Annotated in this window: 57 protein-coding genes, 1 tRNA gene and 1 pseudogene (2 of these 59 cut by a window edge); 34 read left to right on the top strand and 25 right to left on the bottom strand. The window is 39.5% G+C overall.

Annotation, left to right across the window (positions count from 1 at the left end):
- On the bottom strand, window positions 1–874 hold the start of the coding sequence (locus CYAN7822_RS39595) for a CHAT domain-containing protein (protein WP_013324728.1). The gene continues 4265 nt to the left of window position 1, outside the view; only the first 874 of its 5139 coding nucleotides appear in the window; its start codon is at window positions 872–874; the stop codon falls past the left edge of the window.
- Between the two features lie 143 nt (window positions 875–1017).
- Here CYAN7822_RS39595 and CYAN7822_RS23440 point away from each other — a divergent pair, with 143 nt between their 5' ends.
- From CYAN7822_RS23440 to CYAN7822_RS39590, 3 genes are read left to right on the top strand one after another with little or no spacing between them, the layout of a single operon-like run.
- Window positions 1018–1650 (top strand): hypothetical protein, encoded by a 633-nt coding sequence (locus CYAN7822_RS23440; RefSeq protein WP_245602630.1) that lies wholly within the window; start codon window positions 1018–1020, stop codon window positions 1648–1650.
- Window positions 1637–2116 (top strand): hypothetical protein, encoded by a 480-nt coding sequence (locus tag CYAN7822_RS23435; RefSeq protein ID WP_245602628.1) that lies wholly within the window; start codon window positions 1637–1639, stop codon window positions 2114–2116. The genes CYAN7822_RS23440 and CYAN7822_RS23435 overlap by 14 nt, the downstream gene beginning before the upstream one ends.
- 37 nt (window positions 2117–2153) lie before the next feature.
- On the top strand, window positions 2154–2294 hold the full coding sequence (locus CYAN7822_RS39590; RefSeq protein WP_245602626.1) for a hypothetical protein: 141 nt from the start codon (window positions 2154–2156) through the stop codon (window positions 2292–2294).
- A 15-nt stretch (window positions 2295–2309) separates the two neighbouring features.
- Here the strand turns inward: CYAN7822_RS39590 and CYAN7822_RS38720 are convergent, their stop codons facing one another.
- Entirely contained in the window at window positions 2310–2468 is a 159-nt protein-coding gene (locus CYAN7822_RS38720; RefSeq protein WP_013324726.1) for a hypothetical protein, read from the bottom strand.
- Window positions 2469–2967: 499 nt separating this feature from the next.
- On the opposite strand from CYAN7822_RS38720, the gene CYAN7822_RS23430 reads away from it, so the two are divergent.
- Window positions 2968–4671: a Mu transposase C-terminal domain-containing protein gene (locus CYAN7822_RS23430; RefSeq protein WP_013324725.1), complete on the top strand. Its 1704-nt coding sequence runs from the start codon at window positions 2968–2970 to the stop codon at window positions 4669–4671.
- A 3-nt stretch (window positions 4672–4674) separates the two neighbouring features.
- A complete protein-coding gene (locus CYAN7822_RS23425; RefSeq protein WP_013324724.1) occupies window positions 4675–5511 on the top strand; it encodes a TniB family NTP-binding protein in 837 nt (278 codons plus the stop codon).
- A 94-nt stretch (window positions 5512–5605) separates the two neighbouring features.
- On the opposite strand, the gene CYAN7822_RS23420 is transcribed toward CYAN7822_RS23425, so the two are convergent.
- From CYAN7822_RS23420 to CYAN7822_RS23410, 3 genes are all read right to left on the bottom strand, one after another.
- The gene (locus CYAN7822_RS23420) at window positions 5606–8386 is read right to left on the bottom strand and encodes a DUF4297 domain-containing protein (protein WP_013324723.1); all 2781 of its coding nucleotides are present in this window, start codon (window positions 8384–8386) and stop codon (window positions 5606–5608) included.
- Between the two features lie 34 nt (window positions 8387–8420).
- On the bottom strand, window positions 8421–8840 hold the full coding sequence (locus CYAN7822_RS23415; protein WP_041933363.1) for a MerR family transcriptional regulator: 420 nt from the start codon (window positions 8838–8840) through the stop codon (window positions 8421–8423).
- A 473-nt stretch (window positions 8841–9313) separates the two neighbouring features.
- A tRNA-Cys gene (locus CYAN7822_RS23410) sits at window positions 9314–9385 on the bottom strand.
- 197 nt (window positions 9386–9582) lie between these two features.
- Between CYAN7822_RS23410 and CYAN7822_RS23405 the strand changes: the two genes are divergently transcribed.
- The 4 genes from CYAN7822_RS23405 (at window position 9583) to CYAN7822_RS23390 (ending at window position 14221) form a co-directional block, all read left to right on the top strand.
- Window positions 9583–9975 (top strand): hypothetical protein, encoded by a 393-nt coding sequence (locus tag CYAN7822_RS23405; RefSeq protein WP_013324721.1) that lies wholly within the window; start codon window positions 9583–9585, stop codon window positions 9973–9975.
- Between the two features lie 12 nt (window positions 9976–9987).
- Window positions 9988–12693, top strand: a complete 2706-nt coding sequence (locus CYAN7822_RS23400; protein ID WP_013324720.1) for an efflux RND transporter permease subunit — start codon at window positions 9988–9990, stop codon at window positions 12691–12693.
- A 183-nt stretch (window positions 12694–12876) separates the two neighbouring features.
- On the top strand, window positions 12877–13251 hold the full coding sequence (locus CYAN7822_RS23395; protein ID WP_013324719.1) for a LapA family protein: 375 nt from the start codon (window positions 12877–12879) through the stop codon (window positions 13249–13251).
- Between the two features lie 133 nt (window positions 13252–13384).
- The gene (locus CYAN7822_RS23390; RefSeq protein ID WP_013324718.1) at window positions 13385–14221 is read left to right on the top strand and encodes a Uma2 family endonuclease; all 837 of its coding nucleotides are present in this window, start codon (window positions 13385–13387) and stop codon (window positions 14219–14221) included.
- 220 nt (window positions 14222–14441) lie between these two features.
- Here CYAN7822_RS23390 and CYAN7822_RS23385 read toward each other — a convergent pair whose 3' ends face one another.
- A complete protein-coding gene (locus CYAN7822_RS23385; RefSeq protein WP_157871950.1) occupies window positions 14442–15365 on the bottom strand; it encodes a metal ABC transporter solute-binding protein, Zn/Mn family in 924 nt (307 codons plus the stop codon).
- A 168-nt stretch (window positions 15366–15533) separates the two neighbouring features.
- Here CYAN7822_RS23385 and CYAN7822_RS23380 point away from each other — a divergent pair, with 168 nt between their 5' ends.
- From CYAN7822_RS23380 to CYAN7822_RS23355, 6 genes are all read left to right on the top strand, one after another.
- Window positions 15534–16292 (top strand): metal ABC transporter ATP-binding protein, encoded by a 759-nt coding sequence (locus tag CYAN7822_RS23380; protein ID WP_013324716.1) that lies wholly within the window; start codon window positions 15534–15536, stop codon window positions 16290–16292.
- Window positions 16293–16377: 85 nt separating this feature from the next.
- The gene (locus CYAN7822_RS23375) at window positions 16378–17295 is read left to right on the top strand and encodes a cation diffusion facilitator family transporter (RefSeq protein WP_013324715.1); all 918 of its coding nucleotides are present in this window, start codon (window positions 16378–16380) and stop codon (window positions 17293–17295) included.
- Between the two features lie 82 nt (window positions 17296–17377).
- Window positions 17378–18271, top strand: a complete 894-nt coding sequence (locus CYAN7822_RS23370; RefSeq protein ID WP_013324714.1) for a metal ABC transporter permease — start codon at window positions 17378–17380, stop codon at window positions 18269–18271.
- Between the two features lie 176 nt (window positions 18272–18447).
- The gene (locus CYAN7822_RS23365) at window positions 18448–18726 is read left to right on the top strand and encodes a DUF7219 family protein (protein WP_013324713.1); all 279 of its coding nucleotides are present in this window, start codon (window positions 18448–18450) and stop codon (window positions 18724–18726) included.
- 525 nt (window positions 18727–19251) lie between these two features.
- Window positions 19252–21129, top strand: coding sequence for a DNA-directed RNA polymerase subunit gamma (locus tag CYAN7822_RS23360; protein ID WP_013324712.1), 1878 nt, complete (start codon window positions 19252–19254; stop codon window positions 21127–21129).
- A gap of 248 nt (window positions 21130–21377) precedes the next feature.
- Window positions 21378–22919 (top strand): M48 family metallopeptidase, encoded by a 1542-nt coding sequence (locus CYAN7822_RS23355; protein WP_013324711.1) that lies wholly within the window; start codon window positions 21378–21380, stop codon window positions 22917–22919.
- A 251-nt stretch (window positions 22920–23170) separates the two neighbouring features.
- Here the strand turns inward: CYAN7822_RS23355 and CYAN7822_RS23350 are convergent, their stop codons facing one another.
- Window positions 23171–25072: a tetratricopeptide repeat protein gene (locus tag CYAN7822_RS23350; RefSeq protein WP_013324710.1), complete on the bottom strand. Its 1902-nt coding sequence runs from the start codon at window positions 25070–25072 to the stop codon at window positions 23171–23173.
- Between CYAN7822_RS23350 and CYAN7822_RS23345 the strand changes: the two genes are divergently transcribed.
- Window positions 25071–25475 carry a CoA-binding protein gene (locus tag CYAN7822_RS23345; protein ID WP_216701557.1) on the top strand — a complete coding sequence of 135 codons (405 nt, stop codon included), beginning with the start codon at window positions 25071–25073 and terminating at the stop codon, window positions 25473–25475. The two genes, CYAN7822_RS23350 and CYAN7822_RS23345, sit on opposite strands and share 2 nt — an antisense overlap.
- 22 nt (window positions 25476–25497) lie before the next feature.
- Here the strand turns inward: CYAN7822_RS23345 and CYAN7822_RS23340 are convergent, their stop codons facing one another.
- Window positions 25498–25845: a phage holin family protein gene (locus CYAN7822_RS23340; protein ID WP_013324708.1), complete on the bottom strand. Its 348-nt coding sequence runs from the start codon at window positions 25843–25845 to the stop codon at window positions 25498–25500.
- Window positions 25846–26145: 300 nt separating this feature from the next.
- Here CYAN7822_RS23340 and sepF point away from each other — a divergent pair, with 300 nt between their 5' ends.
- On the top strand, window positions 26146–26442 hold the full coding sequence (gene sepF / locus CYAN7822_RS23335; RefSeq protein ID WP_013324707.1) for a cell division protein SepF: 297 nt from the start codon (window positions 26146–26148) through the stop codon (window positions 26440–26442).
- A gap of 57 nt (window positions 26443–26499) precedes the next feature.
- Window positions 26500–27909, top strand: a complete 1410-nt coding sequence (locus tag CYAN7822_RS23330; RefSeq protein WP_013324706.1) for an amidase — start codon at window positions 26500–26502, stop codon at window positions 27907–27909.
- Here CYAN7822_RS23330 and CYAN7822_RS23325 read toward each other — a convergent pair.
- The 6 genes from CYAN7822_RS23325 to dndD all read right to left on the bottom strand — a co-directional run bounded on the left by CYAN7822_RS23325 (window position 27906) and on the right by dndD (window position 32947).
- Window positions 27906–28190 (bottom strand): small RNA NsiR4-regulated ssr1528 family protein, encoded by a 285-nt coding sequence (locus tag CYAN7822_RS23325; RefSeq protein WP_013324705.1) that lies wholly within the window; start codon window positions 28188–28190, stop codon window positions 27906–27908. The two genes, CYAN7822_RS23330 and CYAN7822_RS23325, sit on opposite strands and share 4 nt — an antisense overlap.
- A gap of 102 nt (window positions 28191–28292) precedes the next feature.
- The gene (pgeF, locus tag CYAN7822_RS23320) at window positions 28293–29123 is read right to left on the bottom strand and encodes a peptidoglycan editing factor PgeF (RefSeq protein ID WP_013324704.1); all 831 of its coding nucleotides are present in this window, start codon (window positions 29121–29123) and stop codon (window positions 28293–28295) included.
- 77 nt (window positions 29124–29200) lie between these two features.
- A complete protein-coding gene (locus CYAN7822_RS23315; protein ID WP_013324703.1) occupies window positions 29201–29869 on the bottom strand; it encodes a PRC-barrel domain-containing protein in 669 nt (222 codons plus the stop codon).
- 69 nt (window positions 29870–29938) lie between these two features.
- Window positions 29939–30334 (bottom strand): DNA sulfur modification protein DndE, encoded by a 396-nt coding sequence (gene dndE / locus CYAN7822_RS23310; protein ID WP_013324702.1) that lies wholly within the window; start codon window positions 30332–30334, stop codon window positions 29939–29941.
- A 5-nt stretch (window positions 30335–30339) separates the two neighbouring features.
- Window positions 30340–30930 (bottom strand): GUN4 domain-containing protein, encoded by a 591-nt coding sequence (locus CYAN7822_RS23305; protein WP_013324701.1) that lies wholly within the window; start codon window positions 30928–30930, stop codon window positions 30340–30342.
- A gap of 19 nt (window positions 30931–30949) precedes the next feature.
- Window positions 30950–32947, bottom strand: coding sequence for a DNA sulfur modification protein DndD (dndD, locus tag CYAN7822_RS23300; protein ID WP_013324700.1), 1998 nt, complete (start codon window positions 32945–32947; stop codon window positions 30950–30952).
- A gap of 105 nt (window positions 32948–33052) precedes the next feature.
- Between dndD and CYAN7822_RS23295 the strand changes: the two genes are divergently transcribed.
- Both CYAN7822_RS23295 and CYAN7822_RS23290 read left to right on the top strand, forming a co-directional pair.
- On the top strand, window positions 33053–33856 hold the full coding sequence (locus tag CYAN7822_RS23295) for an SDR family oxidoreductase (RefSeq protein WP_013324699.1): 804 nt from the start codon (window positions 33053–33055) through the stop codon (window positions 33854–33856).
- Between the two features lie 81 nt (window positions 33857–33937).
- Window positions 33938–35332, top strand: coding sequence for a carotenoid oxygenase family protein (locus CYAN7822_RS23290; protein WP_013324698.1), 1395 nt, complete (start codon window positions 33938–33940; stop codon window positions 35330–35332).
- A gap of 311 nt (window positions 35333–35643) precedes the next feature.
- Here the strand turns inward: CYAN7822_RS23290 and dndC are convergent, their stop codons facing one another.
- Window positions 35644–37290 (bottom strand): DNA phosphorothioation system sulfurtransferase DndC, encoded by a 1647-nt coding sequence (gene dndC / locus CYAN7822_RS23285; protein WP_013324697.1) that lies wholly within the window; start codon window positions 37288–37290, stop codon window positions 35644–35646.
- 91 nt (window positions 37291–37381) lie between these two features.
- On the opposite strand from dndC, the gene CYAN7822_RS23280 reads away from it, so the two are divergent.
- Window positions 37382–38563, top strand: coding sequence for a DNA sulfur modification protein DndB (locus CYAN7822_RS23280; RefSeq protein WP_013324696.1), 1182 nt, complete (start codon window positions 37382–37384; stop codon window positions 38561–38563).
- Between the two features lie 56 nt (window positions 38564–38619).
- Here CYAN7822_RS23280 and CYAN7822_RS23275 read toward each other — a convergent pair whose 3' ends face one another.
- Window positions 38620–39462, bottom strand: coding sequence for an Rpn family recombination-promoting nuclease/putative transposase (locus tag CYAN7822_RS23275; RefSeq protein WP_013324695.1), 843 nt, complete (start codon window positions 39460–39462; stop codon window positions 38620–38622).
- A gap of 1 nt (window position 39463) precedes the next feature.
- On the bottom strand, window positions 39464–40267 hold the full coding sequence (locus CYAN7822_RS23270) for a DNA sulfur modification protein DndB (protein ID WP_245602624.1): 804 nt from the start codon (window positions 40265–40267) through the stop codon (window positions 39464–39466).
- Window positions 40268–40572: 305 nt separating this feature from the next.
- Between CYAN7822_RS23270 and CYAN7822_RS23265 the strand changes: the two genes are divergently transcribed.
- Entirely contained in the window at window positions 40573–42156 is a 1584-nt protein-coding gene (locus CYAN7822_RS23265) for a DGQHR domain-containing protein (RefSeq protein ID WP_013324693.1), read from the top strand.
- Window positions 42157–42206: 50 nt separating this feature from the next.
- Here CYAN7822_RS23265 and bioF read toward each other — a convergent pair whose 3' ends face one another.
- Both bioF and CYAN7822_RS23255 read right to left on the bottom strand, forming a co-directional pair.
- A complete protein-coding gene (bioF, locus tag CYAN7822_RS23260) occupies window positions 42207–43355 on the bottom strand; it encodes an 8-amino-7-oxononanoate synthase (RefSeq protein ID WP_013324692.1) in 1149 nt (382 codons plus the stop codon).
- Between the two features lie 84 nt (window positions 43356–43439).
- Window positions 43440–43808, bottom strand: a complete 369-nt coding sequence (locus tag CYAN7822_RS23255) for a DUF1823 family protein (protein ID WP_013324691.1) — start codon at window positions 43806–43808, stop codon at window positions 43440–43442.
- 112 nt (window positions 43809–43920) lie between these two features.
- Between CYAN7822_RS23255 and CYAN7822_RS23250 the strand changes: the two genes are divergently transcribed.
- From CYAN7822_RS23250 to tsaE, 3 genes are all read left to right on the top strand, one after another.
- A complete protein-coding gene (locus CYAN7822_RS23250; RefSeq protein ID WP_013324690.1) occupies window positions 43921–44841 on the top strand; it encodes a DMT family transporter in 921 nt (306 codons plus the stop codon).
- 119 nt (window positions 44842–44960) lie between these two features.
- Window positions 44961–46355: a gluconeogenesis factor YvcK family protein gene (locus CYAN7822_RS23245; RefSeq protein WP_013324689.1), complete on the top strand. Its 1395-nt coding sequence runs from the start codon at window positions 44961–44963 to the stop codon at window positions 46353–46355.
- 29 nt (window positions 46356–46384) lie between these two features.
- Window positions 46385–46855 carry a tRNA (adenosine(37)-N6)-threonylcarbamoyltransferase complex ATPase subunit type 1 TsaE gene (tsaE, locus tag CYAN7822_RS23240; RefSeq protein ID WP_041933361.1) on the top strand — a complete coding sequence of 157 codons (471 nt, stop codon included), beginning with the start codon at window positions 46385–46387 and terminating at the stop codon, window positions 46853–46855.
- Window positions 46856–46989: 134 nt separating this feature from the next.
- On the opposite strand, the gene petG is transcribed toward tsaE, so the two are convergent.
- Window positions 46990–47106: a cytochrome b6-f complex subunit V gene (petG, locus tag CYAN7822_RS23235; protein WP_013324687.1), complete on the bottom strand. Its 117-nt coding sequence runs from the start codon at window positions 47104–47106 to the stop codon at window positions 46990–46992.
- Between the two features lie 311 nt (window positions 47107–47417).
- On the opposite strand from petG, the gene CYAN7822_RS23230 reads away from it, so the two are divergent.
- The 3 genes from CYAN7822_RS23230 to CYAN7822_RS23220 all read left to right on the top strand — a co-directional run bounded on the left by CYAN7822_RS23230 (window position 47418) and on the right by CYAN7822_RS23220 (window position 49848).
- On the top strand, window positions 47418–47735 hold the full coding sequence (locus CYAN7822_RS23230; RefSeq protein WP_425365346.1) for a c-type cytochrome: 318 nt from the start codon (window positions 47418–47420) through the stop codon (window positions 47733–47735).
- Window positions 47736–47976: 241 nt separating this feature from the next.
- Entirely contained in the window at window positions 47977–48882 is a 906-nt protein-coding gene (rimK, locus tag CYAN7822_RS23225) for a 30S ribosomal protein S6--L-glutamate ligase (protein ID WP_013324685.1), read from the top strand.
- A 3-nt stretch (window positions 48883–48885) separates the two neighbouring features.
- Complete coding sequence (locus tag CYAN7822_RS23220; protein ID WP_013324684.1) at window positions 48886–49848, top strand: succinylglutamate desuccinylase/aspartoacylase family protein; 963 nt, start codon at window positions 48886–48888, stop codon at window positions 49846–49848.
- Between the two features lie 70 nt (window positions 49849–49918).
- Here the strand turns inward: CYAN7822_RS23220 and CYAN7822_RS23215 are convergent, their stop codons facing one another.
- Window positions 49919–50833, bottom strand: coding sequence for a hypothetical protein (locus CYAN7822_RS23215; RefSeq protein WP_013324683.1), 915 nt, complete (start codon window positions 50831–50833; stop codon window positions 49919–49921).
- Window positions 50834–50999: 166 nt separating this feature from the next.
- Window positions 51000–51890 carry a glycine--tRNA ligase subunit alpha gene (glyQ, locus tag CYAN7822_RS23210; RefSeq protein WP_013324682.1) on the bottom strand — a complete coding sequence of 297 codons (891 nt, stop codon included), beginning with the start codon at window positions 51888–51890 and terminating at the stop codon, window positions 51000–51002.
- Window positions 51891–52040: 150 nt separating this feature from the next.
- On the opposite strand from glyQ, the pseudogene CYAN7822_RS39585 reads away from it, so the two are divergent.
- Window positions 52041–52199, top strand: a pseudogene (locus tag CYAN7822_RS39585) (DUF29 family protein); the annotation flags it as partial.
- 98 nt (window positions 52200–52297) lie between these two features.
- Here the strand turns inward: CYAN7822_RS39585 and CYAN7822_RS23205 are convergent.
- Together CYAN7822_RS23205 and CYAN7822_RS23200 are read right to left on the bottom strand one after the other, a co-directional pair.
- Entirely contained in the window at window positions 52298–52708 is a 411-nt protein-coding gene (locus tag CYAN7822_RS23205) for a retropepsin-like aspartic protease (protein ID WP_013324681.1), read from the bottom strand.
- Window positions 52705–52959, bottom strand: a complete 255-nt coding sequence (locus CYAN7822_RS23200) for a hypothetical protein (RefSeq protein ID WP_013324680.1) — start codon at window positions 52957–52959, stop codon at window positions 52705–52707. The genes CYAN7822_RS23205 and CYAN7822_RS23200 overlap by 4 nt, the downstream gene beginning before the upstream one ends.
- Window positions 52960–53041: 82 nt before the next feature.
- Here CYAN7822_RS23200 and CYAN7822_RS23195 point away from each other — a divergent pair, with 82 nt between their 5' ends.
- Together CYAN7822_RS23195 and glgA are read left to right on the top strand one after the other, a co-directional pair.
- Window positions 53042–53539 (top strand): ureidoglycolate lyase, encoded by a 498-nt coding sequence (locus tag CYAN7822_RS23195; RefSeq protein WP_013324679.1) that lies wholly within the window; start codon window positions 53042–53044, stop codon window positions 53537–53539.
- A 118-nt stretch (window positions 53540–53657) separates the two neighbouring features.
- Window positions 53658–55100, top strand: coding sequence for a glycogen synthase GlgA (gene glgA / locus CYAN7822_RS23190; protein ID WP_013324678.1), 1443 nt, complete (start codon window positions 53658–53660; stop codon window positions 55098–55100).
- Window positions 55101–55157: 57 nt separating this feature from the next.
- Here the strand turns inward: glgA and CYAN7822_RS23185 are convergent, their stop codons facing one another.
- Window positions 55158–55424, bottom strand: coding sequence for a hypothetical protein (locus CYAN7822_RS23185; protein ID WP_013324677.1), 267 nt, complete (start codon window positions 55422–55424; stop codon window positions 55158–55160).
- 113 nt (window positions 55425–55537) lie between these two features.
- On the opposite strand from CYAN7822_RS23185, the gene CYAN7822_RS23180 reads away from it, so the two are divergent.
- The 3 genes in view from CYAN7822_RS23180 to CYAN7822_RS23170 are tightly spaced (each overlapping or abutting the next) and all read left to right on the top strand, a layout consistent with a single transcriptional unit that may run on beyond the window.
- Window positions 55538–56161: a hypothetical protein gene (locus CYAN7822_RS23180; RefSeq protein WP_013324676.1), complete on the top strand. Its 624-nt coding sequence runs from the start codon at window positions 55538–55540 to the stop codon at window positions 56159–56161.
- The gene (locus tag CYAN7822_RS23175) at window positions 56125–56655 is read left to right on the top strand and encodes a hypothetical protein (protein WP_013324675.1); all 531 of its coding nucleotides are present in this window, start codon (window positions 56125–56127) and stop codon (window positions 56653–56655) included. Before CYAN7822_RS23180 ends, CYAN7822_RS23175 begins: the two co-directional genes overlap by 37 nt.
- Window positions 56640–57266: the 5' portion of an AAA family ATPase gene (locus CYAN7822_RS23170; RefSeq protein WP_013324674.1), read on the top strand. Its footprint extends 336 nt past the window's final position; only the first 627 of its 963 coding nucleotides appear in the window; it begins with the start codon at window positions 56640–56642; its stop codon lies beyond the right edge, outside the window. The genes CYAN7822_RS23175 and CYAN7822_RS23170 overlap by 16 nt, the downstream gene beginning before the upstream one ends.

Genomic DNA, 57266 nt, shown 5'->3' with positions numbered 1-57266 from the left:
TATAAGCTTCTCCCAGATTATTTTGTGACCTTGCCCAATCTTCAGGAAAGGCTTTACGGGTATATACTTCTAATGACAGGTTATAAGCCACAATAGCAAACTCTAGATTCTCTGCCCTTCCTCCAAGAATGCGATCATTATAAGCTCCACCCAGATTATTTTGTGTTCTTGCCCATTCATAAGGAAAAGCAGTCGGGGTATATACTTCTAAAGACAGGTTATAAGCTGCGATCGCTTTTTCTAGATTATCTCCCCTTTCCCCAAGAATGCGATCACTATAAGCTATTCCCAGATTATTTTTTGTCATTGCCCATTTTTCAGGAAAAGCATCACGGGTATATACTTCTAACAGGGTCTGATAGCCTGTAATAGCAATTTCTAGATTATTAGCTCGACTTCCCAAGGGAAAATTTTTAATATCAATACATAAATTTTGAATCACCCCGGCAATAACTGCCACTTCTTCAGCCTTCCTTTGAGAAAACACATTTCTAGCGTATTGTTGCAACAGTTGGGCAAAGGTATCATCTAATAGATATTGGCGGCGTTCTAGGATAGGATAAACCACCGTAGGATCATCACTCTCATATTCTGCTTGTAAGACTTCTAATAAAAACTCCTGATATTCCTCTATATTGACCACTTGACGGTTGAGATATTGCTCCAACTGTTGCGCTATATTCCGTAACCAAGTGGCATCATTATTATTTCCTTGTTCTTCTAACCCTGTTGCTTTGTTTTCCATCACCTGCAAGAATTGGGGATCAATCAATTCCTGATTAGTTTGCAGAATATTATTGAGTTCCTCATCATTAGCACAAGCAAGCAACTGTTCAATTAAATTAATATAAGCTTGTAATCTGGCTTCATCCATAACCGTCCCCTCCACCCCTAAAACTACCCTTTAAAATCATCATATATCAGCATTTCCCATGCTTGCCATCAGCATCAAGGAAAATTAGGCGAGATTTAGCTAAATTTTCAGTTTTTGGCACTCGCCCTCAAAATTCAATTTTCATGCCTCAAGTCCCCTTTAACCTCAGAAATGACTGTCGTTTGGGGCAATGGAAGGTAGGAGAAGAGGATTATCGTGGCAAAGAAATTGAAATTTCGATGATTAAAGTCGCTCAATTCTTCGGCAATCTCGGCAAAATTACCAATTCATTCTGGTTACAAGTCTGGTTTGTTGCTGCCCCCGGTTGCGACATCCTGCCCAAGAATACCGTCTGTCTAACCTACCTCAAGAAGCGTAGTATCGCTCAATTCTCCCAGAAAGTCACGGAATTGATGGAAAAGAGAGAACCTGCCCTCGGTATCTTTAAAGGCTCATTCCTCAAACACAATGGGGACAAAGGCGACTATTACAGTGTTGCCTGGGATTGGCGCGAACGGGAAACCGAAGAGGAAATGAACCAAATTGAAAATATTGCTGATTTCATGGTCAATAATCCCAAAATGATTGATTTGTCGGTGAATCTGATTCCGATTGATGATTTGTCGATGGATGAAATCGAACTCCTGATGTCCTCTGCTCCTTCAAGCGAGATTTACCCTGTGCTATTGACCCCATGCAAGCAGGGATCGCAGACGAAGACAATTTCTGTAAGTATTTTGAGCGAAAAGAGGAAGAATTGCCATGAAAATTATTAAGTTACCGTCAGGGGGGAAATTTTATGAAACTCCTTGTGGTCTTTTTCCTAGTGTTACGACCATTTTACAAGCAACCATGCCCGAAGAAGGGCGCACAAGGTTGAGGAATTGGCATAAACGTAATGGTTCTGAAGCCGAAAAACTTCGCTCCTTAGCCGCAGAACGGGGTAAAGTGATTCACAAGCTCATTGAAGCCAGATTTAAGGGAGAGGACGTGGAATGTCCCACAGATGTGAGCGAGTTTTGGAATGAGGCAAGGAAAATTCTGGGGGCAATTGGGGAGGTAGTGGCCAGTGAGAAACCTGTTTATCATCCAAGGTTTCAATATGCCGGAACGCTTGATTTACTGGCTCATTGGAATGGCGTTTTAACTTTGTTTGACTTTAAGACCAGTCATCGGGAAAAAAGATCGCAATGGCTAACCGACGCGAAACTTCAAATTGCTGCAAACCCGTACGGCTTATGAATGCCTTTTCGGTGTGTCCATACCTCAAGGATTGATTATGGTCATCACTCCCAATACCGTACAGCTTTTTAGCTTAGAAACAGAGGAATTAGAAGAATATGGAGGAGAGTGGTTAAATCGTCTCCAACAGTATCAACATCTTCCGTTTTACGGACAGCTATTTTCTAACATCACTTAAAAGAACCTGCAAGAGCTATAAAGGTGACTTAGGAGCGTAAGAAACAAATTTTCTCTTACTCTTCTTTTCTTGTTCTTTTAAATCTTGATAAATGGCTTTTAGATCATTGTTGAATTGCTTAGAATGGGCTTCTCTGAACGAAGGAATTTCTTCTACAATTGGATCAGACAACATCAATTTTCCCTCTCTATAAGTTCTTCTGGAGTACAAATTGTTACAGGTTCATAGCCCTTTGAACGACAAATCCGTTCAACTTCTCTACGAATTATAGCATTAGCAATGTGGTTGCAATTCCATGTTAACAGATAATCTATCCCAAAGGGAAGCCTGTAAGAAGAAGCTGAAGTTCTTGTAAGGCTTGATTTGTGTACAGTAACTAATTATTTGTCGTCGTAACAAATTAATGTCATCGAAATGGTGAATGCTTCAAAATATTACGATATAAGCGTTTCAGACAAATTCTAACATCAACTTCTTGAAAAATTAATCTTTAGAGAGATTAACAAATTAACTGTCACTTTCCCGAAGAATAACAAATTAAGTGTCCATTACCCGAAGGGCACTTTTTTAGTTGACTTTAGCAATCTTAACAAATTAATTGTCACCGTCATGGGCTAAAAGTGATACACTATTACTTAATAAACAAATATGTATTAATTGCACACTATTGTTTATGACGGAGAATCTAGAGTTGTCCATATCTCCACCACCTGTCGAGCAAAATCAAGATGATGAAGAGAATGTCATTGTCTCTGAGTTGTCGGATGAAGCCGAACTAAAGATGGAGGTTATTCAGAGGTTGCTTGAACCTTGCGACCGTTTAACATACGGTAAGCGACTTAAAGAAGCCGCCGAAAAATTAGGCAAATCGAAACGCACTGTACAACGTTTGGTTAAGAAATGGCAGGAGGAAGGTAACACCGCTTTAATAGGCACTAAACGGTCAGATAAAGGGTGTTTTCGCATTGATGAGCAATTACAGGAGTTTATTGTCAAAACCTATCAGGATGGCAATAAAGGAAGCTCTCGCTTAACACCGAAGCAAGTTTATATGAAGACTAAAGCAAAGGCGGATGAGTTAGGAATTAACCCCCCTTCTCACATGACGGTTTATCGAGTGTTACAACCTTTAATTGAAAAGCAAGATAAGAAGAAAAGTATTAGAAGTCCTGGCTGGCGAGGGACTCAATTATCAGTTAAAACTCGTGCCGGACAAGATCTATCAGTCGAATACAGCAATCATGTCTGGCAATGCGACCATACCCGTGCTGATATTTTATTAGTTGATCAGTCAGGACAACTTTTAGGTCGTCCTTGGTTAACAACGGTGGTTGATACTTATTCCCGTTGCATTATGGGCATTAACTTGGGTTTTGATGCCCAAAGCTCTCAAATAGTCGCTTTGGCGTTACGTCATGCTATCTTACCTAAGAATTATGGCAGTGAGTATCAATTAAATGAAGAATGGGGAACTTACGGGAAGCCAGAGCATTTTTACACTGACGGGGGTAAGGATTTTCGCTCGAACCATATAAAACAAATCTCTGTTCAATTGGGGTTTGTTTGTCATTTACGAGATCGTCCCAGTGAGGGGGGAATTGTTGAACGCCCTTTTAAAACCTTGAATCTAGAATTTTTCTCAACGCTCCCTGGATATACGGGTTCAAATGTGCAGGAACGTTCACAACAAGCGGAAAAAGAAGCTTGTCTTACTCTACGAGATTTAGAGCAAAAGTTGGTGCGCTATATAGTAGATAACTATAATCAACGAATTGATGCGAGGATGGGGGATCAAAGTCGCAGAGAGCGTTGGGAAGCGGGTTTATTGACTATCCCTGATGTCATGAGCGAACGAGAGTTAGATATTTGTTTGATGAAACAAACTAAGCGCAGGGTGCAGCGTGGGGGATATATTCAATTTGAAAATCTAATGTATCGAGGCGAAAATTTAGCAGGATATGCAGGAGAAAATGTTATTTTGCGTTTTGAGCCTAGAGATATTACAACAGTTTTTGTCTATCAGCAAGAAAGTCATCAGGAAGTGTTTCTAACTCGTGCTTATGCGTTGGATTTGGAGACAGAACAGATGTCTTTAGATGAGGCAAAAGCAAGCAGTAAGCGAGTCCGAGAAGCCGGCAAGACGGTTAGTAATCGTTCTATTTTATCGGAAATCCGAGATCGCCAGAATTTCCCAAAAGCGAAAAAAACCAAGAAAGAACGATACAAAGAAGAACAGCAAAGTCGTTTATCAACGCCAGTTGAAACAACCAAATTGGAAACTGAGGAGGAGGAATTAACCTCTAATTTTCCTACTTCTAAAACACCACAAGTCCAAGTATTTGATTACGAACAGTTACAAGAAGATTATGGGTTTTAAGTTATGACTATTCAAGAAGCACAAATAGTTGCAGAACAATTAGGGAATATTCAATTGACACCAGAGAAGTTACAGGCGGAAATTGGGCGCTTGAACCGAAAAACAGTTGTTACTCTCTCTCATGTAGAAGCTTTACATAATTGGTTGGAAGGAAAGCGGCAGGCAAAGCAATCATGTCGGGTGGTAGGGGAATCTCGCACAGGAAAAACTATTGCTTGTAATGCCTATCGTTTGAGACATAAACCGATTCAAAACCCAGGAAAACCCCCAATTGTTCCAGTGGTTTATATACAAATTCCTCAAGAGTGTGGGGCTAAGGATTTGTTTGGGGCTATTATTGAGCATTTGAAGTATCAAATGACTAAGGGAACAGTCGCAGAAATCCGTAATAGAGCGTTAAAAGTGCTTGAGCGTTGCGGTGTAGAGATGATTATTATAGACGAGGCTGATAGATTAAAATCGAAAACTTTTGCTGAAGTAAGAGATATTTTTGATCTTAAAGATATTGCGGTGGTTTTGGTGGGTACAGATCGCTTAGATGCTGTGATTAAGAGGGATGAGCAGGTTTATAATCGTTTTCGGGCTTGTCATCGGTTTGGCAAGTTGACGGGGGATGAGTTTGGGCAAACGGTGGATATTTGGGAGCGGCAGGTGTTGAAGTTACCTGTTGCGTCTAATTTAAACAGTAAGCGGATGTTGAAGATTTTGGGACAGGCGACAGGGGGTTATATTGGTTTGTTAGATATGATTTTACGGGAAGCAGCGATTAGAGCGTTGAAGAAGGGATTAAATCAGGTTGATTTGGAAACGCTTAAAGAGGTGGCGGAGGAATATAAATAGTGGAAAGTATAGAAATTAAGTCTTGGTGGTTTTTGGTTGAACCGTTACCAGGGGAAAGTATTAGTCATTTTACCATTTTTTACATAATCTCACATTAAGAACCACGATAATAAGAAATTAATGGAGGAGAATTACTATCATCAGGAGTCATATACCGAGTAAAAATGTCAAGGACGTAATTTTCTGATGGTTCATAAAAATTTTTATCAATAATAATAAATTGAGTTTCTTTTAGTTCATTTTTAGCTAGGGAGTACAAATAATCATAAAAACTCTCAAATAAATCAATATTTAATTCTTCACCGATGTTTTTCATTGGTGTATCAATGATCAAAAAACTTGGTAAAGGAAGATTATTTTCTGAAGCAGTTTGATGTACTGCCAAAGCATAACAGACATTTAAAAGAGTTTTTTTACCTCCACTACCAGCATTATAAAAATCCCATTTTAAAGCTTCATCTCCACCTGATAAAATAGAGGGAATCCAAGTTTTGGGATTGATTTTGATACTATCTTCATTATTAACACCAGGAACACCAACAGTCAAAAGAGCATGACGAAAGTTACTTTCTAAAGCCTCAATATTCTGTTCTGCATTTTTAAGAGTAGTTTTTTCTTGATTAATTAAATCTTCAATTCGTTGTTCTTGAAAAAATAATTCATCGGTTTCTCTTTCTAGTTCAGTGATAGCTTCAGTCATTTCTCGAAGTCTGTCTAAGTTTTTTCGCCTTTCTTCATAAGTTGCAATTTTTCTTTCAACCTCTCGAAAACGTGCTAAGAAAGGAGAATCATATTCATTAAGTTCTTGTGAAAGTCGTCTGTCTAAATTATTTTTTTTATCTTGAAGTCTTTCAATAACTAATTGCTGACTAATTATTGATTCTTTATGTCTAGCAACAGATTCATCAAGTTCTACAATTCTTGTTGTTAAATCTTGTCTAATAACTTCGGATTGGGTAACTACCTGAGTATTATCGGGAGAGGGATGCTTACCGCATAAATAGCAAACATCTTTAGAAGAAATTGGTTCATCTATTTCTGTGCCACAAGCAGGACAAGATTCAAATAATATTTTTGATAAAATAGAAGTGGCAGATTTAACTTGAGCTAATTTAAATTTGGCTGACAACAATTCTGCTTTTAAAGATTCCTGTTCTTCTATTTTTTCTTGTAAATCAGCGAAAATTTGTTTTTCATTATTAAGTTGATTACTTAGATGACGAAGATTGTCTCGCAATTCATCAATAAAATGTGTAGCAGTAGCAGTGCTATATTCTTTTCTAAGATTACTTTGTTCTACATAAAACTGATCTAACCTTTGATTAACTTGCTCAATCTCTTTCATAATGTCTAATTCAGAACCATAAACAAATTGGCTAAGAAATTCTTTTATTTGTTTAATAGATTCTTGTTTTACTAATCTCTTTTTTTTAGTTTCTTCTAACTCAGATTCTAATTGATTTAATCTTTCCTTATAATATCCTACTACAAAGCGCATAACATCACGACTTTTAAGTTTTCGATAGCTATCTTCAAGTCGATAAAATGAGGAATCAAGTAAATCTTGTTGTAAGTAACAATACCATAATATATCTCGGAAACTTAAACGTACTAACGGAGAATTATCCTCAACTTTACTCTTACGCACTTTTAAAGGTATAATATCTAAAAAATAAAAGATAAGATCACAATGTTCATATCTAAAGCCAAAAAGTTCGGATTTTTCTTTATCATACCTTATTTGAAGACGCTCTCTTATCTGCGTTAACATTTTTTTTCCAAAAAGTTCTTTATCCTGATAGCTTAAATCATGGACTTCTTGGCAAACATTATTGACTACTGTTATTAAATGTTGATAACGTTGATCGGCTTTTTTTTTGCCAAGTTTTTTAGATAATTGAATCAAACCATATTCGGCTGAAATTTTATTATCTTTCATAAGCTCTATATTATTAAGTGATATACCTCCAGCAGCCATTTTTTTCTCCATAACTGTTGTTCCTCTTGGCAGTTCTTTAAGAGGTAAGCAATTTGATGAGCGCAATAAGTATTGATCGTTGAGAGAAAACTCATCGACTAATTCTAAAATAGTATTTATAGCTATTTTTTTGCCTTGAATAATCATTTTTGTTTTTTCATCTTCAGGATTAGGCTTGAGAATATAATAAGCTTCCGTTGGAGAATTTTCTACAAGTGAAGCAGCATTTAAACATTTATTGATGAGTTCATGAGTAATTTTATTAAGCTGATCATATCGTAACTCTCGCTCTTTAATTTTTGGAACTCTACTTATTAAATCTACAAGTTTTGCATCAATATCCGCAAGTCCTGGTGATACCTCCAGCTTAGTCTTCTGAAGAGTTTTAATAATTATAGCTGATATATCATGACAAGTATTCCCCATTTCTTGGTCTATTGTTTTAATAAATTTTGTTAAATTTATGTCTAATTTATCTAAGTCATTTATATGGCAATTGTTAGCCAATTCTAGAATATAGTTTAAATTTTTATCGGTTTTGTTTGCTTTCCAGAAACCACAGTTAGCAACCAAAACATAATGTAAAAAACTTCTTGGGAACTGAATTTCATGCTCGACAAATTTTTTGATAGACTTATATACCTGCTCATCATTTGCTTGAAAGGGTTGCCCAGAAGCACGAGTTTTTACTTGTAATCCAATAAAAGAGTTATCTTTATGCTTTACCAAAATATCTTCATGATGCTCACAATATATACAGTCAATAAGAGAGCTATCATCAAGTAAAGATAAACATTTTATGGCAGCATAAGCAGCTTGATAACGAAAGCGTCGCTGAGTTTCATCGCCAGGATCATTGGTGCAAGCTATCTCATCAGGTTGCAAATATTGATTCATCGTTAATTCATAAATAAATAAATTGTTGTTGTCATTACTCTGAGCGTAGTTTTTGATGAATCACATCCAACCACACCGGAATTACAGGCAGACCTTGATCTAAAAAAGCGATCGCCACCTTTTTCTCAAAGTCCTTCAACTTAAGTATTCCCACAGATTCATCAAAAACTAACATCAAGCGCTTAAAAATTTTCTGATTAGCAAAGTCTGGTTCAAATTCCTTCAACTGCTGAAGTATCCCAGAAGCCGCCTCAAAACTCAACCCCACAGATAACAAATATTCCATCACTGCCAACTCGACCAACTCCGAACGAGAGTAATAAATACTCCGCCCTGTCCCCGTTGCATTAACCGTTGGGACAACAACGCCCTTTTCTCGCCAATACTGCAACTGACGTAAAGTACACCCCGTAATTTCTGCCGCTTCTTTTGAGCTAAAAAATGTTTCACCCATAGCTCTCATTTTACAAAAAGGGGTTATAATACAGTCATGTTTGTATTAAACAATAATGTTTAATAATCTCATGAGCCAGATTACCATCCACCTTTAATTTTTGAGAGTGAATCAAAGCTGGGGCAAAATCCCTAGGAGTTCCACGAAAGACGTAAAAACTATATAAGGCTTAACTTTAAGCTTTTTTGGGGATGGTTAAGTCCCACTGATGGGGGATAAAAAAGACCAAGATTTTTGAGGTTGACGAAATCAAAATCTAGAGTCTTTAACAAGTAAGGATTTCACTCTCTGAAAGTTTCAATGACCATCCCTACATGGGGTGGGTTGAAAGAACTATTTTTTTTCTAAAATAATGGTGGATTGAAAGGTAAGGCAGAGGTCTGCTTCCCTATCATAAATGACAAATAATTTGTTACAGCGACACTAATTTGTTACCGACGACAAATAATTAGTTACTGTACAATTTGTTTAAGAGGCGACACCCAGATTCGAACTGGGGGATAAAGGTTTTGCAGACCTCTGCCTTACCACTTGGCTATGTCGCCATTTGCACTTTAACGATTATAGCAAAACTTTCCCCCTTTTGGGAATGTCCTTAACCGGATTTTTTTGCGTCTACTTATTAGGCTAAAGACGAGAAAGGCCATAGACCGAACGTTATAATAGGCCTAGTTACCCAGTTTGTGGGAGGATTCAAATTTCCTGTCCTCCTTGCTATGAGAAGATTTGCGCCCAATCAAGTATGAGCAAGATTACACTTAACTCCCTCTCGGTTTTAAAATCGTCCACTATTTTAACCCTCAGTAGCTTATGGTTGCTGTGGTTTCCGGTGGCTGGCAGTGCGCTTTTAGCAAGGGAAGTCAAACAGTCTGCGGGAGGTCAAGTCATTCAGCATTCAACGGTTCCCTCTTCATTTCAAGATTATCATAAACAGTGCTTGGAAAGGGCAACAGGGCAAGGTTTACCTGGCGATGTCGCTAAAGATTTATGTAACTGTGCTATCAAAAAATTTCAATCTCAATATAATTTTAACCAGTTCAGGGACCTAGTTGTCAAATCTCAAAAGGACCGTACAGCCGCTCGTACCTTAACGCAGGTGGGAGAAACTTGTTTTGACCAAGTCTTATACGAATAATTGTCAATAAAAATGAATTTTTCTAACCCTAAACCCACTAGACGAGAACGCTTCAACATTTCCCGTTTGGCGATTCAACATTCTCCTATTGTTATCGGTTTTTGGCTGGCGGTTACTATAGCCGGACTTTTGGCTTTAAGTAGCCTCAAATATGCCCTATTTCCCGATATTACTTTTCCGGTGATTGTGGTCAATGCTCAAGCGCCTGTAGAGACAGTTATTGACACCCAAAATCAACTCACTATCCCCATTGAACAACCCCTAAAAAAAATCGAAGGTTTTCGGGATGTGGGATCTACCACTTACCCAGGGCGAGGAATTGTTAATATTTTCTTTGCGGTTGGAACTCCTCTAAAATCGGCTTCTGAAGATGTAGAAAAAACCCTCGCTCAACTTAAACCTTCTCTGCCTTCAGGCAGTTCTTATGAGGTCATTCCCATTAATTTAAATGAGTCAGGGGTGATTAGTTATGCGCTGCTCAGTGATCAAAAAAGTCTCGAAGAATTAACGGCAATAGCTCATCAAAAAATTATTCCGAAAATTGCTAAGTTACCGGGAATTTTAAAAGTAAATTTGTTAGGCGATACTTCATCAATTGATAGTCAAAAAACAGAAAAATCTTCCCCTCTCACTCGTCAATATCCTACTTTAGTCCGTTTTAATGGTCAAGAAGGGTTAGCCATAGAAGTGATTAAGACAAGTCGGGCAAATACCCTAGAGGTGGTTAGGCAAGTTGAGCAGAATATTCAACAAATACAACCAGAACTCTCGGATGTTCGTTTAGTTTTAGCAGAAACTCAGGCCGAATATATTCGAGAATCTACTCGGGCTACTATTGATGCTTTAATTGAAGCAATTGTCTTGGCGGTTTTAGTAATCATTCCTTTTTTAAGGAGTTTTCGAGCCACTGTGATCGCGTCTTTAGCGATTCCAATTTCTCTGTTGGCTACCTGTATTATTATGGCCATATTTGGGTTTAATTTAGAAACCATTACCCTCTTGGCTTTAGCTTTAGTAATTGGCATTGTGGTAGATGATGCTATCGTTGATGTGGAAAATATTTCGCGGCATATCGAGCAAGGAAAAAGCCCAAAAGAGGCGGCAATTTTAGGAACTAATGAGATTGGTTTAAGTGTAACGGCTTCTACATTAACTATTGCTGCGGTTTTTATTCCCGTTGCTTTTATGGCAGGCCCGGTGGGGAAATTTTTTAAACCTTTTGGATTAACGGTTTCGGCGGCAGTGATCTTTTCTCTTTTAGTTGCTCGAACTTTAACGCCTGTTTTAGCCAGTCGTTGGTTAAAACCGAAAAAGCCCGAAAAAAACGGGCACAATTATCTTGATTCTGGGATCATTAATCACTATCGTCAGTTATTACGCTGGTCACTTCATCATCGTAAAATGGTCATCGGAATTGCTTTGATTAGTTTTATTGTTGGTGTGGGGCTGATTCCGCTCATTCCTAAAGGGTTTATTCCTCCTTTAGATAGAGGTGAATTTAACATTGTTTATACCGCACCTTTGCCGAAAAGACTCCTAGAATTAAAATCTCTTCCCAAACAAGTAGAAAATAATTCGGCTTCACAAGAGGGCGGCTTTGATTGGATTTCTCAATTAGCTAGTTCTCCTCAAACCTTTTTATTAAGAAAAACCCTTCGAGTGGGTAAAGAATTTGAAGAGAGTTTGCAAAAAATTACTGAAATAAAATCCGTTTATACCATTGCCGGTCTTCAAGGAGAACCCACTAAAGGTAAAATATATGTGACATTAAAGCATGATCGCCAATTAAATACTCAGCAAGTGCAAGATGTTGTGCGTCAAAATTTACCTAAACCCAAGGGTGTAATCTTCAGTGTGGAAGATATTCCTTTTATCGAAACAGAAGCCGAAAAACCGCTACAAATTGCCATTAAGGGCGATAATTATACTCAGTTACAAGCGGCGGCTCAAACGTTAAAAACCCGCGTCGAGAAACTGCCGGGATTAAAAGATGTAGCCCTTTCTAACCAAGATGATCAAGCAGCCAATGGTTATAAGCTTGAACGTCTTAATGGACAAGGGGTTATATATCTTAGTGCTAACCTTTCGCCAAAATTAGGTTTAGAAGATGCCGCCCTTGATGTGGAAAAAACGGCGAAAACTATTTTACCTCAAGGAGTTATTTTACAACGTTGGGGCAGTGCGGCTCAAAGTGATGATGTGTTAATGAGTTTTGGCAAAACTTTGGCAGTGGCAATCTTGTTAATGTTACTGGTTTTAATCTTATTGTTTGGCAGAATTTTAGAACCTCTGGTCGTGATTTTATCTCTGCCTTTATCCATTGTCGGGGCAATGTTAGGCCTTTTAATTACTCAGAGTGATTTTGGGATCATTTCTTTAATTGGTTTAATTTTCTTGGTGGGTTTATTAGATAAAAATGCTGTTTTATTGTTGGATTATATTAATCAACTTCGTTCGGCTGGAAAGACAAGGGAAGAAGCAATTATTGAAACCGGAGCAATTCGGTTACGACCTATTATTATGACCACTGCTTCTACTATTTTAGGAATGGTTCCCCTTGCTTTGGGATGGGGCGCGGGATCTGAATTACGTCAACCGATGGCAGTGGCGATTATTGGAGGGTTAATTACTTCTACTTTATTGAGTTTAATTGTTGTGCCTGTGCTTTATTCTGTATTAGAAGATGGATGGCTAAAAATGGTTAAAACTCACAAGTGATAGAGAGGTTAGATACTAGGTCTGTACAGGAGTAATCTAGTTTGAACATCATCAGCATTTTGAGTATAATTTTATCTTGACAAAAAGGTAGTTTTATGTTGATGATTTAAGGTTTTGAGATGAGCAAAATATGTTATTTTTACAAATAAGAAAAAAACCTAATGGATTCTTATTAAATCGACTATGCAAGTCATAAACTTGATGCTTATTTTTGCTCTTGGGTTAGCCATTGCTTTATTCAGTCTGGAAAATACTCAGGTGGTTTCTGTAAATATTATTCCCGGCTTAAGCTATAAACTTCCTTTATCCATTTGCATTGTTGTAACGATGGGAATAGGTGCGGTTTTGGCTTGGTTACTGATGATTTGGATGAAATTACAAGGATGGGTTATTCAGTGGCAAAAACGCAGTGCTTTGAAAGCTAAAGATCAAAAAATCAAAGAGCTTTTAGAAGATGTTGAACAGCTTCAAGCACAAGTCGAGCAACCTACTCGTTATTTGACTACTGCTGAAGCTATAAACGAAGATAATACACAAACCGCAGAAATTATTTCTTGAAAATTACGCTAACCGCTTTTTCCGCAACGAGAGAGAGAATTTAACGAAGCCCGCCGGCGCGGGCTAAATAATTTTTTAGGATTCTACAGTAATATAAAAGTATTATTTTAAGCCGCCAGAAGTTGAAACGCCAATGACTCAAACTCCCTTGAGCAACCTTAATTTAATTTCACTTCCAACACAAGACGAACTTCCCTGTGATGACGGTGTGCCAATGGAAACCCAACGCCATAAAATACAATTAGATTTACTCATTGATGGTTTGCTGCTGTGGTTAGAACAACGGCAGGATGGTTATGTGGGGGGCAATATGTTTCTCTATTACAGTATGGCTCAACTCCGTAATCAAGATTTTTTAGGGCCAGATTTTTTTGCAGTTATTGATGTGCCTAAAGTAGAACGAAAAAGTTGGGTAGTTTGGCAAGAAGAAAAAGCGCCTGATGTGATCATTGAATTATTATCAGAAAGTACCGCATCTCAAGACAAAAACCAGAAAAAGTTAATTTATCAAAATCAGTTGCGTATTCCAGAATATTATTGGTTTGATCCGTTTAATCCTGATGATTGGGCGGGTTTTTCTCTTCAAAATGGAACCTATCAACTCATAGAAACGGATGCTCATAATCAATTGATTAGTCAAAGATTAGGTTTAGCCCTGACTAGATGGTATGGTATTTATAAAGGAATTGAAACAACCTGGTTACGTTGGGCTAATTTAGAGGGAGATATATTATTTACCCCTGAAGAATATCAAAAGCAACGTGCCGAACAAGAACATCAACGTGCCGAACAAGAACATCAACGTGCCGAACAAGAACATCAACGTGCCGAACAAGAACATCAACGTGCCGAACAAAGCCAATTCCAGTTACAACAAATCGTCAAAAATTTACTTCAAACAGGAATGAGTATAGAACAGGTTGCTAGAATAACTGGGTTATCTATATCAGAAATTCAAGAACAGTCTTAAAATATAGCCTTTCTCACTTTACTGAGGTACAAAGTTCTAGATTTTAGGGAACAGGGAACACCGGATCTGGGAACAGGGAATAAAATTTAAAGTGTACCTCACCCAATTGAGAAACGCTATAAATACTCTTGTCTAACCCTTTGCCTAAACAAATTTTACAACAGGAGTTAATTATTTACATGAAAAATTTCTCGATTTTTGAACACAAGCTAGGACAATTTTAGTTGTAATCTTGATACTTACCCCCTAAATTTTCGACAATTGATTTGGTATTAGATACCAACATTTTGCTATAACTATCTCCTTCACTTCCCGACGCACCGATAGAATCTGAATATAGTTTTTGAGCCGCTAATTTAACCCCTGCTTCTTCTGCCACCGCTTGAATCAAGACCGGATTAATGGTCGTTTCAGCAAAAATCGTGGGAACTTTAGCCTTTTTAATCGAATCAGCCAAATTTTTCACCGTTTGGGCACTAGGTTGTTCTTCTGTAGAGATACCAATCAGCGTCCCCGTTACCTTTAACCCATAAGCATGAGCATAATATTGAAAAGCATCATGAGTGGTCACTAAATTGCGCTGATTAGGGGGAATCGTCTGTATTTGTCCTTTGAGCCAACCATCGAGGCGCTGTAACTCTGAGGTCAATTTAGCCGCATTATCAGTAAATTTTTGGCGGTCTTGGGGAGAGAGTTCGATCAACTCATCGCGAATCTTATTCACCATCTTAATGCCATTTTGGGCATCTCCCCATACATGAGGATCAGGAATAGTTTTACCCTGATGCTTTAAATCTAAAGGAGGAACCACCTCACCTACTGCCACTTTTTTGGCTTTTATCCCTGCTGCATTCATCAACCGAATTAACCCAGGTTCTAGGTTATACCCGTTATATAAGATTAAATCTGCTTTTTCTAAAGCCGCACTATCGGCCGGTACCGGCTCATAGATATGGGGGTCTGCTCCGGGTTTAAGTATTCCTTTAAGCGCTATTTCATCCCCGGCCACTCGTTGAGTCAAGTCAGCGATGATGGTACTGGTAGAAACCACCTCGGGTTTATCTGGGGTTTTTTCTCTCCCTTGGGGTTGACAACTACTCAGCAGCAGTCCTAGCACCAGTGCGAAATACATTAAAGGGCTGATTCGTTTTCCCATCCAGGCGCATAAGAATAGAACAGGGGAAAGAGGAGTCTCTACTGTCATAGTTTCTTTACACTTTTTTTCATAATTATCTCATAATTATTTTCATAATTCTTTCATTTTTAGGGTATGCTGATCAATAAAGATGTAATCAAGGGGGAGAGACAGCCAATGTTAGCTCAGTCATCCGGACAAAATCCCAGTATTGATGTAGTCCATCTGGGGGTGTCTTACCGTAGCGTTGAAGCGTTACGAGATATCACCTTAAAGATTTTACCTGGACGCTTGACGGGAATTATTGGCCCTAATGGAGCCGGAAAAAGTACCCTAATTAAAGCCATGTTAGGATTGATTCCCATCAATCAGGGGTCAGTGTTTTATCAAGGTCAACCTTTGATGGAACAGTTAGAACGAGTGGCTTATGTTCCTCAACGCTCCCAGATTGATTGGACTTATCCGGCTACGGTGTGGGATGTGGTAATGATGGGAAGAGTCCGCAAGACGGGTTGGTTTCGCCGTTTTTCGACTATTAGCCGCCGCCGATCCTTAGAAGCTTTAGAACGGGTGGGAATGGCAGATTATCAACATCGCCCCATCGGACAGTTATCCGGAGGACAACAACAACGGGTATTTTTAGCCCGTTCATTGGCTCAAGAAGCGGATATATTTTTCTTTGATGAGCCTTTTGTTGGGGTAGATCAAAAAACCGAAAGTATTTTATTTAATATTTTTCATGAATTAGCCGATGAAGGCAAAGTCGTTTTAGTAGTCAATCATGATTTAGGCAATTCAATTACTAATTTTGATGACTTAATTTTGTTAAATAGACAACTTATTTGTTCTGGGGTGAGACAAATGGTATTAAGGGAAGATAATTTGTATCATGCTTATGACGGTAAAGTGTCATTTTTTAATGCTCAAGCCGCCTAAAATATTCATAATTATCTCATAATGTTCACAGAAGGTTTAAAACAGTTATGGTAAAAGAAGAGTATCTGATTACCTAATTGTGCCTATGTCCCTTCATCACGACCACGATCACGATCATCACCATCATGCCCCTAATTTTAACCGCGCTTTTATTATTGGTACAACCCTTAATATCGGCTTTGTGATTATTGAGGCCACTTATGGCTTTTTAACAAATTCTCTGGCCTTATTAGCAGATGCGGGTCATAATTTTAGTGATGTATTAGGATTAATCCTCGCTTGGGGTGCAAGTTGGTTAGTGAGTCGTCGTCCTACCCCTCGTTATACTTATGGGTTTCGTCGGTCTTCAATTTTTGCGGCTTTGATTAACGGCATTCTTCTATTTGTGGCTTTGACGTTTATTACTGTAGAAGCTATAGCTAGATTAGCTCATCCTGTTCCTATCGCCTCAAAAACCATTATCGCAGTCGCTTTAGTGGGAGTTGTTATTAATGGTATAACAGCCTTTCTTTTTATGTCTGGACGAGAAAAAGATTTAAATATTAAGGGAGCTTTTTTACACATGGCGGCTGATGCTGTAATTTCGTTAGGGGTGGTTTTAGCCGGAATAGCGATAATGGCAACTAATTGGCTATGGTTTGACCCGGTGGTGAGTTTAATGATTGTGGTGGTTATTGGGCTAGGTACTTGGAATTTATTACAAGAATCAGTTAATTTAGCTTTAGATGGAGTTCCATCAGGAATTAATCCTCATGCGGTTCGTACTTATTTAGGGGAATTACCCGGAGTGGTGGCGGTTCATGATTTACATATTTGGGCAATGAGTACAACAGAACCGGTATTAACGGCACATTTGGTGATGCCAACCGGGAATCCGGGGGATGGTTTTTTATCTCGAATTCATCAAGATTTACATAGTAAATTTGGTATTGAACACACAACGATTCAGATTGAAGCCGGGAATTTTGTCGCCCCTTGTTCTCAAAAGTCTTGTTGTGACTAAGTAAAGCCAACAGGCACTCTTGCCATCAGCTACAGGGAATGACTAATGACTAATGACTAATGACCAATAACTAATAACTTTTATGCTAGACCTATTATTTGAACCTTTACAGTATAGTTTTATGCAGCGCTCCCTAATAGAAGCAATTATTGTAGGAGTTATTTGTGCTGTGGTGGGGAGTTATTTAATGGTGCAACGATTGGCTTTATTAGGAGATGCCATTAGTCATTCGGTTTTACCGGGTTTAGCTATCGCCTTTTTGTTGAATATAAATATTTTTGTTGGGGCTTTTGTTGCCGGCTTACTGAGTACCATTGTTATTAATTTAATTCGGACTCGTTCTAACCTCAAAGAAGATGCCGCAATGGGCATTGTTTTTTCGTCATTTTTTGCATTAGGAATTACCTTAATTACTATTATTCAAAAAGACAACAAAATTGACCTCAATCATTTTTTGTTTGGCAATATATTAGGCGTAACGGTAGCCGATCTTAGAGATACCTTGATCATCGGGGTTGTCGTTATTTTAATTGTGGTGGTTTTTTATAAAGAATTGCTCTTTTATACCTTTGATAAATTGGGGGCACAAGCGGCAGGTTTACCGGTGCATTTGTTAGACTTAGGCTTAATGATTTTAATCGGGTTAACCATTGTCGCTAGTCTAAAAACCGTCGGCGTTATCCTGGTTTTATCCTTGCTAATTACCCCGGCAGCCACCGCCTATTTATTAGTTAAACGCTTACATCAGGTGATGTTGTTAGGGGTGGTAATTGGCGTGATATCTAGTATTAGTGGGATGTATCTGAGTTACTTCTATAATTTACCTTCAGGGCCGGCCATCGTTTTAGTGGCATCGGGGCTATTTATATTAGCGTTTTTATTCAGTCCTAGTCAAGGTATTTTAACTTATCCCGCTTCAGCCTCGAATCAGTCTTTACTTTGGCAAGAATTGAAACGCTTAATTCGTTTTCACTAAGCTACAATAGAATTATCAGAGTGCTATCCAACTTTTCCTCCTTGGGGGAGATTACTGACAAGCTTAACTCTTCTTAAAATTATGTTACGGGTTTATCAGTTTGAGCATTGTTAGAACACCATGCTTAGGCCAAGCCTAAGTAAAAAATCAATTAAGAAGAAATCAAATAACATAACATGAATCAACCCGAAAAAAAAGCCGACAAAAAACTAAAGAACACTGAAAGAGATTTATTCTTATATCCTATCACCGGTTATAGAGGTTTATTTTCCCCAGAAAAATTGCTGTTAAACGCCAATTTGCAAGAATTTGCTCAAAGAGTCAGTTATCTAGTGGGACTCCATACCAACGGAAAGTTATCAACGGGAGAAGTGTATAAACAGTTAGATCACCTATGGATACAGTTGCAAAAAAGCAAAGAAGCTACAGGAATTGATGATTTTGAACAGAAATAGGTCACTAATTCGAAAAAATTAGCCTAGTTGCCCCTGAAGTGCAGCCTAGGACTATCTTTAAGCGGTACTTACTCCTTTGTCCCTAGAGTATTTAAGGCGGCTCTTTTTCCCCTTGGCGGGGGCTATAACTAGAGTTTTTTCCACCTACTTAGTTGCGGCAAAAAGGAGCTATAATAAAATATCTTGGAATACAAATAATATATTTGTTCTGATAACGTCGTCTTAAATCTCTAAAATGGAGAAAAAATCGGCTTTATGTGCTTTAGTTTTGCTGAGATGGTTAATCAAACAGACTGTCTTCTCTGGACTCGCTACAAAGGTGATCGAGCAATCATACTTAATATGATCAATGGCAATCTATATACTAGCATGAACCCTCAAATTAACTTGACTGATATAAAAGCCAATTCATCACGAGGCTAGAACTTGCCGGACTCAAAAGAACGACTTGTTCGGATTTCCCTAGCCACTAACAATTTTGATCTTAACCTTTCGCTCAATAGAAATTATCAACCCAAAACCAGAATGAAATCACCAACAGAACAACGCTTTGACTATGTAAAAATTGGTTTAGCTTCTCCTGATAGAATTCGCCAATGGGGAGAAAGAACCCTCCCGAATGGAATTTTGGTGGGAGAAGTCACCAAACCAGAAACCATCAACTACCGGACTCTCAAACCCGAAATGGATGGTCTTTTCTGTGAGCGCATTTTCGGACCGTCAAAAGACTGGGAATGTTGGTGCGGCAAATATAAACGGGTACGCCACCGGGGGATCGTCTGTGAACGCTGTGGGGTAGAAGTAACCGAGTCTCGAGTACGCCGCCACCGCATGGGTTTTATTAAACTAGCGGCTCCGGTGACTCACGTTTGGTATCTCAAAGGAATTCCCAGTTACCTGAGTATTTTACTCGATATGCCGCTACGGGATGTAGAGCAGATCGTTTACTTTAATGCCTATGTGGTTCTCAATCCGGGTAACGCTGGCAACCTACAATATAAACAACTGCTCACCGAAGATCAGTGGTTAGAAATAGAAGAACAAATCTATGCCGAAGATTCTGAATTATACGGCATAGAAGTAGGCATTGGGGCAGAAGCGATCGAAAGATTGCTGCAAGAACTGAACCTAGACGAAGAAGCGGAAAAACTGCGCGAAGAAATAGTAGAAAGCAAAGGGCAAAAACGCGCCAAGTTGATTAAGCGGCTGCGAGTGATTGACAACTTTATAGCGACCGGTTCTCAACCTGACTGGATGGTTTTGACCGTTATTCCCGTCATTCCCCCAGATTTACGTCCGATGGTACAACTCGATGGGGGACGTTTTGCCACTTCAGACTTAAACGATCTCTATCGTCGAGTCATTAACCGCAATAACCGCTTATCCCGCTTACAGGAAATTCTCGCCCCTGAAATTATCGTCCGTAACGAAAAGCGGATGTTACAAGAAGCGGTAGATGCTTTGATTGATAATGGACGACGCGGAAGAACCGTAGTGGGGGCAAATAATCGTCCTTTAAAATCCCTTTCCGATATTATCGAAGGAAAACAAGGGCGTTTCCGTCAAAACCTCTTAGGTAAACGGGTTGACTACTCGGGACGGTCTGTTATTGTGGTGGGGCCCAAACTGAAAATCTATCAGTGTGGACTTCCCCGAGAAATGGCGATCGAACTGTTCCAACCGTTTGTTATTCATCGCCTGATTAAACTGGGAATGGTGAATAATATTAAAGCCGCTAAAAAGATGATTCAGCGTGGCGATCCCCAAGTCTGGAACGTCTTAGAAGAGGTAATTACCGGACACCCTGTATTACTCAACCGTGCCCCTACCCTACACCGTTTAGGGATTCAAGCGTTTGAACCTATTTTAGTGGAAGGACGAGCCATTCAATTACACCCGTTAGTATGTCCCGCCTTTAACGCTGACTTTGACGGGGACCAAATGGCGGTTCACGTTCCCCTGTCTCTAGAATCTCAGTGCGAGGCGCGGCTATTGATGTTAGCTTGTCACAATATCCTATCACCGGCCACAGGGCGACCAATTGTAGCGCCTTCTCAGGATATGGTATTAGGATGCTATTACCTAACCGCAGAAAATCCCAAAGCCCAAAAAGGTGCAGAAAGTTATTTTTCGGACCTTGAAGATGCACTGATGGCTTATGAGCAAAAAATGGTAGACCTGCATGCTTATGTCTGGGTTCGTTGTCAGGAACAGGTGGTCACTGATCAACCCGATGATGAACCCGTGAAAACCGAAACCCTTGAGGATGGTTCCATTGTAAAACTCTATCGACATCGCAAGGTTAGAGAAACGGCTGATGGTGAAATTCTCTCTCAGTTTATCCGTACAACCGTCGGCCGAATTATCTACAATAAGACGATTAAAGATGCTTTAGTGGTTTAAAAGCGCATCATTTTTAAACAAGAGTAAAGGATAGAGTTAAGCTTTATCCTTTTTTCTTTTTTGCCTAAAAAACTGTGCCATATTAAAAATAGGCTGGTCCAAGGAAAGGTTAAAACTTTTTTAAACCCTCAAGTGCCGAACTTGTTCGGTTACTCAATCTTTGTAGAAACCTTGCATTTAACATCTCGAGTTTTAACCTCTTCCCTGCTGCCTTTTACTATATAAAGCTTTATCAGGCAAATACTGTTATGAGTATGACAAAAGAAGAATTTGAGAAATTAGTGAGCCGCTTAGAAATCTATGCTAAAAGTCATCCGAATGAATATAAATTTCGAGTTGGACTGTTAGCCATTCTCGGCCATATTTACATTGTGGCGGTTTTAGGGATTTTAATCGCCGCCATCATCGGACTGATCCTATTAACCATTTATGGTCATTATCTCTCCTCTGCGCTCATTAAACTGATTTTTGTCTTAATGATACCTGTGTTTATTATCCTGCGCTCGCTGTTTAATGTTTTAACCATGCGTTTGCCGCCGCCTAACGGGATAGAACTCCAGCGTAGCCAAGTCCCCTTATTATTTAAACTGGTAGATCACTTAACCTCAACCCTTCAATGTCCTTCCTTTAATCATATTGTTCTTGTGCCTGAATTTAATGCCGCCGTTGTACAAATTCCTCGTTTTTTCCTGTTAGGTCAGGACAATTATTTATTAGTAGGACTTCCCTTGTTACACGCGCTTTCTGTAGAACAATTCGAAGCGGTATTGGCTCATGAATTTGGACATTTATCGGGAAATCATAGTCACTTTCATGGCTGGATATATCGAATGCGCCACACTTGGGGATTGATTTTAGAGCGCTTTGCCCAAAGCCAACAAGGAGGGGTAGGAGGTTTGTTTTTCAGATTTTTTAACTGGTATATTCCTTTTTTTAATGCCTATTCTTTTGTGTTAGCAAGAGCCAATGAATATGAAGCCGATAAATGTGCGGCGCAGTTGGCCGGTCCTGTCTCGACAGCATCGGCGCTGGTTAATGTTCATGTTTTAGGACAGTTGGTAGACAATAATTTTTGGAATGAAATTTACCAAAAAGTTAACGAGCAACCAGAGCCGCCGGTTACGCCTTTTAACCAACTGGAAATTTGCCTCAAAACCGATAGAGAACCCGAAAAAATTCAATTGTGGTTAGAGCAAGCTTTAAAAGCTAAAACCGACTGTGTGGATACACACCCTTGTCTGAGTGATCGCTTAAAGGCTTTAAATTTTGCCCCAGAAGAAGCCGCGCCTTTATTAACTGCAACCCCTGATACAGCCGCACAAGAGTTATTAGGTGAACAATTAACATCTCTGACGGAAGACTTAAACCAACAGTGGAAAACGCTGATTACCTTTCAATGGCGAGAACGTTATACTTATCTACAACAGTCTCGGAATTTACTACAAGAGTTGGAGGAACTCGCTACCACTGATATTCTTTCTGTCGAGCAAATGTGGGAGAGAGCTAGATTAACGGTTGAAATTAAGGGACCTGATGCGGCTATTCCTGTGCTGAAATCTCTGCTTTCTAGCAATGCCGCTCATGCTAATGGGAATTATTTATTAGGGCAAATTTTGATTTCACGGCAAAATGATGAAGGAATTAAATATTTAAAGGTCGCCATGAATAATGAACCTCAATTAGTTGTGAATAGCTGCGAAATAATTTATTATTATTTACAACAGCAAGGACGAGAAATAGAAGCTAATCAATTTCTTCAAGAAGTCCGAAAGCGTTTTCGTTTTTCATAATATAAATCTTTTGACGAATTAATTTCGTGATCGTTAATTATAGCGCTACGCGCTAGGGAACAGGCAACAGTTGATTATGACAAGGTTTTATCTTCTTGCCATGTCCTAACTTTAATGCGTAGTGCTGTAGTTAAAGGAAAGGAGGGCACTACAAGGTTAATTATTGTCGGTTATTAATTTGAAACCGTGCCCACCCTACCCTAGATAAAATGATCAGTTTAACTCATTGATTTTGACTTTTGCCTCTTGCACTATTCCTGATATTGCTTTAATAACTGAGGAATATAATCATAGCCATCTACGCCAATAGATTCTAACATTTTCGAGCGATTTTGTGATAGTAAATTGAGAAAAAATTCCTGACCGACTCGACCTTGAATAATGGTTAATAATCCGGCGGCTTGTCGCCACTCTTTAGCCGAAATTCTTTCTAAAATATACATGGCTAAACTTCCATTATAAACCGCTCGCTTTAAATCATTGAGATGATAATAAGCTTCGGCTAAATAGCTCAGAGTTATTCCTTGAATGTACAAATCCCGCACGAATTGAGCGGCTTTAACGCCTTTTTCCAAATATTCACAGGCAAGACTAGGCTGATTAATCACTAGATAAGCAATTCCCAAACTATTGTAACAAAGGGCTTGACTTTGGTAATCTTCTAAGCGTTCTGCTAATTGCAGACCTTGTTGTAAATAGCTTATATTTTGTTCATACATTTCTGCGCTCATTTGCTCTGTAGCTTGAGCGGCTAACACTTCACTATAGCCTAAATTGGCCAAGGCATTTGCTTCTCCTAATCTATCTCCACTTTGACGAGCTAAAATCAAGGCGCGTTGACTATAATTAATGGCGGCTGCATAATCTTTTTGAGCAATACTATTACGACTGAGATGATTAAAATTAGCAATTTGACAAAGGTTATCCCCAGACTCTTGAGCAATTAGAAGGGCTTCTTGATGAAAAGAATTTGCTCGCTCATATTGTCCTAAAGTCCGTTGAGAATAGCCCAATATAGTGAGTATACGTGCCTTTTCTTGAGTGCCTTGTACTTCTCGTAAAGGTTCACTGAGATAATTCAAAGTGTCGCGTAAATTATCTCCCCAGAAGGAAACAAAAACCCCCCCATAAAGAGGAAAATCGGGTCGCTGGGCAAAGGTTCGTAGAATTTGTAACGTAATTTGAAAACAGCCTTTTGCTAGTAATTCGCGAGTATTAGAATTGAGATTAGTTGCCTGTTGTAACCCATTGGATAATTCACACCAAATAACGGCAAAAGTGAGCAAGGTAGCATTAGATAATCTTTTTCCCCAAGTGGCACTATAAGGCTGTTGATCAAACCAAGCGATTAATCCCTGTTGTAATCCTCGCAGAATTATGACTAATTCTATCCAACTGCTGAGGTCTTGAGTCGCTCCTATTCGGATTAGTTCAGTGGCCGATTGATTCGAGGCTTGTAATTGAAATAATTGTTGAGGAAGAGGGCTATTGATGCGTTTTGCCCAAATTGCCCAAGGGCCTTTTGTACCGGGAATTCCTTCAAAACCTAGAGCTTTATTGCCGCTTTCATAAATCCAACTCACGAGATCATTTTCAAGGTTATGCAAAGATTCTAATCCTTTTAAAAGTCCTGTGCAAAATAAGCGCAATTGATTCGCATCATCCGCATCAGAAATTGAGTGGGCGGCTTGCTCTAAAGCTTGGGCTAATTGTTTAATTTGGTTACGGTTGAGTACCTGAGTTTGATTGAGGTCAAGTTTCTGCACTAAAATGGAAAAACGCTCTGAGCGTGCGGCTTGGAGTAGTTCTTTTATGGCTTGAGAATAAACATTAGTTTCCTGTTTTTCTTTTTGCCATCTTTCCCAGGCTCCGGAAAGGGTGTCTAATGCTCTTAATTGACGGCTGATTTTGGCTTTTTTTGCCTCACTGGTTTGTTCTTGGAGTTGCTGATGGGTGATGCTAAGACGCTCATTGAGACAGCGTTCAAAAATTTCGCCGCTACCCGGTTGAATAGCTTTGACTACCATTTGATACAGTTGTTCTTTTGAGAGAATTTTGCCTTGAAGGGTTGCTGTTATGGTTTGTTCAATAAACTCTTGATATTGCTGTGGTAAGGAAACTTCTCCAGAATTCGACGCTTGATTATTGATCATGATGATTTCTTCAAATGAGTCTATTAAAAGTATTTTAAAATTGGCTAAAACGATCGCTCTGGTGGGTTATTCTGATCAACCCACGCGCCCGAGTTATCAAATTGGCCAGTTTTTGCGAGAAAAGGGTTATGTGGTTTATCCGGTCAATCCTACAATATCTGAGATTGATGGGCAACGGTGCTACTCGTCTTTATCAGAAATTCCAAAAGCGATTGATCTGGTGAACGTTTTTCGTCGAGGAGAATATCTACCAGAAATTGTTGAAGAATGTATAAAGCTAAAAATTAAGATAATCTGGTTACAATTGGGGATTTTTAATGAACAAGCACAACAAAAAGCCATTGATGCCGGAATTCAAGTGATCGTCAATCGGTGCATCCGAACCGAATTAATGCGCTCTTGAGATTAGCTGACTCATCAGTGATTTATGTGGCACCCACAAGGCGAAAAATCAGGGAATTAATGACCGAAAGTGCAAAAGCTCCGAGTATGGCACTCCATAACCCCCAACGTAGTCTAAATCCTTCTACAAGCCAAGCGGCTAATCCAAAAATAATGGCGTTGAGAAACAAGGAAAATAAACCGAGTGTTAAGAGGGTGAGCGGTATAGTTAAGAAAAATAGAACCGGTTTAATAAAGGCATTGAGAAGCCCCAAAACTAAAGCCGCTATCAGGGCTTTTGCCAAACTATCTATTTCAATGCCAAGGGGAAGCCTAGAAATAATTAACAGACTGATGGCAGTAACAATTAAGGTGACAATAAAGGCGGTCATAGCTAGAGAACTCCCAAAAGGAAAGTTTATAATTTACTATAATTAAATCTGTTCGGTGATTTAATGACGAGTTAAATCTACTACTAGAGGTAAATATAGCTGATTTTATCGAAAAGTTTTTCTTTCATTGGAGAGATTTAAACCCATACAAAAACACCAATAATTATTAACAATCCTCAAAATCCCATTTAAAACCCGATGTTTTCGGAAAAATGTGTCCTAAGTGACATATTTAGTTCCCGACTCTTGTTATGGTCCGTTAGAGATTCAGAGATTAATACATCTATCTTCTAAAATACAATGAGATCACTCTCCACTCAAGACACAGAAATAATCGTTTTTCACCCTCGTCTCAAAGAAGACGCTCAAACGGTTTTAGAGATTTTACAGCAAAGAAAGCCTGTAATGGTTAGTCTAGGGAATTTATCTTTAACCGAAAGACAGAGATTTGTCGATTGGGTAACTGGCGGGATTCACGCTATTGATGGTAGAACAGTTTGGATCGGAAATTTAACTTTTTTATTTCTACCTTCTCATATACAAGTGACTGGCAATACTAACAAATACTCGGTTGCACCCAAGCTGAAAGCGAGTTGAAAATCTCTGCCAGTGGTATCTTAGATCTAGGATTCGTGACAAAAATTTAGAAGATAAATGAATCAAATTGATCTTGCTTTTACCTCTGCCTTAGAACAAGCCAAACTGATCCGAGAGCGCCAAATTTCTCCGTTAGAATTAGTGGAAATCTACCTAGCTCGCATCGAGAGGTTAAACCCTCAAGTAGGTAGTTTTTTTCATCTGGCAGCAGATGCCGCTATTTCAGAAGCGAAAGCAAAAACCGAATTTTTAGCCAATAATCAAGATCTCTGCAATCTACCTCTTTTTTTTGGGGTTCCCACTGCTATTAAAGACCTAAACGCCGTCGCCGGAATGCCTTGCAGTTATGGAGTAGCCGCCCTGAAGGATAACATAGTCAATTATGATGATGGGGTAGTGACTCGCATCAAACAGGCAGGATTGATCATTTTAGGTAAAACCGCCACTTCACAATTAGGGTCTTTTCCTTATACTGAACCGCCTAATTTTGAGCCGGCGCGTACCCCTTGGAATTTAGACTATACGGCCGGAGGGTCTAGTGGTGGCGCAGCTAGTGCAGTAGCGGCGGGATTATGCGCTTTAGCACAAGGTTCTGATGGCGGAGGTTCTATTCGGGGTCCGGCCCTATGTTGTGGGTTAGTGGGGATTAAACCGGCCAGAGGACGCATTTCTAACGCTCCTATCGGGGATTTTCAGAGTGGGATTGCCACTAATGGACCTCTCGCTCGTACTGTAGCTGATGCGGCGGCTTTTTTAGATGTGATGTCAGGCTATACAACCGGTGATCCTTATTGGCTGCCGGAGCCGAAAATGTCTTTTTTAGCGGCTACTGGTGAAGATGTCGGTCAATTACGCATTGCTTTTTCTCCCTCTTTAGCGGGTTTTCCGGAATCTGTACCTATTGTTGGGCAAGCGGTAAGAGAGACGGCTAAACGTTTAGAGGAGATGGGGCATATTGTAGAAGAGGGATGTTTTAATGTTGAGGGGTTACTTGAACCTTTTAAGATTGTCTGGCAATCTGGAGTCGCGGCGGCGGGTATTCCTTTAGAACTCCTGTGTCCCCTCAATCAATGGCTAGGAGAACAACAAACATCAGCCGGGCAATATTTGCAAGCGGTACGAACTCTGCAAATGATTTCTCGTTCCTTGGTGGCTTTTTTTCAAGAGTATGATGTGTTGGTGTTACCGGTTTATTTGCATCAAGCTATCCGAATCGGGGAATGGGAAAACTTGCCGCCACAAGAAACCCTAGAAAAAATGATTAATTGGGTTGCTCCTTGTCCTCCTTGTAATGCCAGTGGTTTACCCGCCATTACCATTCCGACGGGGTTTGATGAAAATGGTTTACCGATAGCCGTTCAGTTGGTTGGAGGTGCGGCTGATGAAATCACTTTGATCGCTTTAGCGGCACAGTTGGAGGCGCTTAACCCCTGGAGTCATTATCGGCCTGCTATGGCTACTGCTTAACCATAATAGAAAGCGATTTCTTTTTCTTTTAAGGGAGCAAAACCGGCTTTTGTGAGCAGTTGGTTTAATTGTTCTTGAGGGATGTGCTTTGCTCCTATACGGACAATACGCGAACGCATGGTATTAGTTACGCCACTGCGCTGACGTTGACCTTCAAGGACCATGACTTGTTTGTATAGTTCTAATTTAGCAGAGTCTATGGGGGTACCGTCAAAGTCGATTCCGGCTTCGATGGCGGCATCTACGGCATCTGCTCCAGTAGTCGAGGTGGGTGATGTCATTTTAAATAATTGATGATTGTTAGATTTTATTGTATCTGATAACTGTGATTATAATGATCAATAAAAAATCCTAGTTCATCAAAAAATCAAAGGAATCATTGTTTAGAGATTATTACTAACAATTCCTGACCATTGAACTTTTTTTTCATTGGTTCGCCGATAAGAAAAGAAATACTCAGGTTGCTGATAGGTACAATAAGGCGCGATGGCGATCTGTTCCTCAGCAATGCCTAATGATAGCAGTTGTAATACATTGACTCGTCTGACATCTAATTTAACCCGTCCGGGTTCTGGATCTTCGAGAATGGGTGAACCGGGCATCTCTTGTAAGGCTTTTATAAGGCTTTCTCTGGTGTCTAATTCTTGCCAGTTGAGTAAACTAGACCCGACTTCTAAGGCCACTTCCTGAGACACTTGATACACTTCTCCAGAGATGGCCGGACCAAGAGCAATTCTTAAATTTTCCCGATCACTACCAAAATTTATTAATCGTGAAATTGCTTCGGGAACAATCTTTTTAGCTGTTCCTCGCCATCCTGCGTGAATTGCTGCGGTTTTTCGGGTCTTGACATCGGCGATCAAAACCGGGGTACAATCAGCACTAGCCACCCAGATTGACTGCTGAGGTTGGTCGGTAATGATTCCATCGGCCGGTGGATACTTTTCTTCTATTTTTTCATTTTTAATCGCTGCTTCTATTTCTTTTGAAGTGAGTACGCGCCGGTCATGCACCTGTTTAACTCGATATACAGATGCTCCCGGTTGCAATACCTCGACTAATTCTTCTGGCGGATGAGGATAAAATTGCTGCGTAAAAAAGCCGTGTTGCCAGTCTTGTAATAATGAACAAGTCAAATAAGGCAAACTGTTCCATTGTTGCCAGTGCCAAGCGGCTGTTTGAGTGGGAACTTCAGAAGTAAGGGAAATAGTCACCCGTTTAACCTCAATAATATTTTTTAATTTGTGCTAGTTTTTTTCGTCTTTGCTTTGATGATGCCTTTAAGTTTTTATTAACCAAAAAGCCGCTTAACATTAATTTCGGGTAATGACTCAACTCCTTTTTTATCTATGTTTAAATACACGATCTCTTCTTCCATTTTTTCGATGGCTTTTAGGGGAATAACAATATCTTTTGTCATCCAAAGATGCCCTTCTCGCATAATTAGGTGAGTAATATGACCATTACTCGGTTCGACCACAAATTCATCAACTCGTCCTACTCGCCCATCTATCGCCCTAACTTCCGCACCTCGATGTACGGCAATTTGTCCGGGGGGGATGAGTTCTTTTTCTATGGGCATATATTCTAAGGGCGTTATAGGAATGGCATAAGGCAGTATATAGGGATCACTCAGCAGGGTTTCTTCATAGTGTTCTATCTGAAGCATGGTTGCCAGAGTGTCGTTATCAGGTTTAATATAATGACTTTCTGTAAAGGCTTGCATTTGTGCGAGTTCTTCTTTGCTGCAATTGAGGGTAACTGTGTTTGATGTGGTGGTGCTAATTTTCTCGATAGGAACTATACGCCGGCTAGACTCGGGTAAGTCAGAGTCTTTAACTACTATATGAGTGATGTTTTGAGTGATGGGGTTAATAATGGCATGAGATGATTTGCCACATTTTTCATCACTACACAGCACATCGGCATTGATGGGAATGGCTATTTTGTTATCAGTCATTAGTTATTAGTTATTAGTTATTAGTCGTTAGTAATTAGTCATTTATCAGGAGTTTTTTTAGCTTTCCCTCTATTGCCGGTTCTCTTTTAAAGGGATGGTAATTAAATTTTCGATTTTTTTGATGGTCATATCTCCAGCTAAGTATCCAATTCCTCGATGGAGATGAAGACGAAATTGATGAGCTAATGTTTCTTGATCTGTTCCGAGTCCATCATTGTAACAGCGCATTTTTAAGGCGATCAGCAATACATCGGCCATTTCTCCGCCAAAGACTTGCCAACTCATTTCAACATTGCTGTTAGGCGGCAGAGGCACCGGCGAGGGAATACTCGGTTCAGCTAGGGAACGACAAAAAGCCCAACGACATAAGATATTCCAGTTTTCTATCTTGGTATATCGTTTTAGTTTAATGAGTTGCTCTCTGGCTGTTTGAGATATATGTATTCTTTCTATTGGGCTTTCCATTACTTTTATAGATTAGCTTTGATCAGACGGGCAAGAAAATAGTTGGTCATTTTTGATCCATAAGGCGAGTTCCACCATTGCGAAGGATGACAACCTGTTGGCGCGTTAAAACTATAATCTAGTTCATCACATTTTCGCCATTGATGGTTGTCTCTCCATCCCAGTTGTTCGCCCCACTTTTCAATCAGTTTTTGATCTTTAGCGATGGTGGTGTCTAGGTTGCCTCCCAATTGTTGGTAAATTTTTAGTTGTACGGTAAAACCAAATTTTCCTTGACTGTATTTTAGCCACAGTTTATCGATGACTTTTAAGGATGCCACCGGAAAGTATTGAATATCTTCTGGTTTCAGGTTGTCTTTGTCTTTACCGGTTAGGTCTAATATGATTTTAATGGTTTCTAAGTCGGCTTCAAACCAGTCTCCTTCTAATAAGGCTTTTTGTAATTTTTCATAGCGATAAATGTCTTCTACTAATAATAGAGTTTCTTCAACCCATGCTAAGCGGCTACTCAGTTCTGTTAGTCGGGTTAATTGCAGTTTTATTTCGGCTAGTTGGTTGGAAAGTTCTTGCTGGCCTTCATTGTAGGAATTACTCATTTTTTTTAGTTAATATTTTTTACCAAAAGTAACGATTAGGCTCGATGGTAGTCTGACGTTTAGTTGAGTCATATTTTAGCAGATATTGCAAGGCTATTGCATCGAGTTCTTTCAATTGTTCTATTTCTGTTTTGCCGATTTCTGTATCTGTCGATAGGAGGATGACTTGATGGGATGCTGTGGGAAAATAACGTTCTACTAAGTTACTGCGATGAGATGAGTCTAGTCTTCCTAAAGGGGTGTCAATGGCTACGGGTAAGTTTCTTCCTGATACTCGCGCTAGTCCCCATAAAAATGCTATGGCTAGGAGTTGTTTTTCTCCGGCTGAGAGTCGATGTTTAGGGATGAGTTCGCCGTTGGGATCGTACAGGGAAAGGCTAAAGTTTTGCGTATCAATGGCTACACGATTTACGAGGTCGGTTTTATGGAGTAAATATCTAAAGCATTGGCTCACTTCTCCTTCGAGTTTATTTAATTTTTTTAGGGTTAATTTTTCTTTAAATAGTTGTAGGGTTTGTTTGGCTCTTGCGGCGGCTTTAATTAGGTGTTCGTTGTTTTGATAGTCGATGGCTTCTTCGCTATATTTTTCGAGTTCTTTTTTGGTTTTGTCGCTGCCTTTTTTGGCTTCATCAAAACGCCGTTGACAGGCCTCATAAGCCGCTTGACATTTTCGCAGTTCTTGGTCGGCTTCCTGTAAGGCTTTGTCTAGTTTATCGTACTCTTCGGGAGAAGCGGCTAAGGCTAATTCTTTTTCTTTGCTTTCCATTTCTGTTTCGATTTTTTCGAGCAATTCAACTTGCTTTTTAGCCTGGTTTGTTTCGAGAGGAAGTTGATGGTCTAAAATGTTTGTTAATTGTTTTAATTCTTCTTCATTCAGGTTTAAAAAAGAGGTGTGATCGGCTTCTGTTGTTTGGTTTAAAATTTGGTTTTCTTGCTCGAGAAAGCTTTGTATTTTTTTCAGTTTTTCCGATTGTAAAGCGAGTTCAGATAGATAAGATAATAACTTTTGATCTCGTTCTTGTAAAAGTTTTTTGGCGATTTTAGCCTGTTGAATTTTGATTTCTTGTTCTCCTTGGTTTTTGGCTTGTTGCAGAAGCGGGTTTATTAATTCTAAAGGTAAGATCCCTGCCGCTAACTGACACAAGTCTTTTCGACTCTCTTCTGCCGCTTTTTCTAGTGCTTTTTTTTCTAGGTCAAGTTGGTTTTTTTGAGCGGCTATTTTTCCTCCTTGTACTCGGAATTTATTTGAGGCTTCTTTTCTTTTTTTCTCAGCCCTTTCTAGTTGATTTTTGAGATTGCCTAATTCTCGGTTGGCGGCTTCGGATTCCTGTTGATAATATTTTAATTTTTCTTCGATTTTTTCTAGGTCTTTTAGTTGTAATCCAGTGGCGATTTCTTTACGCTTACGACTGACTAAAATGTCTAAGTCTATGGATAATTTTTCAGCTAACCCGAGTCCTAATAGGGATTGAATGGCTTCTATTACCGCTTGAGGGGGGATGTCTTGTTCTGCCAGTTCTTTGACTTGTTCTCCGTCAAAAAGAAAGAGGTTAGAAATTCCTAATGGCAGGAGGGTTTCGATATATTCATCCCAGGTATTAGCTAGGGCTGGCTCTACTAATTCTTGATCGGATTTTCCGATTAAAATTCCTAAATGGTCTTTTCCGTCTTTGGGTTTTTTTTCCCAGTAACGCACAATTCTTATTTCTAGTAATTCATCGTCTTGAAAATGTTCAAAGGCTAGTTCTATTCGCGCTTTTTCATAAGGGGGGGTTTGACTATTAACTGCTTGACTCAAAAAGTCGCTATAACTTAAATTTCCTCGCGTAGAACATTGGGCACGAGAACCATATAAGGCGAGGCGCATGGCATCCATTAGAGTTGTTTTTCCGCCTCCATTCATGCCGCCAAATAAGATAATAGGGCGGGTATTTTCTTCTATTTCTGGTCGTAGGTTTATGGTATGTTTGCCTGCATAAGGGCCAAAGTTCTCTAAGACGAGTTCGGTAAAAATCATTAGGTATCGCTAAATTTACAAGGATTTTTATATCATACTATATTTTTTTATTTAAAGTATAATAAAAACAATAATTTTAAAAATTTGTTAGGAGGAAAAACCCCCATGAGCGAAATTAAAAATAAAGTTATTTGGATTACAGGGGCTTCATCAGGTATCGGCGAAGCTTTGGCTTATCAAATTGCCGAGAAGGGAGGAAAATTGATTTTATCAGCCAGACGAGAAAACGAATTACAACGAGTTAAAGACAATTGCAAGGGAATTAATCCTGATGAGATTAAAATTTTGCCGCTTGACCTGAATCAACCCGATACTTTGCCAATCTTAGCACAGGAAGCGATTAGTTTATTTGGTACGGTCGATATTTTAATTAATAACGGAGGAGTGACTCAAAGATCTTTGGCAGTGGAAACCTCTTCTGAGGTAGAACGAATAATAATGGAAGTCAATTTTTTTGCGGCTATCACTCTGAGCAAATCTGTATTAACAGTGATGAAAAAACAACAATCCGGTCATCTGGTTATTATCTCTAGTGTGGCGGGAAAAGTTGCTACAAAGATGCGTTCGTCTTATGCGGCTTCTAAACACGCTTTACAGGGATATTTTGACTCGTTACGAGCCGAAGTTTGGCAAGATAATATTAAAGTTACTTTGATTTGTCCGGGATATGTTAAAACTTCTATTAGTCTGAATGCTTTTACCGCAGAGGGAGCTAAATATAATCAGATGGATAAAAATCAAGAGTTAGGAATTTCTGTAGATGTCTGTGCCCAAAAAATACTTCAGGCTATTGAAAAAGACCAGGAAGAAATTTATATTGCTAGAAAAGAAATGATTGCTGTCTATCTTAAGCGATTTTTTCCTGGGATTTTATCAAAAATTGTCAAAAATATCAAGGTGGGAAATTAACCCAAAAAAACCGAACCAGCGTCATCACCCAAAATCTGAAAAAATCTATATAGTAAGGAATTGACGAATTGAATAATCGCTATGGTAGAGCCAACAGCAATTGCTGAGATTAGTCCTTTTTTAGCGGGAAACTTTGCCCCAGTTCATCAAGAAATAACCAGTACAAATTTAAAGGTTATCGGCAAAATTCCCCCAGAATTACGAGGTAGTTTCGTTCGCAATGGCCCAAACCCTCAATTTGATCCTTTGGGGATGTATCATTGGTTTGATGGGGATGGAATGTTACATGGAGTCGAGATTAAAGACTCTCAAGCAACCTATCGTAACCGCTATGTGAAAACTGCCGGTTTTATGAAAGAACATCAAGCCGGAAAAGCGCTTTATGGCGGGATATTAGGCCCAAGAGACTTAGAACCTGAATTGAGTTTTAAAAATGTTTCTAATACCGCTTTAGTTTGGCACCATCAACAACTTTTGTCTCTTTGGGAAGGAGGAGAACCCTATTTAATTGATGTTCCGAGTTTAGATACTGTGGGTTCCCAAACCTTTGAGGGTAAATTAAATACACCTTTTACCGCTCATCCTAAAGTCGATCCGGTCACTGGGGAAATGATGTTTATTGGCTACAATATGATTACTCCCCCGTTCTTACATTATGGCATTGTCTCAGCCGATGGGAAATTAAGTAAACTTGTACCCATTGAGTTACCGGTAGGGGTGATGATGCACGATTTTGCTATCACTGAACATTACAGTATATTTCCTAATTTACCGCTTACTTTCCGTCCCGAAAAAATGGCTAAAGGAGAAGCGGCTTTTCAATTTGAATCTCATACCCCCAGTTATTTTGGTATTCTTCCTCGTCATGGAGAACCGGACTCGATACGTTGGTTTGAGACTAACTCTTGCTTCATTTACCATACTCTCAATGCTTATGAAGAGGGAGATGAGGTAATTTTACTGGCCTGTCGCATGGAAGCAACCAGTGTTTTAGGGATGGTAAATGACCCAGAAATGGCCAATAAAAATGATATTCCCTTTTTGACGAGATGGCGGTTTAATCTTCGGGATAATTCTGTTAAAGAGGAAATTTTAGATGATGTTCCTTCAGAATTTCCTACCCTCAACCCGGCTTATGTGGGACGTAAAAATCGTTATGGTTATAGCATGACGATCAAACCTGATGAACTTCCTTTGTGGGATGGGATCATTAAATATGACCTAGAAACGGGGAATTCTTGGCGTTATCAGTATGGTTTGGGTCGTTATGGGGGTGAGGCGGTTTTTGCTCCCAACCCTCTAGGAAGTTCAGAAGATGATGGTTGGTTGATAACTTTTGTTTATGATCAGTCTACTGATTCTTCGGAGTTGGTGATTTTGGCGGCGCAGAATTTGGAGTATGAACCGGTGGCCCGGGTTCTTATTCCTCAGCGTGTTCCTTATGGTTTTCATGGTCTTTGGGTGCCTCAAAGTTGAGCTTTTTGACCTCTGGTTTAACCCCTCTGTTTCTGTGAGGGGTTTTTTTAAAGCAAAAACGCCCTAACCCTGAAGGGTTGGGCTATACGGACAAAGCCCGCCGGCGCGGGCTAAATACAAATTATAAGCCTTTTAGCCTGCGTAGGCAGGCTTAGTTCGTATAGCTAGAGGCTTCAGCCTGAGAGCATTTCAAAAGAACGAAACAGCCCTATTCTCTTTGTGTGAGGGGGATTTTTTTAAAGCAAAAACGCAGAGTTACAGAGGAGAACTCGGGAGGGGTAATGGTTATGAACGGATTTTTTTTAGTTGTTTTATTCTTCTTCGGGTTCTGTGGGTTGATTACTAAATTTGAGGTTGCCCCAAGATAATGATAATTGTTGCTGATTGTTGGCTGGGGTTTTTAAATTCTCTTTGATTTTTTCTTTGATGATTTTTAGATCTCCGTTTTCTTTTTCGGGGTTGGTTAATTGCTGTTTGATGCTTTCTACGTCTCCTTGTGCGGCGGCGGTTTTTAAATGCCGCTTCAGGTGTGCGTTATCTATGGCATCTTCTCGGGACCTTGAACTGGTTTCAAAGCATTTTTGCAGTTCGTTGTAGATATTTGAGCGACGAGTTTTTGTGTAATGTTGCCGCTCAGTATCGAGGAGTTTAGTCATTAATTCTAGGTGCATTACGTCATCGCCGCAAATTTCCGCTAAGACATTCCATTCATCCTCACCTAAGAGGCGGCGTTCGAGTTCTCGCCGAGGATCTTTAAATGGTTCGCCGGTGACTTCTTCGTATATTTTCGGTAAGCTATCATCAAATTCATGCTTTTGATCTAACCAAATTTGCCGGATTTCGCTTAGTTCGTCCATAGTTATTAGGGTGATGTCTTTCATGTCTTCTGGGGCATTTTTTCGCACTTCGACTTGTGCTTGGAGTACCCGTCTTAACCAGTGTTCCCTCCAGTATTTAGTATAAGGACCGGGTATGGGTTCTATTTCTTCTTTACCAAATAGTTCTACTCTACCGTAAATACGACGAAAGTCCCGTTTATCTTTATCATCTTGTACATCTAATTCATTGCGAATATCTAACAGAGGTTGTAACCATTCTTTTTCTTCATCATTCTGAATCATCGCCTCCATAGATTTATCTTTGCTAACCATTGTACAAACCCAACAACCAAAGCGAGAATCTCCACAGCTAGGCGTAGAAGTATCTACAACCAAAGGACATTCATTATCTGCTGTTGCTCCCCGATACATGGCAAATAACTCTTTATTACTATGTCCCCAAGGGTTTTCCCACTGCATCAAATATAACCAAACTTCATCAGTCCGCCAGTCTTCAATAGGGGTATAAACTAGAGAATTAATTAGGCGACCATTAGGACTAAGGCGATCGCGTAATCTGTCCTCTTCGTGCTTTTTCATTGTAGCTGCACGAGTTGCACTCTCAGCTTTACGAATACCTAAAACAACTATTGTTTCACCATGCGCTCTAACCATATCACGGATAAAGTAGTTGACAGGCTGTATTTTCAGACGATCAGTACACCAACGAAAACCATTTCGAGGTGCAGGATATCCTTTTCCTATTAAACATACCCAAAAGCTTTCTTTTAAAGAGGGATGAAGTAGATGAGGTTTCACAGGCATTTGTTGCTGAATTGCAGCATTTTGAAGCTTTTTTATGGATTTACGCACCCAGACAGACACAATCGGATTTTCTACTAGAGTATCTGTAGTAATGACATGAATAGTTTTATGTCGTTTTTCTAGAGGTAGAGCCGCTATCGCATTCCAGATCAGTTGTAATACGGTAGTGCTATCTTTTCCCCACGATACACCAACAATCCAGGGAATATCATCCTGGCAGTACAATTCTTGAATTTCTTTAGTTAATGTTGCTATGTCTTCTACCAATTGGGAAACATTACGTAAGGGAAATTGTGGAGACTGGGTGGTTGTCATGTTTGAAAAGCTCGTATAGTCCTAGTTTTCGATGTCGTTGGTTGGCGATTATGATGGTTAAGTAGGTTTTTATTAAATTGTATAAGTTCTAATGATGTCTGAATTTAAAGATGATAGTGAACATACCCCTCGGCTTGATGAATTGCTGGAACCCTATTTCGCTAAGTATTATAGGGAAAAATGCTATCCGGGATTAATTTGTCAGCAAGGAAAACGGAAAATGATTCAAATAAACGTTCCTGCTCACGATTTGCCTACTTTACTTCAAGCTAAACCCTCTACAGGCAATGATCCTGATTCAGGCAAAAATCGCCCCGAGATCAAGGGGCACGCTGAAGAGGTAAAACAATATATTCTCAAACGAGCAAAACAAAATAAACCTTGGATTTTAGGGACACTCACTGCAAATGTTGATCCTGAAAAAATTAAGTTAATTCAAATGGGTAGAGGCATTGCTTTAATTGTCATTCCTCGGGGAGTTAAACTAGATATTACTGATGGTCAACATCGCAAACAAGCTATTCACGATTTAATTGAAAGTCCTGATGCGGAATGGATAGGAGATAATGATTTTCCCGTTACTCTTGTTTTAGAAGCGAATTTTAATCAATGTCAAACAGATTTCCGTGATATGGCACAAACCAAAGCTCTTGACAAATCTTTACTCCTTTCTTTTGGAGAATTTGAAGGAAGAGTAGGAATTACTAAAAATTTGCTTGAACAAGTGCTTATGTTCTTTAATAAGACTGAAAAAATTAAAAACTCTCCCGCCACTAAACAAAAATTAATTTATACAACTAATTATATTGCAAAATTAGTGAGTTGTGCTTTTGTCAATAATCCTCAAGATGAACTAGAAGATTATGATGTAGAACAAGCTTCTCAAACTTTAATTAGTTGTCTAAATCAATTTTTTGCTGAGTGCAGTCAAACTCGACATATTTGTGAAACCAGTATAGAAAATTTGACTGTTGACAATATTATCAAATTTAAAGATAACTGTCTTCTTGGAACAAGCGTAGGGTTAGAAATTTTAGGTCGTTTACTTTACTGTACATACAACGAAGATAATAATATTTTTGCACCTGAAAAAGTTTCAAAAATAGCTGAATTAGATTGGGAAAAAAGTGGCAATCTTTGGCAAGGAAACGTAATAAAACTAGATCTCAATGCCAAGAATACTGCTAAACGATATAAAATATCAGCTAATGTTAACCCAGTCAATATGGCTGTTCATGCCGCTAAGACAGCGCTTGGATGGCTAGAATACTAAACCCTACTAGCTCAATCATTTCTTTTAATTTAATGTTCCCTAAACCTATCCAACCCCTAACCCTCCCCTACACTTTGAACCCTCTGCCTAACCCTCTCCACATCCAACTGAACAATATCAGCAATATCCTCCACAGAAAACCCTCGTCTAAATAAAGCATCAATAGTCTGTAACTTAGCTTCTTCTCGACCTCTCTCTAGACCTCTTTCTAGACCTCTCTCTAGACCTCTCTCTAGACCTTTTTCTTGTGCTTCTCGATAAATATCCTGATACAACCTAGACTTTTTGAACTCATCCAAACTAAACATCTGTCTTATCTCCTCCTGAGTAAGATTATCAAACTTATAAGCAATAAGAGTTTCTAATAACCCAAGAATCTCTAACCTTTCATCCTCATCTTCAATCCTATCAACTTCCTCCACTAACTGCCGCCCCTTCTGGACTGCCGCATCCTCCCCACTTATAATAAACTCAACAAGCCGCAAATTCAAAGAACTAAAACACTCCTGCGGCAACTCATCTAAATAAATTCTCCTCACTCGATCAGATCTTAGCAAATCTTCATAAGGCAAAACTTGCCTCGGTTCATAACGCCGACTGCCATAAATAACCACTCCCCGCCAATCCTGAGTCGGATCATTTTGGTTAAGATAGATAAAAACTTCAGCAAATAACCCCGCATACAAATTCGCCTCATATCGGAATTGTACCTCCACAAAATAGAGAGGATAACCCTCATCAACAGGTAGAAACAACCGATCTATACGAAATGCAGTCTGCTTCAGTTCACAAGAGTCAAAACGGTAATGGTTCGCCTCCTCAACCGGTTCCCCAATAAGTTCAAAAAATGTACGGGGAAACTCTTTAAAAATTCGATAAAATATCGGGTCATTCTTCATTTTAATCTTCTCTGGTTGAATGGTCAGATCTTGTAGCAGAAGCATTAACAGAAAAGTCAAAAGTTTTTAATTTTTCTTGCCAAAACCTAACCCCTAACTCGATCTGTTCCTCTAACTTCTTATCCCGATGATCCCCCAATACCCTAACGGTTTCCTGATAAACCTTGTGGAGAGTAAGCCGCTTATCAGAACCTTTCCCTAAACTATCCCTTTCCAAGTCCGTCAACACCCGCAACCCTTCAACCCTTTCCAGTACCCCTCTAGTCACCCTCGCCATTGGATCTCTGTGATCATAAAGCACATTCAAAGATAACGAAGAACGCACCCCGAACCCATTAAGGTCCCTAAACATCTGTTGTGATCGTTCTAACCCCACATCCAAAAACCAAATAACCGCGATCGCCTCATAACTCAACTGAGGATTTTCCTTTAACGCCATCTCCAATGCTACCCGCCGATGTAACCCATCCTGTAGGGTTAATTCTGCCTCCATTGGTATTCTCAAGCGTCCGATCTTCGTTTGCTCCCCCTTCTCCCCCAAAGGTTCAAAAATGACATCCGCATCAATAGAGGCAGTCAGCGCAGAAAAAATATAATCACCTCGGTTTTTAAAAACATATTGATAAATTTGTTTCGCCCTCGCTGGATTTAAACGCCGTTGAGAGCGGCTTGCTGGCGGCTTATCCTCCTTTGGCAAAGGAAACAACTTCGGCAGAAGTGGCAAAGGACACATAGACAGATAATACTCCCGTCCCGCTTGTATGCCTCGGATGACCGGTAAAACATACTCAAAGTTAGACATCATGTCAATTGTGATTTGGGTTTAAACTTATTATTACATCATATTGGTTTTTAAAAATATTTAAATTATAGTATAATTTTGATAAGCCATTCTATGCCGCAGAGATAGCGGTGCGTTACGCTTCGCTAACACACCCTACTAAAATGAGGCAATAGAGATTTTTCGGGGGTATTTTCGCATTTATAACCCTTGTATTTCTCCCTTCTAGTTGTATTTCTCCCATCTAGTTGTATTTCTCCCATCTAGTTGTAGGAGAGGGGTCGGGGGAGAGGTCAAACATAACCTAATATTTTTAAAAACTCACAAGAATGAACTCCGATCTAGCCAGCCAAATCTTACAACGAGAAAACCAAGAAAAAGAAGCCCTTGCCCTTCTCCTAGACCGCTACCTATCCAAAAGTGATCGCCTCCTCGTACAAAAAACCCAAATGGGAACCAGTGAAGCCTACCTAGGCTCAGTGACCTTAGAATGGTTAGCCGCACGAGTTTGTTTCGCCTCACAACTGCCCTTATTTCAACAAAAATTCGACCCCAAAACCAATAACATCATCCGAGATGCCCAAACCATCGAACAACTGCAACAACGTCCCTTAGACTGGTCAAGACAGGCCCATCTCGCCCAATACCTAGCCACCCGAAAACATCACAAATTCCCCCCAGTCCTAGCCGTCATTAGCCCTCACTGGGTCAACGACCCTAACGCCGAAGCTTGGGGAAGCGGCAAAAGCGCCCAAATTCCTGCCGTCAACTTTACCCCCCTAGACCCCCAGCAAAACCTCGGACTCCTGGATGTCTCAGAAAACTTTTCCATTTTTGCCCTGGATGGACAACACCGCCTGATGGGAATACAAGGACTGATGGAGTTAATAAAAACCGGGCGCTTAGAACTCTACAACAAAATCAAAAAAGCGGCAGGCCAAGTCATCACCACCGATGACCTCATGGAAACCTACGACCTAAACCTCTCCTATCTCCAAAGTCTGGCCAAAGAAAAAATCGGTGTTGAATTCATTCCCGCCGTCCTCAGTGGTGAAACTTATGAACAAGCAAGACGCAGAGTCCGGTCAATTTTTGTTCATGTTAACCGCATGGCTGTTATCCTCAGTAAAGGACAACTCGCCCTCCTCAACGAAGATGACGGGTTTGCCATCATTGCTAGACAAATAGCCATGAATCATCCTTTACTCAAAGACCGAGACGACCCTAACTGGCATCCTCGGGTCAACTGGGACAGTGCCACCATCTCCTCAAAATCGACTGTTCTCACCACTCTGCAAGCCTTACAAGATATGTCCGAGGGATATTTATCCCATCAATACCCCCATTGGCAACCCAAAAACAAAAAGCATATCATTCCCCTACGTCCCGAAGACGAGGAATTAGAAGAAGCGTTAGAGATTTTTACCGAATTGTTTGATCATCTCGCCAATTTACCCAGTTATCGCCAACTCGCACAAGGCAAAAAAACCCCTCAACTGCGCCGCTTCAGTCATGAACAAGGTAAAGGACAAGCCAACCTCCTCTTCCGCCCTGTGGGTCAAATTGCCCTCGCCCAAGCTTTAGGAATTTTAGTTTTTAAAAACCAAATACCGATAGATACACTTTTTGAAAAACTCTATCAGTTTGATGAGGCAGGAGGCTTTAGTCAGATAGAAAAACCCTCTTCCCTTTGGTATGGCATTCTCTATGATCCTCTTAAAAAGCGCATTCAAGTAGCCGGACGAAAACTAGCGGCTAAACTGATAGTTTATCTATTAGGAGGAATGGACGAAAAAGAACAGCATCAACTTGATCAAGAATTCGTTCAAGCTAGAACAATAGAAAAGCAAGCGATCAACTTTAATGGTGAAAATGTAGCGCCCGAAGCCATTAAACTGCCTACAGTATTGTAATAATAGCGGCAACTTTTGTCCTTGAGTTCAATTTAACCGCTAATCAAATATTATCCCCTTAAAACATCTCCTAATTGTTGAAAATGACTCGCTTGATGAGTAGCCATCACACTAAAACGAAGGCGGCTAGTAGGAACCGTAGGAGGACGAATAGCCGGGGCAAAAATCCCCGCTTCTAGCAGTTTTTTAGCCAGTTCTAAGGCTTGTTGTGGACTGTCTAACCCCAGACAAATAATGGGAGTCAGAGAAGGCAAAATATTAAACCCAGACAGTTGCTTTTTAAGTAAAGCAGTATTTTTCCAGAGTTGTTGACGGCGTTGGGGTTCATTTTCAATAATTTTAATAGCCGCCAATGCTGCGGCTGTATCAGCAGGAGATAATGCCGTCGTATAGATCCAACTACTAGCACGGTTACGCAAAAAATCAATTAACTTTTCTGAAGCGGCTACATAACCCCCTAAACTTCCTAGCGCTTTACTAAGAGTTCCCATCTGTATTAATTCTCTTCCGGTACAGTTAAAATATTCCACACATCCCGCCCCAGTTTTTCCCATCACACCAGTTGCATGAGCTTCATCTAGCAGTAACATACAATTAAATTCTTGAGCTAGATCTAATATTTCAGGAAGGGGACAAAGATCACCATCCATACTAAAAACACTATCAGTCACAATTAAACAACGGCGATAAGACAAACGATATTGAGAGAGTTTTTTGTTTAAATCTTCGGTATTACAGTGAAGATAATCTATAACCGTCGCCCCACTCAATTTCGCCCCATTTTTTAGGCTAGAATGATTATATTGATCCCCTAAAATTAAATCTCGTTTTCCCACTAAAGCCGCCATAGTTCCTAAATTAGCGAGATAACCCGAACTAAAAACCATAGCATCCTCAGTTTGTTTTAAAGAAGCGATCTTGCTTTCCAACTCTCGATGAATTTCCCGATGTCCACTCAACAGACGAGAACCGGTGCTTCCTGTACCATAGGTTAAGAGCGCTTCTATTGCCGCATTAATTAACCGTTCATCTGCCGCTAGTGCTAAATAATCATTACTGGCGAAATTAATAACAGATTTTCCCTCTAATTCTACCATCGCGCCGGCTCGATTTTGAATCGTTTTTACCGAGCGATACCAATGAGCTTTGTGAATGGTTTCTAAAGATTCTTCAATCCAGCTATAAGGATTAGAATTCATAATAGGGAACAGAGACTATGATTAATGATGATTAATTTTTTGATAAGAGCCAATGACTAATGACCAATGACTAATGACTAATAACTAATAATTATTTAATTGCATATAACTTAATAGCCAATTAGCCATAGTAGCGCGACGGGCTTGAGTGGGGGTAAATTCTCCAATTTTATAACCTTTAAATCCTAATTTTTCCTTTAACAATTGCTTATTGGCTTGAGGAATAGAACGAGTTAATTTCATGGTGGGAGGACGATGTGCAATAAAATCAGGCGGTTCAGGATAGTCTTGTTTCCAATCTTCAGATACCTGACTATTATTCCAAGTTTGAGTAGATTCGTCATAGCGATAACCCAGATAATACCAGACTAATTGATTGACGAGATCATCCTCAATTTGTTCGTTAAGAATTGCCCAAATGGTATCGGTATTTAAAGGAGGTAATTCTGTCATGGTTACTTCAAAAAAAATGCCAATGATTAAAATTTGCCCATTAACTTAATTTAAAACTCTAAAAGATTTCTTTACAATAGTAGAGTTTTAAGGATAGAAGCTCTCTCAAGCAATGAGAATAATCAATAAAATTCAAGAATCGAAAGTCGGAATGATTTTAGCATTAGGTGTTTTAGCTATCTCCACAGCCGCAATATTTATTCGCCTTTGTTTTGAGATAGCCGGAGTACAAGGAGTAGGGTTTAGTTTGTTTTTAGCCGCATCTCGTTTAATCATAGCCGCTACTATCTTACTGCCCAGATGGCCCAATTTAAAATACACTCAGGAAAACAGAAGTGCTACTTATTATGCCTGTGGTGCAGGATGTTGTCTAGCCTTGCATTTCGCTACCTGGATCACCTCCTTATCTTTCACCTCCATTGCCACTTCTACGACTCTAGTCACCACAACGCCGGTGTGGATCTCCTTGTTATCTTGGTGGTGGTTTGGAGAAAAGTTGACCAAGCCTATGATAAGAGGGATAACCATTGCCCTAGTTGGGGGAATATTAATTACGCTAGGAGATGGGAGTATAGGAGGAGAAAATAATAACCCTTTATTAGGAGATTTTCTGGCTTTGATCGGGGCGTGGATGGCAAGCTTATATTTATTATTAGGACGAGAAGCTCAACGCTTTGGGTTTAGTGTGGGCAATTATATTTTAATTGCTTATAGTAGTGCCGCTTTATTACTTCTTCCCTTTCCGTTATTAATGGGGACAAGTTATTTAGGATATCCAAAAGAGGTTTATTTATATGTTTTACTTATGGCAATCTTTTCGCAATTAATTGGTCATACGACTCTCAATTGGGCGGTGCGTTCGATTTCTCCTACTTTGGTTGCCTTAGCGATTTTGTTTGAACCTGTGGGTTCAAGCGTTTTTGGCTGGATAATTTTTGGAGAACTTCCCCCCCAGTTAGTCATATTAGGAGGAGTAGTGGTATTAATAGGAGTAGCTATTGCCATCATAGCTAAAACCGAAAATAGAGAGTAGGTAACAAAGACAATGAAAACTTAGTTTACAATAGTCCAATTAAATAAAATTCTCGCTCAAAGCGTGCAGACTTGTTTAAATTCTGTCAAGATAATAATTTAATTTACAGGTTATCGGCTATGTCTATCAGTCCACTCAAAGAAGCCTTACGCAGACTCAACTCAGAAAAAAGCCGGTTAGCCACCATGCGTCAACGAACTCCCAAGCGAGTTAACCGATGGTTTAAGTGGTTATCGCCGGGATTGTTTATTAAACGCTGGCTACTAATTAGTTTAGGGGGTGTTTTCCTGACGATTTTAGGAATAGCCATTTGGGTGAAATTGACCCCTATTAATCGCTTCATAGAATTAGTAAGCCAACTTGTGACAACGCTGGCTAATATTATCCCGAATTCAGTATCCGGTCCCTTGGCGGTGGGAATAGGATTATTCTTGCTGCTATGGGGTCAAAGTCGAACGGTAGGTTCAATTACAGAAGTTCTACAACCCGAAGGAGACCAAGAATTAGTAGATGTTCTTTTAGCCCATCGACGACTTAACCGAGGTCCGAAAATAGTCGCCATTGGAGGGGGAACCGGTCTATCCACTTTACTGAGGGGAATTAAACACTATAGTTCCAATATTACCGCCATTGTGACTGTAGCTGATGATGGGGGATCGTCAGGGCGACTGCGGCGAGAAATGGGAATTTTGCCGCCTGGGGATATTCGCAACTGTATCGCGGCTTTAGCTGATGAGGAAAAATTACTGACAGAACTGTTTCAATATCGTTTTCAAGCCGGAGATGGATTAAGTGGTCATAGTTTTGGTAATTTATTTCTGACGGCGATGGGGGAAATCACCGGCGATTTAGAAAGGGCGATCACAGCAAGTTCTAAAGTATTAGCCATTCGAGGAAAAGTTTTACCCGCCACTTTAGCAGATGTGAGTTTGTGGGCCCGCTTGAGTGATGGGCGACTCATTGAAGGAGAATCTCATATTACCGAAGCTGGCGGAAAAATTGAGGAAATTGGTTGTACACCTTCAAAACCTGCCGCTTTACCGGCTGCGATTAAAGCGATTGAAGAAGCAGATTATATTATTATTGGGCCCGGCAGTCTCTATACTAGCGTTATTCCTAATTTATTAGTGCCAGAAATTACCAAAGCCTTAGCAAAATCTAAAGCGCCTCGGATCTATGTTTGTAACATTATGACTCAACCCGGAGAAACCCAAGGCTATACAGTGGCCGATCATATTCGGGCCATAGATCAAGTTTCTCATCAACGGATTTTTGACGTGGTTTTAGCACAAAAAATTGCTCCCTCTCCTGAGTCGTTAAAACGTTATGCCCAAGAAAACTGCCATCCGGTCTTTTTAGATCGCGAAGATGTATCTGATCTCGGTTGTCGTGTAATTTTAGCGAATGTCATGGATGAAGATGAAAAAACCGGCTATGTTCGTCATGATCCCTATCGATTAGCTAGAGTTTTGATGCGATGGTATAGCCGCAAAGAAAATCGTAAAATAAGTTAATCGGAAAGGGACTTAATGACTAATAACAAATGACTTTAATAATGACTTTGCCTGATTCAACAGCCACCTACCATTTAGGAAAAAAACTCGGCGAAAACCTGCCGCCGCTTAGCGTGGTCTTGCTTTTTGGGGATTTAGGCGCTGGAAAAACGACTTTAGTTCAAGGAATAGGAGAAGGTTTAGCTATTGAAGAACCCATTGTTAGTCCTACTTTTACCCTTATTAATGAATATCATGAAGGGCGTTTACCTTTGTACCATTTCGATTTATACCGCTTACAATCTGAAGAAATTAAGTCTCTTTATCTCGAACTTTACTGGGATGCTGTAGAAGTTCCCCCAGGAATTATGGCTATAGAATGGGCACAACGTTTACCCCGTAAACCCCCAAATTATCTTGAACTTCAGTTAACTTATCTCCCAGAACAAGGTCGTCAGGTTCAAATACAATTAGTGGGGAAATGGGAATTTAATTTAGATTTACTAAAACTTTCGGCTTGAAGGCTTTAGGGTTGGCCCAAACCGTTGATATTTTCCGAAAATACCCTTAAAAAAGTCTTATTTTTGAGCGGGGGCAGAAGATAGCCGCTATATAATCTGCCATATGCCCCAAGATAATTGGTAAATTAACTCCCTTAATCAAGGTTTAGTTGATTACCACGTTTGTACTGTAAATAAGCGGCTACAAATAAACCAGCTAAGGTCACAGGGACTAAACCGATTACCAGACCGAGAACCAAAGGTTCAATCACGATGCCTCTCCTTTATTTGAAGATTAATATTTCAAAATATATCCTACCTTATCCACTGCCTTATTTAATACTCCTCCTCTTTCTCCAGAGTTACATATCATTTTCTTGTAAAAAAGTCAATAAACTTAATAAAAAATTACAAAAATATAAAATTCTTAGGAAAACTGTTACATCAACTTAATTTAAGTAGCTTTTGTGATCAAAAACGTTGCAAAATGTAAAGAGCAAGGACAGCATTGATAGATAAATGACCAGTGGATAGCCAGTTAACTCAACCCAAAGTATTAGTTTCTCGCCTCATCATCGCCGTAATAGCGATTGGTGCAATTGTTGCAGTCATTTTTTTGGGTTTATATATCAGTCGAGTTTATGATCCTTACGTTCAGGAAGTTCTTTCTTTAAAGGGAGACCTCGCCAGAGGATATGAAATTTTTCAAATCAACTGTGCCGGATGTCACGGACAACAAGCAGATGGCAGTGTAGGGCCTAGTCTGCATCACGTTCCCAAGCGCAAATCAAAAGTCCGACTCATCGAACAAGTTATTAGTGGAGACACCCCCCCCATGCCCAAATTTCAACCTTCTCCTCAAGAAATGGCTGATTTATTGAATTACTTGGAACGATTGTAATAAAAAAAGCCAAGCAAGGAAGACTACTGGGTTTTTAAGTGATTAATTCCCCTAGCCACTATAATCTAATTTATGACAATTAATAGTTTTAATAAGTATAAAAAGTGTTTTCTTCCTTAATTAATTGTTAAATCTTTTTTATTCGTCTCCTAGCTCGCTGATTGTAGGTAACTCTTTCAAAGCGAGCGAGATTAAAGACCGTTAAAATTGTACAATTTGCCTGATGAACGGAGGATTGTCGATGAAAATTGCAATTTTATCCCAAGATCCCTCCCTGTACTCAACAAAACGGCTCAAAGAAGCTGGAGAAATGCAGGGACATGAAATGCGAGTGATCAATTATCTGCGTTGTTATATGAATATAACCTCTCACAATCCTACAGTGGTTTACAATGGCAAACCCTTAGAAAATTTTGATGCGGTTATCCCTCGCATTGGCGCTTCAAGAACCTTTTACGGCACCGCAGTGGTGAGACAATTTGAAGTGATAGGGGTGTTTAGTGCCAATGAATCCCAGGCCATTTCTCGTTCGCGCGATAAATTACGCTGCTTACAAATTTTGGCTCGAGAAGGAATAGGGTTACCGGTGACGGGGTTTGCTCACGCCACAGAAGATATTGATGGACTACTGGAGACGGTTGGCGGTGCGCCAGTGGTGATTAAACTCTTAGAAGGAACTCAAGGAATAGGGGTGGTTTTAGCAGAAACAAAACAAGCGGCTAAATCAGTGATCGAAGCGTTTCGCGGCTTAGAGGCAAATATTTTAGTACAAGAATATATCAAAGAAGCCGCCGGGGTAGACCTGCGCTGTTTTGTGGTAGGAGGAAAAGTGATCGCCGCCATGAAACGCCAAGGCGCAGAAGGAGAATTTCGCTCAAATTTACATCGAGGCGGTAAAGCTGAACAAGTTAAATTAACCCCAGAAGAACGCAGTACAGCCATTAGAGCGGCAAAAGCGATGGGTTTAAGGGTAGCTGGTGTAGATTTGTTGCGCTCAAATCATGGTCCGGTGGTGATGGAAGTGAATTCTTCACCCGGACTAGAAGGAATTGAAAAAGCCACCGGTATTGATGTGGCCGGAAAAATCATCGACTTTGTGGCCAGAAATGCTGAAAACGGTTCGACCCGCGATCGCATACAATATTAAGTTATGGTTAAAGAAAAGTTGACAGATCATACAATTGTGATTGCTGAGAGTGCGATCGCGCCAGGTAAACGACGGCGCTTAGACATTCCTGTCAGTCGTTTACCCACTCAAACCTCAATTTCGTTACCCGTGATCGTGCTGAATGGACAAAAACCCGGTCCGCGACTGTGGTTAAGTGCAGCCATTCATGGAGACGAAATTAATGGAGTAGAAATCATCCGTCAAGTCTTAGAAAAAATACAACCGAAACAGTTACAGGGAACCTTATTAGCGGTTCCTGTGGTGAATGTATTTGGCTTTATCGAACAATCTCGCTATTTACCGGATCGCCGCGATTTAAATCGTTCTTTTCCGGGGGCTAATAATGGTTCGTTAGCCTCGAGGTTAGCTTATTTATTTATGAAAGAAATTGTTAACAATAGCACTCACGGAATTGATTTACATACGGCGGCTTCACCTCGGATTAATTTACCGCAAATAAGAGCTAATTTAGAAGACGAACACACTCAACTTTTTGCTAAAGCATTTGGCGCACCTTTGATGATTCATGCCACTACTCGGGATGGTTCGCTGCGACAAGCCGCCAGTCAAAAAGGAATTCCTATTTTACTGTATGAAGCCGGCGAGGCTTTGCGATTTGATGGAGAAGCCATTCGCATTGGCGTAGAAGGAATTATGCGGGTCATGGAATATTTAGGGATGTATTCTTTTTTTTTAAGCGCTACAGATATCTCTTTAGAAGTTGAAGAAACGAAATGGGTTAGGGCATCTCGCGGAGGAATTTTGCATTTAAATATTCAATTAGGACAGCGAGTACAGAAAAAACAATTGTTAGGGTTTATTACTGATGCCTTCGGGGATACAGAACTTAAAGTTTATTCGCCCATTAATGGGATGGTGATTAGTTATACTCAAAATCCTTTAGTTCATCAAGGGGATGGTATTGTTCATTTAGCTGTTATTTAATAAAGAAAAGGGAATCAAAGCTAAAACACATCTAAATTTTAGAGTCTCAAAAAGCCATCCCCGTTACGGCTTAATACTGTGGAATTGGAATCTTGCTGAGAAATAATTGGTTAGTCTGAGGATCACGATCATACATATGTATAACAGGAGCAATCCGACCATCAACTATAACTTTGTCATCCTGAATTTCCCAAGCCTCCTTATGATCTGCACACAAGGTGAGGACGGAACCACTCTTCAAATTATGTCTCACGACTTGGTTACTTGGAAAATCATGGTTAATCACCTTATTGAATACTGCTTGATCAATAATGTTACGAGGATGGAATTGAGTCTCTAGCGTCATTAATTCAATGAGTTGTGTCATAAGAGCATTTTCTCCTAATATGGTTCCTGCACAGAGAGCAGCTTTTCCAGCCACTTCTTCAAGACCTTTTTTTCCATAGACCATACTAAACCATTGACTATCTAGATTTTTTTGTCCATAATAACGGCTTGCTTGTTCAAAAACATGAAGCTTAGTAGAGTCTAAATTATGGAAGGGAGAAGCTTGAAAGATAACGTCACGTACATCTGAAGTCATCACCATTCGATAACTGGAGTTCACCTTAAGAAATGTATGGTAAGCAAACCATCGACCTACAATTGGATGTATCCAATGGGCAAGAGTATGCCTATAATCGTTCTCTAATGAGACACGATCAGCACCTGAACTTAGTCGCATCAAAACTTGCAGTCCCAAAATTTTTGCGTAATAGACGAGATTTAAGAGCTTTGAGCTAGTAACCCACTTCCACACATTTTCCACTGGTATCAGAGTAATATTATGTTCTACAGCTACCTTGGCAAACTCATTCCCTAACGCATTAATAAAAACAACAACATCAACTTTATCTGGATGACAATGTTGACGAATTGATACAACAAACCTATAGAAATCATCAAACTTAGAGTTTGTTGCATAACCCATTATTAAGTCTTTCATTCTAGGGCACTCCAAAATCAGTCGCTCTAAATACTAAACAGTTTAAGCTAATTATAGTAAAATTTTGCCAAAATAAACTAAAAATAGTGTAAAATGCGACTTAGCACTCTAGAAAAAGTTAATTGGGCTATTAACGAATAAGGTGGGTAATACCCACCCGCTCAAGTTAAGCCGCTTCAAGAGATTGGGGTTGTAAAGGGAAACCTAATGTTTCTCGTTGCTGTAAATACAACTGAGCCACTTCCCGCGCTAAATTGCGGATTCTGCCGATATAACGGGTTCTTTCAGCCACAGCAATGACTCCTCTAGCATCCAATAAATTGAAAGTGTGAGAACATTTGAGGACATAATCTAAACTGGGAATGACTAAACTTCTGTCAATAAGTTGTTTAGCTTCCTGTTCATACAAACTGAAAAGATTAAACAACAAATCCGGAGTAGAAGCTTCAAAATTATAGGTACATTGTTCTATCTCATTTTGCAGAAAAATTTCCCCATAACTCACCTGTTCATTCCATTGAATTTTCGTGATAGCATCTACATTTTGTAAATACATCGCCAAACGTTCTAACCCGTAAGTAATTTCAATGGAGACGGGACGACAGTCAATGCCGCCGCACTGCTGAAAATAGGTAAACTGAGTGACTTCCATCCCATCTAACCACACTTCCCAACCCACGCCCCAAGCGCCAAGGGTAGGAGACTCCCAGTTATCCTCTACAAAGCGAATATCATGGTCTTCAGGGTGAACGCCCAACGCTCTGAGAGAGTCTAAATAGATATCTTGGATATTATCAGGGGAAGGTTTAATCAACACTTGGTATTGATAATAGTGCTGAAAGCGGTTAGGGTTTTCACCATAACGTCCATCGGTAGGGCGGCGACAGGGTTCTGTATAGGCCACAGACCAAGGTTCAGGGCCGATCGCTCTTAAAAAGGTATGAGGACTCATGGTTCCAGCGCCTTTCTCTGTATCGTAGGGTTGCGCGATCAGACACCCTTTAGCGCTCCAAAACTCATGTAACTTAGCAATGATTGACTGAAATGTGATAGTCACCTTTTCCTCGCGTTGTTGCTGACTGGGGTGCGGAATTCGTTCCGCACTTCTTCTGTTTATTGTCGCTTAAAATATGATTAAATAATCATGACTTTTTGAAAAATGGAAAATTTGAAGTTATACGAGACGAATTTTTGACTCTGGTCAGAACAACAGGCCGAGTTATTACGTTCTGGACGCTTTGACCAATTAGACGTAGAAAACCTGATCGAGGAGGTCGTTAATTTTGGTAAAAGTGAGCTTAGAACTTGTTGTTCTTATGCGGAATTGATTATCCTTAACAAGCTAAGAATGTTGTTAAAGATTTAGCCTTAACAGATATACGTTATCTACCTGATTGGTCAACAATAGTAACTAAATTCTTGGGTAGTTGTTAGGTTTAGTAGCTAGTTATATATTTTTATACTTTAATTCTGAAAATATATCTCTGCTTGTGCTAATGAAATGACGGCACGACAACTCAATAAAAAATCCATCCCTAATAAACCATTAACCTGTAAGCCGGCAGGAATATCAAAAGCAACAACTTCAAAATTTTCTATCAATTGTCCTGCACAATTAAACCAAGAAACAGGAACTACTGGTAAAGGCGGTGTCCTACCCTGACCAGTAATAATAGATCGTCGGCGGGAAGGTTGACTAAGGTTATAGCCTAGCTGCTGTAAAACCTGAACAGGTAAAATAGTAAAGCTTGAACCTGTGTCAACTAATAATGTAACTCGTCCTGAAAAACCTTTTCTTGTTCCTCCAATAACAGCTTTAACCTTAAATAAATTAACCCCATAGGGCAATAAAGAATAACGTTTTTGTTGACTCATATCAGCACTACAACGTCATCTGCGGTAGAACCGGTGTACTCAATAGCAAATGATTTACCTTTGCTTGCTCCCAGTTGATTATACAACTCATCCCGGTCTAGTGAATGAGCAACCACTTCCCCCCGAATAACCTCTAAATCTTGATCTAGTTCAGGGTCAGCAATTAATACCCATTGATCCGGATAATAACGGATAATTTCTTCTAAAGTTAAAATTTGAGCCGCATTAGGCTTAACCTGATCAGTTTCCATAAATTAATTGTCCTTGAGCCGCATAGTTCTACTGCTCATTGTACCTACAATAATTAATAAGCTTATTTAATCCCTAATAACCATGACTGAGACTACCCAACTCAAACAACTGCAAGCAGAATGGATCACCGCCGAAAGCTTTAAACCCTATGGCCAATTAATCACTCCTTCAGAAGACGGAAAACACTATGATCAAACTGATGCCCAATTAAACCTAGAAAAAGGAACACCACGCTTTTATATCATGCGCTTAAGCAAACGAGGGCGCAAATTCAACAGAATTACCCGTCATAATCAATGTACCCAATGTTTAGGCTCTCTAGAAGGCAAAGATTGGTTTATTGCTGTCGCGCCGCCCTCAGACAGTCCACAACCGGACTTAGAACAATTGAGGGCCTTTCATATCCCGGGCAACTGTTTTATTAAACTAGAAGTAGGAACATGGCACGCCGGGCCCTATTTTGATCATGAAGTGGTAGATTTTTATAACCTCGAACTGAGTGATACCAACATCATCGATCACTTTACCCATAACTTTCGCGCCTCGGATAATCTAGACTTTGAAATTGTAGTTGCTTAGAGATCCCAGTTCATTCCGATACTATATTCCTTTATATCTCCCAAATGATAGTTGTAGTTTGACCCTACTAGCTTATAATCCTAACAATGCAAGTTTTAAGACGGAACGCTAACTCAAGATGCGTATTTTATTTGTATCTGCTGAAGCTGCACCCCTAGCTAAAGTAGGGGGAATGGGAGATGTGGTCGGTGCTTTACCAAAAGTTTTACGGAAACTCGGGCATGATGTACGGATTTTTATGCCCTATTATGGTTTCCTGGGTGATAAGGTGGATATTCCCTCTGAACCCGTTTGGTGGGGCGAGGCCATGTTTCAAAAGTTTGCCGTCTATGAAACGACACTCCCGAATAGCGATGTTCCTGTATATCTATTTGGACATCCTGCTTTTGATCCGAGGAAGATTTACGGGGGAGATGATGAATACTGGCGTTTCACTTTCTTTTCGAACGGAGCCGCCGAATTTTGCTGGAATTATTGGAAACCCGAAGTAATCCATTGTCATGATTGGCATACGGGCATGATTCCGGTTTGGATGCACCAATCTCCAGATATTAGCACCGTTTTTACTATTCATAACCTCGCTTATCAGGGGCCTTGGCGTACTTTGTTAGAGAGTATTACTTGGTGTCCTTGGTATATGCAGGGGGATAACGTTATGTCTGCCGCCTTACTCCATGCTAATCGAGTGACTACGGTATCTCCGACTTATGCTCAACAAATTCAAACGGCAGCCTATGGAGAAAAATTAGAAGGGTTATTATCTTATATTAGCGGTAATACAGTTGGTATTATTAATGGGATTGATAGTGAAAGTTATAATCCGGCGACGGATAAATATTTACAGCAAAATTTCACTCCCGATACTCTAGAAAAACGAACGGCTAATAAAATTGCGGTACAAGAAGAGGTAGGATTACAAGTCAATAAAAAGGTTTTTTTGATCGGGATGGTAACACGCCTTGTCGAACAAAAAGGGATTGACTTAGTTTTACAAATGTTGGATCGCTTTTTATCTTATACCGATTGCCAATTTATTGTTTTAGGGGTGGGAGAACGATATTATGAAAGCCAACTTTGGCAATTATCCTCTCGTTTTCCGGGACGAATGGCAGTACAAATTTTATATAATGATGCTGTTGCCCGTCGGATTTATGCCGGGACAGATGCCTTTTTAATGCCTTCTAAATTTGAACCTTGCGGCATTGCTCAAATGTTAGCGATGCGTTATGGTTGTGTGCCTTTGGTGCGACGGACAGGGGGTTTAGTTGATACTGTATCTTTCCATGATCCGGTTAGTCAAAGCGGAACCGGTTTTATGTTTGATCGCTATGAACCTTTAGATCTTTATACCTGTCTGGTCAGAGCTTGGGAAAGTTTCCGCTATAAAGATGATTGGACAAAACTGCAACAACGAGGAATGCACCAGGATTTTAGTTGGTATAATTCTGCGGTTGAATATCTCAAGGTTTACAAACAAATCACCGCTCAACCCGATGAATTGACTCATGAAGAAAAGGATAAGTTAGAGGAATTAAGAGAGGCGGCTAAATATAGCGGCTAATAGTAGGGTGGGCATTGCCCACCAAAAACCTCACCTGTAAAATTTCTCTTATTATTGCTACTTTTTCTGATTGAGAAGGGCATAAAATACCGCTAAAACCAGGGGAAACATTAGCAAGAAAAACCCGTCAGAACCCGCCACTTGTGAAGGCACAGGGGTAATAGGATTAGGAGTGGCGGCTGAGGCAACAGAGACAGTGTTAGACTGTTGATTGGTTTGATTTGGGTTTGTTTGGGTAGTGTTCATAGGAGTGTTACTAAGATTAACTGCTGGCACAATAGAGGTGTTGTTAGATTGTTGCTTGGTTTGAGCTTGACTATTCATCGTTTATTGTGTTTAGTAAGACTTTTTGTTGACTCTTTCATCGTAGAATTGACTTATGAATCCTCATAATTCAGATCTGGAGCAGTTTTTGACAAATTTAAAATTTTGTGGTAATGGCCAACCTAAAAAAGCTATTTTGGAAAAATAGGAATACAATTCAAGAAAAAATTAATCGTCTTGGAGGCGATGAAGCATTATCAAAACAAGCAACCAAGTTCGTTTTAAGTCGATACGAAAGTAAGATTCAACAAAAAGGACTAAGTATTAACTTTCTACAAAAAAAACTTATTAATGACCAAATTATTGATGAAAAATTTCTTTCAAGAGTTTTAAATTCCACCATTTATCAAGACTGCCTTAATCAAAAGAGAAATATTTCCTATGCAGAACTTCAAGAACTAATCGATAATCAATATATTGTAGGTAAAGGAATTTCTGCCGCAACTTGTAAAAGATTTAGACTAGGGGAAAACATAGATGGTAAAGCTTTTGATATCTTATGTAAAACTTTACAAGTAAACGCAGAAGACGTTTGTGATAAAAAGCAACCTGTTAGGGAAATTTTAAAGAAAGAAGAAGAATTAAATATAGAATTATGTAAATTTAATTATCGCTCACAAAAAAAGTCTTTTAGAGAAAGAAAAGATACCTATCATTCTTTATATTTACGTAAATTACCAGACAAGAATTATTCCTGCCATTGGTTACTAAAATCTTTAATAATCAACAAAAGCTAAAAAAACTTAAATCATCTCAGATTAAATTTACAATAAAAAAAACATCAACTATACCAGAAATTTCTGAAGTATTACAAACAATACTAGAAAAACAAAGCATCATTTTTTTAGTTCAATCTTTAGATGAGATTGGAGTTCCCACTGGAGAGGCAGTAATCAAGCAATTTTGGAATCTTATAACAAAAGATTTCCCAACCACAAAGCACCATTTATTTCTTTGTTTTTTTAGTATTAATGAGATTCAATATAATTCTATAGGATATAATTTGAGGTTTGAAGTTGGGGAATGTTTTAACGATGAAGACTTAAGGAGATGGTTAAACCTACTTGAAAACAATAATGATGAATTATTTAGAAAAATTATAAAGGATAAAGAGCCGGCAAAAGTTATTGAGCTTTGGCAACAATGTAAAGGTCATAACGATCAGTTACTAGAAGCAATTCACTCATACTGCGGTTGTCAAATTGAGGAAACTTTATGGCAGAAAATCTAAAATATACAGGGACTAAAAAACATTCAGTAGAAGAAAGATACCCTAAAGAAGGTGAAATTATCTATCCTTATTTTCCCGATGATGACCTCATTAAAGCCGTTAATTATGCTATGTTCTTAAAACGTCCTCTTTTACTAGAAGGTGAACCCGGTGGCGGCAAAACTCAATTAGCTCGTGCAGTTGCTTATGAATTAAAATTAGATTATAAAGCCTACTCGGTTAAATCTACAAGCAAAGCCATTGATTTACTCTATACTTTTGATACTATTGGGCGGCTTAGAGATGCTCAATTAGCCGCCACAGGACAAATTTCTGAAATCACCCCAGAAACTATTAAACAGATTGAAACCTATCGCAAGTACGGCGTATTAGGAGAAGCGTTTACCTGTGGCAAGCCAATGGTTATCCTAATTGATGAAATTGACAAAGCAGACGTAGATTTTCCCAATGATTTATTAGATGTCTTAGATGATACCAAAAAGTTTTATATCCCTGAAACAAAAGAAGAAGTATCTGTAAGTGAAGGCTCAAACCCAATTATTTTTATTACCAGTAATTCCCAGAAAAAATTATCAGATGCTTTTTTGCGGCGCTGTCTTTATTATTCAGTA

This window comes from Gloeothece verrucosa PCC 7822, from assembly GCF_000147335.1.
GTDB classification, from domain to species: Bacteria; Cyanobacteriota; Cyanobacteriia; order Cyanobacteriales; family Microcystaceae; genus Gloeothece; species Gloeothece verrucosa.
This window is presented reverse-complemented; position numbering and strand designations above follow the sequence as displayed.

Bases quoted from the DNA above. Each gene is read 5' to 3' on its own strand.
- CYAN7822_RS23440 (WP_245602630.1), top strand. From the start codon at position 1,018: ATGCCTCAAGTCCCCTTTAACCTCAGAAATGACTGTCGTTTGGGGCAA.
- CYAN7822_RS23435 (WP_245602628.1), top strand. From the start codon at position 1,637: ATGAAAATTATTAAGTTACCGTCAGGGGGGAAATTTTATGAAACTCCT.
- CYAN7822_RS39590 (WP_245602626.1), top strand. From the start codon at position 2,154: ATGGTCATCACTCCCAATACCGTACAGCTTTTTAGCTTAGAAACAGAG.
- CYAN7822_RS38720 (WP_013324726.1), bottom strand. From the start codon at position 2,468: ATGTTGTCTGATCCAATTGTAGAAGAAATTCCTTCGTTCAGAGAAGCC.
- CYAN7822_RS23430 (WP_013324725.1), top strand. From the start codon at position 2,968: ATGACGGAGAATCTAGAGTTGTCCATATCTCCACCACCTGTCGAGCAA.
- CYAN7822_RS23425 (WP_013324724.1), top strand. From the start codon at position 4,675: ATGACTATTCAAGAAGCACAAATAGTTGCAGAACAATTAGGGAATATT.
- CYAN7822_RS23420 (WP_013324723.1), bottom strand. From the start codon at position 8,386: ATGAATCAATATTTGCAACCTGATGAGATAGCTTGCACCAATGATCCT.
- CYAN7822_RS23415 (WP_041933363.1), bottom strand. From the start codon at position 8,840: ATGGGTGAAACATTTTTTAGCTCAAAAGAAGCGGCAGAAATTACGGGG.
- CYAN7822_RS23405 (WP_013324721.1), top strand. From the start codon at position 9,583: ATGAGCAAGATTACACTTAACTCCCTCTCGGTTTTAAAATCGTCCACT.
- CYAN7822_RS23400 (WP_013324720.1), top strand. From the start codon at position 9,988: ATGAATTTTTCTAACCCTAAACCCACTAGACGAGAACGCTTCAACATT.
- CYAN7822_RS23395 (WP_013324719.1), top strand. From the start codon at position 12,877: ATGCAAGTCATAAACTTGATGCTTATTTTTGCTCTTGGGTTAGCCATT.
- CYAN7822_RS23390 (WP_013324718.1), top strand. From the start codon at position 13,385: ATGACTCAAACTCCCTTGAGCAACCTTAATTTAATTTCACTTCCAACA.
- CYAN7822_RS23380 (WP_013324716.1), top strand. From the start codon at position 15,534: ATGTTAGCTCAGTCATCCGGACAAAATCCCAGTATTGATGTAGTCCAT.
- CYAN7822_RS23375 (WP_013324715.1), top strand. From the start codon at position 16,378: ATGTCCCTTCATCACGACCACGATCACGATCATCACCATCATGCCCCT.
- CYAN7822_RS23370 (WP_013324714.1), top strand. From the start codon at position 17,378: ATGCTAGACCTATTATTTGAACCTTTACAGTATAGTTTTATGCAGCGC.
- CYAN7822_RS23365 (WP_013324713.1), top strand. From the start codon at position 18,448: ATGAATCAACCCGAAAAAAAAGCCGACAAAAAACTAAAGAACACTGAA.
- CYAN7822_RS23360 (WP_013324712.1), top strand. From the start codon at position 19,252: ATGAAATCACCAACAGAACAACGCTTTGACTATGTAAAAATTGGTTTA.
- CYAN7822_RS23355 (WP_013324711.1), top strand. From the start codon at position 21,378: ATGAGTATGACAAAAGAAGAATTTGAGAAATTAGTGAGCCGCTTAGAA.
- CYAN7822_RS23345 (WP_216701557.1), top strand. From the start codon at position 25,071: ATGATGATTTCTTCAAATGAGTCTATTAAAAGTATTTTAAAATTGGCT.
- CYAN7822_RS23350 (WP_013324710.1), bottom strand. From the start codon at position 25,072: ATGATCAATAATCAAGCGTCGAATTCTGGAGAAGTTTCCTTACCACAG.
- CYAN7822_RS23340 (WP_013324708.1), bottom strand. From the start codon at position 25,845: ATGACCGCCTTTATTGTCACCTTAATTGTTACTGCCATCAGTCTGTTA.
- sepF (WP_013324707.1), top strand. From the start codon at position 26,146: ATGAGATCACTCTCCACTCAAGACACAGAAATAATCGTTTTTCACCCT.
- CYAN7822_RS23330 (WP_013324706.1), top strand. From the start codon at position 26,500: ATGAATCAAATTGATCTTGCTTTTACCTCTGCCTTAGAACAAGCCAAA.
- CYAN7822_RS23325 (WP_013324705.1), bottom strand. From the start codon at position 28,190: ATGACATCACCCACCTCGACTACTGGAGCAGATGCCGTAGATGCCGCC.
- CYAN7822_RS23315 (WP_013324703.1), bottom strand. From the start codon at position 29,869: ATGACTGATAACAAAATAGCCATTCCCATCAATGCCGATGTGCTGTGT.
- dndE (WP_013324702.1), bottom strand. From the start codon at position 30,334: ATGGAAAGCCCAATAGAAAGAATACATATATCTCAAACAGCCAGAGAG.
- CYAN7822_RS23305 (WP_013324701.1), bottom strand. From the start codon at position 30,930: ATGAGTAATTCCTACAATGAAGGCCAGCAAGAACTTTCCAACCAACTA.
- dndD (WP_013324700.1), bottom strand. From the start codon at position 32,947: ATGATTTTTACCGAACTCGTCTTAGAGAACTTTGGCCCTTATGCAGGC.
- CYAN7822_RS23295 (WP_013324699.1), top strand. From the start codon at position 33,053: ATGAGCGAAATTAAAAATAAAGTTATTTGGATTACAGGGGCTTCATCA.
- CYAN7822_RS23290 (WP_013324698.1), top strand. From the start codon at position 33,938: ATGGTAGAGCCAACAGCAATTGCTGAGATTAGTCCTTTTTTAGCGGGA.
- dndC (WP_013324697.1), bottom strand. From the start codon at position 37,290: ATGACAACCACCCAGTCTCCACAATTTCCCTTACGTAATGTTTCCCAA.
- CYAN7822_RS23280 (WP_013324696.1), top strand. From the start codon at position 37,382: ATGATGTCTGAATTTAAAGATGATAGTGAACATACCCCTCGGCTTGAT.
- CYAN7822_RS23275 (WP_013324695.1), bottom strand. From the start codon at position 39,462: ATGAAGAATGACCCGATATTTTATCGAATTTTTAAAGAGTTTCCCCGT.
- CYAN7822_RS23270 (WP_245602624.1), bottom strand. From the start codon at position 40,267: ATGATGTCTAACTTTGAGTATGTTTTACCGGTCATCCGAGGCATACAA.
- CYAN7822_RS23265 (WP_013324693.1), top strand. From the start codon at position 40,573: ATGAACTCCGATCTAGCCAGCCAAATCTTACAACGAGAAAACCAAGAA.
- bioF (WP_013324692.1), bottom strand. From the start codon at position 43,355: ATGAATTCTAATCCTTATAGCTGGATTGAAGAATCTTTAGAAACCATT.
- CYAN7822_RS23255 (WP_013324691.1), bottom strand. From the start codon at position 43,808: ATGACAGAATTACCTCCTTTAAATACCGATACCATTTGGGCAATTCTT.
- CYAN7822_RS23250 (WP_013324690.1), top strand. From the start codon at position 43,921: ATGAGAATAATCAATAAAATTCAAGAATCGAAAGTCGGAATGATTTTA.
- CYAN7822_RS23245 (WP_013324689.1), top strand. From the start codon at position 44,961: ATGTCTATCAGTCCACTCAAAGAAGCCTTACGCAGACTCAACTCAGAA.
- tsaE (WP_041933361.1), top strand. From the start codon at position 46,385: ATGACTTTAATAATGACTTTGCCTGATTCAACAGCCACCTACCATTTA.
- rimK (WP_013324685.1), top strand. From the start codon at position 47,977: ATGAAAATTGCAATTTTATCCCAAGATCCCTCCCTGTACTCAACAAAA.
- CYAN7822_RS23220 (WP_013324684.1), top strand. From the start codon at position 48,886: ATGGTTAAAGAAAAGTTGACAGATCATACAATTGTGATTGCTGAGAGT.
- CYAN7822_RS23215 (WP_013324683.1), bottom strand. From the start codon at position 50,833: ATGAAAGACTTAATAATGGGTTATGCAACAAACTCTAAGTTTGATGAT.
- CYAN7822_RS23205 (WP_013324681.1), bottom strand. From the start codon at position 52,708: ATGAGTCAACAAAAACGTTATTCTTTATTGCCCTATGGGGTTAATTTA.
- CYAN7822_RS23200 (WP_013324680.1), bottom strand. From the start codon at position 52,959: ATGGAAACTGATCAGGTTAAGCCTAATGCGGCTCAAATTTTAACTTTA.
- CYAN7822_RS23195 (WP_013324679.1), top strand. From the start codon at position 53,042: ATGACTGAGACTACCCAACTCAAACAACTGCAAGCAGAATGGATCACC.
- glgA (WP_013324678.1), top strand. From the start codon at position 53,658: ATGCGTATTTTATTTGTATCTGCTGAAGCTGCACCCCTAGCTAAAGTA.
- CYAN7822_RS23185 (WP_013324677.1), bottom strand. From the start codon at position 55,424: ATGAATAGTCAAGCTCAAACCAAGCAACAATCTAACAACACCTCTATT.
- CYAN7822_RS23180 (WP_013324676.1), top strand. From the start codon at position 55,538: ATGGCCAACCTAAAAAAGCTATTTTGGAAAAATAGGAATACAATTCAA.